The organism is Paenibacillus sp. FSL R5-0908, from assembly GCF_038006245.1.
In the GTDB taxonomy this organism is placed as follows: domain Bacteria; phylum Bacillota; class Bacilli; order Paenibacillales; family Paenibacillaceae; genus Paenibacillus_AQ; species Paenibacillus_AQ odorifer.
Genome location: NZ_JBBOUV010000001.1, coordinates 461,371 through 519,041, shown reverse-complemented (window position 1 = coordinate 519,041; position 57,671 = coordinate 461,371). Strand labels below are relative to the sequence as shown.

The following is a 57,671-nucleotide window of genomic DNA, read 5'->3' as shown; positions in this document are numbered from 1 at the left end:
CTGGTGTGCGCATATCTGGACTTCCAATAGCTTCATACATATCCTTGCGGACAGCGAATACTTGGTTGGATACGTAATTTTCCCCATATTTCTCATAGTCGGCAGGAGAGGAAGAAGAGTTAGGATAGCCATACACATTGCCGTCTTCTTGTGTATACCAGCCCAGCTTATCAGCATCGGATACTTTAAAGAAGTACGGATCATATTCATCAGCAAGTTTGTTCAATGGAAGAACAAGTTCACCTTCGACCATTTTCTTAATCGCATCTTCCCAGAAACCCAAAGTGATGAAATCAGGCAATTTACCGGATGCAATCAGCGTGTTAAGCTTCTCATTCTCGTTACCAGCCGGAACGATGAAATTAATATCAACTCCGGTCTTCTTAGTTACATATTGAGAGGTTGGGTCCACGCCCCATTTATTAGGGAACCATGAGAAGTTCAGGTACCAGTCAAATGTAATAGGTGAAGTATCAATCTTCCATCCCGGTTCATCTGCTGATAATGCAGCAGCAGTCGGTTCAGCACTTGCCTCCGTATTAGTAGCTTTAGCGCTGTTAGCATTACCTTCGGCATTCTTACCAGCATTATTCCCGCTGGAGCAGCCTGCGGCTGACAATGACATCATTATTGCGAGAAGCAGAACTCCCATTGCTTTTGGCTTACGTTTCATGCCCATGCTTGTTTACCCCTTTTCTATGAATGTTAATTATAAGCTCAACCCCAGTGCCTACAGCTGTAGGCAACCGGAGGAGTTATCACTGCTAGACATCAGCCCTTAATGGAGCCGATCATCATCCCTTTAACGAAATAACGCTGCAGGAACGGATACACGAATACTATCGGCAATGTGGTCACTACCATCGTCGCCAGCTTAATGGACTGTGACGTTACGCTTCTCGTAACGCTGCTGCCTTGTACAGCGACCATCATTTGACTAGAGCTCGATTGTGCGACGACCCGGAACAAATACGTCTGAATCGGCTGCAGATCAGTATTATTGATATAGATCATACCCGTGAAGTAATCATTCCACTGATACACGCCATGGAACAGCGCAATGGTAGCAATTACAGGCATGGATACTGGAAGTACGATTCTTAGAAAGATGGACCAATCATTAGCACCGTCAATCCGTGCCGCTTCTTCCAGCCCATCGGGAATCTCCCGGAAAAAGGTCATGAAGATAATAAGATCAAAGAAGCTAAACATAACCGGAATAATATAGACTAGGAAATTCTCCAATAGGTGAAGGTCCTTCATCAGCAGGAAGGTAGGAATGAGTCCCCCGCCAAAAAAGAGAGTCACTGTACCCATAAGCATGTAGAACTTACCGCCAATGAGGTTTTTTCTGGAGAATGCATAAGCTACCATCGCTGTGAAAAATACATGCAGTACAGTACCCAAAAGTGTTTTGGCGACAGTAACCCACATCGCCTGCATGATGCCGGGGCTGGCAAATACGGCCTCGAAATTCTCAAAGCTGAACATCCGCGGCCACCAGTAGATTCCTCCCCGCATGGCGTCATTACCGTTATTGAAGGCGTTAACCAATACGTACCAGATCGGGTAAAGCGTTATGAAGCAGATACATAACATGATGAGATTATTGATGATATCGAACAGGGCCTCGCCCTTCGTTTTACGCTTAAGTGCAAACATATATGGTCCTCCTTATCCTAGAACAACGATGTATCGTTGATTTTTTTAGATACTTGGTTGGCAATCAGCAGCAATATTAGAGCGATAACCGATTTTAACAATCCAACTGCAGTTGAGTAAGAGAAGCGGCCTGAGAGAATCCCTGTATAGTACACATAGTAATCAATTACATTACTTGCACTATCATTCAGTGAGTTGCGCAGGACCAGAATCTGATCAAAGTTGGAGTTCAGCACTCCGCTGACCGCGAGAATGAAGAGAATGCTGATTGTCGATTTAATCGCCGGCAAGGTAACATACCACATCTTCTGAAATCTGCCCGCGCCGTCGATTGTCGCCGCCTCGTACATTTCAGGAGATACACCGGAAATTGCTGCTAAATAGATAATCGCTGACCATCCAAGTTCTTTCCAGATATCAGAGGAGATAATAATCGTCCAGAAGTAACCAGGCTCAGCCAAGTATGTAATTGGCTGATCAATCAGATGAAGCGCTAGCAAAATGTTATTGATAATTCCTACATCAGCAAGCCATGTAGCCAAAATCCCTCCGAGTACCACCCATGAGAGAAAGTGGGGCAAATACGAAATCGTCTGTATGGTCTTCTTGAATTTCATTGAACGAACTTCATTCAGAAATAGAGCAAATATTATCGGCAGGGGAAATCCGATAATTAGCTTAAACAAGCTGATGCCGAGCGTATTTTTAATTACATTCGAGAGATTGTCATCATCCATGAACTCTTTGAAATGTGTAAGTCCCACCCATGGGGCTTCTGCAATCGTTTTAACGATGTTGTAATCTTTAAAAGCAATGATAATTCCATACATGGGAATGTAGTTAAAGATTATCATCCACGCAATGCCGAGTAGAGCCATTGTCTGCAAATGACGCTGGGCAATGAACCTCTTCCAAAGCGGGCTCCGATTTACTTTACCGGTTTCGAAATTGCCAGGAATTAACGGCTTCATCGCTGAGCTTACTTCCATGCTTTTTTTGTTCTCCATCCTTTGGACCTCCAGGCTCTATATCTGTATTTAATCTAAAGCGCTTACAATGTTTATGTATCCATTGTATTTGCTTTTGCCTGTCTCCGTAAGGCTTTGAATTTCGGATTATAGGTACCATTTTTCGGATGGAGTGAAAATTTAAGGGCGAGCCGCAGCTCGCCCCTCTATTTTTATGCTAATACTGCTTGAATTTGCGCAATTTCTCCACGCCGCAGAGCCTCTGCCTCTTCACCGCGCACGAACGCTCCAGATATTTTAGTCACAGTTCCATTGCGGTATACAAGCATCAAAGATTGAATGCTAACCTTCTTCTCGCCAAAGGTATTTTCACGTTTTGGGTTAGAATAGATTACCTCCGTATTCCCTAGGAAAGTGAAAGACAGTTTACCCTCTTCATCAAACAGCCATCCTGGCAATACCGGATCGAGAGACAGCGTAAGCGCTCCATCCTCCATTCTGAAAACATGGCTTCCAGCCATCATTGTTCTCCACATGCTTAAGAATTCCGCGGTCGATCCACTAAGTCTCGCTACGAACCCTCTACCGTGATTATTTGGATCAGGATTGCCTCCAGTTGCGATAAATGATGAATTCTCCAGTGTACTACGTCCATAAACAGAAGGATCAAGGAATGGTACCAGCGACGTCTTCAGCTCGCCGTAGAATTCCTCATACAGCCCGCCCTTCAGCAGCTCAAGCAAATACTTATAGGACATGTGCAGGAAGTTAGACTCCCGTTCTAGCCAGCCTGGTGTGAAGGCTCTCATCCGTCCGATTTCATGCGATTCACCTTCTAGACTAACAGAGGTCTGATACATAGATGTTGCCTGATCATACAGCTCTGTCTGCTTAATCAGATTATAGATTTCTTTTGCCTGCACCGGATTCTTCATCGTCTTCAACCAGCGGGTAGGTCCTTCTAGGAAATAAGGCAAGGCATAAGCCTTAAACTCCTCTACCACAGCCTTTGGCAACCCGTATCCGCTAATTACTGGCTGACCCTCAGCATCTGTTACCTGATGGAATTTCTCCGCTTCAAAGCGGAAATAGGTTGGGGTAAGTCCATTGCCCATTTCTACCGCCTTGTTGATTCCCTCATCAATTTTAACCAGGAACTTGGAAAGAGCTTCGCGGATGTGTTCCAAGGTTACTTCAGTTTCAGCACCCGTAATGCCAAACCGGATACTTGCTCTATAAGCTTCTCGGGCTGAAGCTACTGTATCCCAATAGTTGAATTGTTCCACTTCTCCTGCTAGGACAGCAGTTACCGCGTGATATACCGCTTCAAGCAGCTTCGCGATTTCTTCTGGCAGCTTTACAGCTCCCTGTACATTCTCAGCACCGTTCAGCACATCCAGCAAAAAGACTACAGTACGCTTCAGCTCAAAAGTCTCACTCATTCCGGAGCCAAACAATCCCGGCAGACCGTTCATGGCATCGTTCCAGCCCGGCTTGTTTCCTTCCATCTCCACACCCATGCCGTAAGGGTCAAGCGTAGCAAATTTATTCAAAGCAAGAGACAACATCTTCACGAACAGATTGGTGTGGTAAATAGCATCTTGCCCACCTTTGGTACGCAGCCAATGGGTATCTCCAGCTTTCCATTTCAGCTTATGCAGCTTCTCCTCATCTTCAAGGAGAGCGCCATATTGCCGGGCTTTTCCGTCACTAATTACATACTTCTCACTACGTGGCAGCACATATGCTGGGCTGTCATAGAACGCATAAGTACTATCCCCAAATAAAAGCTCCTGCTTCTTGTCAGGGAAGATGTCCAAATAACCTACTACGAGATCCAAATTGTACGTCCAGTGATCAGACCAGAAGCCTTCGCCAAAAGCAGCCTCAATGTTTTGCTGTGACAGGGCCAGCAGACCCGACAGAAACTCCTGCTCACTAACCTTCAACGTAACGTTATGATCCGCAATGTAATTGATCAGGCTGCCCGGGGTGAACCGGCTGTTGCATAGCTTAACAAGCTCAGCTTGATGATCCGCAGCCGCTTCTCCGATCCATTCCGCAGCCTTCGCTTTGCTGTCTGGCTTCACTTCAAAGGTTGTTCCTTGAACACTTAGTGGGTTGTAGCCATCTGCTTGAATCAAGCTATAGAACATTTTGATGTTGAAGCTGCCCACCTTCGGATTAAAAAACACATCATTCCGGCGGTTTTGATTCATATCGCGGAAGTTACCATTCCCCTGTGAATAGTATTCTGGGGCAAGTGAGAAGAAGTTATAGTCGCGCTCCAAATCCCCATGCTTGCGGGAATATAAATGAACTACAAAGCCATCTCCACCATTGTCAAAAATAAAAGGATAGCCTCCGCGCAGGAAGTTATCGAGATAGGACTGACGGCAATAAGCATCAAACACAGCCGATGAAGTGTGCGTGGCAATGTCTTCTGTTAATGCCTCTGTCAGACCTGCGGCTTCCTGGGATTTGGACAGGATATATTCATCCCGGCATAACTGCTCCGCCTTTTTATTGATTTTGTCGATGTCATTTACATGCCCAACCAAAGTATTCAGGGTCAAGCTGCTGCCCGGTGCCAAACGTCTACCCAAACCACTGAAGCCGCAAGGAACCTTATTGACTGGATATTGTGGAAGCTCACTCAGCTCCGAAAGCGTTAATCCCGCAAAGCGGTCTGGGTAAGTAAGAGAGGTATTGCCGCCGAAAATAAGTTCGAAATCAACGATTGGCGCGACTTTTTCTCCTTCTCCAGTAAACGACAGATAGAAATGTCCATTTGTGATTTCGCTAACCTGTGCACTATCATTGGTGCTGGAACGCAGCTTATAGAACGGTATACCGTTCTCCAGATTGTATACGTCCATCCAGCTGCGCAGCAGGTTACCAATCTCCTTGTAGCCACTGTTTTCTACTCCGTAAGGCAAAATCTCAGGCAGACCATCCATCAGCTCCAGCTCAATCTCTTTGCCGCCGATATTCTCAATCTCCACCCGACGTACCAACGCGGCATAATCGTCATTAGGCAGATTGAAATAGTGTACAGTCGTCTTCAGCCCATGCCCGGCATGGCTTTCTTCAAGGGTCAGTCCGTTAGGCAAAATGGTCATGATCCGCTTGGCGGCGGGATCTGGACGTGCCGATTGAAATGGCTCATAAATCTCTTGCTCGCCTTTTATTTTAATAAAGGTTCGGAATCCGGTGGTTCCTACGTCTTTATAAGAGATATTTGCTGGAGAGAATTCCATGATTGGCGAGTTCTTGTCGCGTACCCCAAAGCTGCAAATCGCTTGCCCCCGGTTCACATAAAAAGTCCACATTGGAATTCCCTTAAGACCTGCAAGACCTGGCAGGAAACTAGAGAAAGGCTTTCCTGTATCAAACTGCTCCATTACAAAGTTACCTGATTCGAAATAATAATTACTCACGTTAATGTCCTCCTAAACTGTTACTTATTTATGAAATCAGATGCGTTACGATAGAATGAGGGGATAGTTCGCAGTTGGCAATTTCTTCGCCAAGCCCCAAGGTTACCGTGCGAACTTCTTCGCTCTCATTCATCAATATGACAGCAATGCTGCCGTCCGGATTACGGAATGCTGTGGATAGGATGCCTTCCGCTTCAGAAGTAAAGCCAATCCGTACCGCACCTGGCGCGATAAATTTACTGAAATGCCCGATATAATAATAAGAGCTGTTATAGTGCAATTCGTCTGTTGTTGTATCTGCTATAATTGGGGCATCACAGAGATTCCCTACATGATTGGGCCCGCCGGTCTCATCCAGTACGAGGTTCCAGTCCAGGTATCCTTCTGTCCATGCATTGAGATCCCCAATCATATTTCTGCCGTAACGTTCACCTGTAAACCATTCGCCAAGCTTGACGCCGCCCTCTTGACAGCCCTCAGTGAATAATAGATGTTTGTCAGGAAATAGATCATGTACCTTCTCTACCTTGTCGAACTCCTCACCACCATACCAGTGGATGCCTGTACCCCACACATATTGTGCAGCTTCAGGATCAGACAACACGACCGAAGCACGTTCGACCATAATATCGCGGTTATGATCCCAGATGACAATGTTCACATCGGAATGGCCTGCCTGCTGCATCACGGGACCGAGATGATTTTTAACAAAATCGCGTTCCTCTTCCGCACTATAAATGCAAGAATCCCAGACTTGAACAGCAGCTGGCTCATTTTGCACAGAAACCGCCCAAATAGGTACGCCTTCCTTCCCATAAGCTTCGATAAATTTGGTATAATAGCGTGCCCAAACTTCAGCGTATTCTGGCTTGAGTGATCCTCCATTATTCATTTCACCATTTGTTTTCATCCATGCCGGAGGGCTCCAAGGAGAAGCCAACATCGTGAACGCTCCGCCTTTTACCTGCATTGCATCCTTAATCAGCGGAAGCACCCACTTATGATCATGAGAGATATCAAAGGTAGCCAGCTCCGTATCATGATCAGCGACATAAGTATAATTTCCAAGAGCAAAGTCACAGCTATGGATATGAACACGACCCATGTTATAGCCTAACCCCTCTACCGGATGAAAATAGCGGTGAATAACCTCTGCCCGTTTCTCAGGACTGAGCCGTGACAACGTATAGGCCGCAGCTTCTGTGAAAGCGCCGCCAAATCCGATCATCTTTTGGAACTCCTGCTCTGGCTTAAGCTCTACATCGGCAGATCCAGAATCTACTCTTGTGCTAAAAACAATCGCCTCTTTCGGAGTCAAGCGTTCCCCTGTATCTTTTGCAGTTACAACAGTTTGGACTTTTGCCATTTCATCCATCTCCTCTAATTGTTTTGTTACTAACAACAAGCACTGTCTTTACTGGATCACCATCCGATGTTAGGGTTCGGAGCGATGGACCCCTGAAACGTTTGAGAAAATTCAAGGAAACCCTCGGTAAACTTTGATTTCATATCAATTCGAAACCTATAATCGAAACCGGTTTCGAATATTACGAAAAAAAATGATCTAACGAGAGCAGGAAAAAAGCGGCATAACAATATGCCCCATTATAGCCCTATTCCTCTGAATACGCTGTAGCAAATACCACATAGGAACAATTCAAGCTATGATGTCCTCTACTTTATCAGGACTCTTTTCTCTACGTCAAGATTTATCCTGTGGATAGCAGCCCGCTCTCTGTAGTTATGGAATTTGATACGGCCCTAATTCCCGCTAGCCGGAGGCGCACAGGATTCCCGCTCGATCACTTCTACCGGAACTAAAACCGCTTCCTTATCCAACTGCTTCCCTTCAATCGATGCTAAAAGAATGTCCGCTGCCCGGCTTCCTAAAAGTGCCGTATCCTGACGAATGGTTGTCAATGCAGGTGTAACATACTCAGCTAGATCAATATCATCGTACCCTACAACTGAAATGTCCAGCGGTACGGAAAGTCCACTATCTTTTGCCGCCATAATAGCCCCTAAAGCTAACATGTCACCCGAAGCAAAAACAGCGGTTGGCCGATCAGGCAGCTTAAGAAGCTCCAGCATCGCATTATAACCACTTTCACGAGAATAAAAAGCTCCATTCACAACATAGGACTCCGGCACTTCAAGCCCCTGCTGCTTCATAGCGTACTTATACCCTAACTCCCGAGTTTTACCGGGAAAAGTGTTCATCCCCCCGGAAATATGAGCAATCTTGCGATGACCCAAAGAAACTAAATACTCTATCGCAAGCTGAGCTCCAGCCGTATTATCCGAACATACCGTATGCGACTGCGTAGTCTCAAAATCCAGAATCACAGTAGGAATATCACTCTCTAGCAGCTCACGGAAATAGGGGTCCTCATAATCAGACAAGAAAACAACAACACCATCTACACCACGGATTCGGCAATTCTCCAAATACCCACTTTGCTTCCCCCCAACATCCTTGGAAATAAACATGAGGGCATACCCCTTATCCACAGCAACCTTCTTAAAGCTCTCAATCACAGCGCTAAAAAAGGGATGGCGAATACCAAATCCCGTATTCTCTACAAACAATACACCGATGGTCCATGATTTCTTAGTGGTCAGTGTACGGGCATGGGAATTCGGCAAATATCCCATTTCTTGGGCAACCCGGAAAATTTCCTGGCGAGTCTTCTCCCGTACATCGGAATAATTATTAAACGCCTTGGATACCGTTGTAGGAGAGTAACCGGTTCTTTTGGCAATATCGTATATAGTTGTCAATCCGGTTCACTCCTTGCCCAGACTAATGAAATACCTTCAGTTCACTGCAATTTTAACGTCTTTCGGTACCGCCGTCCAGCAAAAAGTAACTTTGTACGGAAGGAAGCAGCGTCACAGCTTGGATCAAAAGCCCTAGACTCATATAGACCAGATGTATAATTACCACACTGTCAAGCATATACGTCTGCACCATAATCCAAATAATTAGACCAAATCCGATATATAGGGACAATGCCCAGAAGCAATATAATTTTTTAAAGGGATTCAAAATATTCACCCAATGCCATTCCGGTCTCTTGATCAACCCATACAACACGAACATGGGCAGGATACCAAATACGATGAATAGCAAAGTACCCGGAATTAAAAAATCTGAAAATGGCGATCTTTCCAACATAGATGTGGGTATGTGTATCAGATCACCACTAGGATCTATGACCATTGACCCGCCTCCTGCAAACGCTCCAATCCCCAAAAATATATGAAGAATATAAAGCAATGTTACCGTAAACGGCCTTTTTTTGGTTGGCTTCATTTCAGTACCCCTTCCCATGTTTAAAAAGTAGAGCATTCCTTACAACTCTTTTCAATTTTACATGTTTTTCCTGAATGTCACCAAGACAGATATCACACAAAAAGCCGTATTTAAGCTTTTTTTGAGTGCGATGTGAACGATTGTATTTTACGCTATACTAAGATTAGAACGAAATGTTACCCCTGCCGACTGAATCTAATAAATAAAATACATTGGATCCTAAAAACAAGGAGACAGGACGGGCGCAAAGACGCGCTGAACCTAACATATCTATGAACGATACTCATCTTTTATCCACCAAACAATGTACCTATTGCCAGCAACAGAAGCCGCTCTCTGAATTTCGTAAACGTACCGGCAAACGTTCCAAAGGCCAGTCTCGCCGTGGCGCTTGTCGGGAGTGCCGCAAACAACGACAAAACATAGATCTCACTCTTGCAGCAGGTCCCATTCCATTACAACCTGATACCACTCAACCCCCTTCTTCAGCTGTCAAGGAACGCTCCAAGCAAGGAAAGCCTTCTTCCATGGTTGCTTCTTCACCGCAATCCAACCCAAATCAGCGCATACGGGGCTTGGAACAACGTAGGAAACAATCTCATTCTCAAGGCGTGAAACTGAGTCCGGAAGATCCAACGCAGTTGATTCCCTCCGCCAATGGGAAAATTCTAATGCGTGGCCACAGTGATAAAGGACATCGCTGGCATCAGGAAATTGACTACGAGCTTGCGGTTACTCTAGTCAGAGAACATGCCGCTATCGTAGTGAATCGCCGAACCATCCGCCGGATTTACAGCAATAAGGATTTCCGTGCTTATATATTGACTAGAGACAACTATACTTGCTACTTCTGTGGCTCCTATGGAGACACTATAGATCATTTGCTCCCCCGTGCTAAAGGCGGCCATACTACTCCGGATAATTGCGTTTGCGCTTGTACGTTATGTAATCAGACCAAAGCCGATAAGTCTGTTGAGGATTTTATGAGCAGATAAAATAGAAAAACGCCCCAATCTCAGTGGATTAGGGGCGCTTTTTTATAAAAATCAAAGGTAAAGTTTATTGTTAGTTAGCAACAATATTCTTAACTCGTCCTACCTGTCCACTGGTTAAACGCACCTTGATGCCATGCGGATGTCGAGGTGAGTTCGTGAGAATATCCTTTACCGTTCCATGTGTTAGCTTACCCGTCGGCTGATCCTGCTTAAGCACAATATCCACTTCAAGCCCAGGACGAATATCGGCTCTTACCTGTCCGTTCATGATGTAATCCCCTTTCAATGGGTTATAATGTTGTCAACTATACTAGATAAGGAGGAGACGTAATGGCCTTCGGCATCAACAGAGAAGAATTAACCCGCTGGAAAAAGGCAGTCTCCGCAGGAGAGATCGCTTTCTTAACCCATTACTGGCTAGACCCGCGTTTTCCCGGCATGACTACTGTCACCAAGGTCGGCTGTAGTGACCTAACCAGACTAACATATTGGTGTGAGGAAAATGGACTGCCGGCTAAATATATTCATAATCGTTCGCCGTTCCCCCACTTTGACCTTTTGGGACCCAAACAAGCAGAAATCCTTCGGAAGGAAGGATTATGGGAACAGTTGGAACGTTTCAAAATGCTCTAAAATCACTTCTTTTTACGTAAATCTTGCATGATCTTGCGGCCGGTAGGTGTCTGTGCTAATCCGCCACCTGCGGTCTCGCGGTGTTTTTCTGGCATAGCTGAGCCTACCTCAAGCATGACCTTGATTACTTCATCAGAAGGAATCACGCTCCGAACACCAGCCAGCGCCATATCGGCGGCGGCGAGCGCGGTCACTGCACCGAATCCGTTTCTAACGATACAAGGAATCTCTACGAGTCCTCCCACCGGATCACAAATCAGTCCTAAGGTGTTCTTAAGCGCCAACCCAACAGCATGTACTGCTTGTGCAGGCGTTCCTCCACGCAGTTCGGTTAAAGCTCCTGCCGCCATCCCGATGGCCGACCCGACCTCCGCCTGACAGCCACCCTCTGCACCAGATACAAACGAATTGTTGGCAATGACATAACCGATCGCTCCTGCAGCGAACAAACCGGAAACCATATAGTCATCATCCCAGCCAAACCGTTCCTGGCAGCTGAGAAATACACCCGGAATAATTCCGCATGAACCTGCCGTAGGTGTAGCAATTATGCGGCCCATTGAGGCATTAACCTCGGATACAGCCAAGGCATAGGCCATTGCTTGACCAGCGGGTCCACCTAGGCATGGTTCATCTGCTGCGTTATAGGCTCCTACACGCTGGGCATCCATTCCCGTAAGGCCGCTGCGCGAAGTGGTATCTTCATGCATCCCACGATGAACAGCCTCTTTCATCACCCCGTAATACTCACGCATTGTGGCAAATTCCTGTTCACTGGAACGTCCAGATTCCGCGCTTTGCTCTTCGAGCATAAGGGCTCCAATGGTGAGGCCACGCTCCTCACATAATACAGCCAGTTGGCTAAGTGTTTGAAAATTCATGTTAAGCTTTCCTTCCCCTTCTCATCTTGCTTACCTTCGTTTAAATTAACCAATTTCACCGATTTCACCGCAGTGAGCGCTTTAAGCGCTTCAATAAGCTCTGGAGTAGCAGCTTCATCCAGCTCCAGTACCGTTAAGGCTGCACCGCTGCGATTCTTCCGATCCAGAGACATATGCCCTATATTAAATTGTCCGTTACGCATCACTTCTGTAACACTCGCCAGAACACCTAAATAATCCATATGATGAATCAATACCGTCGGATACATTCCCGTAAGCTTTACTCCAAAACCATCCACATCGACGATCTCAATGTTTCCACCACCGATGGATGTCCCCGTTAAAGTCAGCTCACTTCCTGTCTCTTGTCCGATAAGATGCAGTTTAACTGTGTTAGGATGAGGAAACAATCCCGTTCCTTGCTCAAAAGATACGTCCATTCCAGCTTCAGCCGCTAACTCCAGAGAGTCGGGTAACCGATGATCATCGGTAGCGTAATCCAAAAGCCCTCCGACAATAGCCCGGTCTGTGCCATGGCCCTGATAAGTAGCTGCAAAAGAACCAAAAAACGTCACTTCTGCCACACGCGGCACTTCACCCAGCACCTGCCTTGCAGCCCTTCCGATCCGTGCCGCACCGGCTGTATGCGAACTTGAAGGCCCGACCATGGCCGGGCCAATAATTGAAAACACATCTTTAAAACGCATAAAAGACCTCCTGCCTGCAAAATAGGCAATTATCAAACTCATATATAGTATACTGCACTGGCAGTCGGAGTTCACCGTTACATTTGCTGTGATATATCCACTTCTAATCTAATGATATTTCACTTAGATAGTATTTTCATTTCGCATCTTATGTATCACAAGACATCCTGGGAGTATAACACAATTCCACCTCTATACTGCCAGCCTATCCCTTCCCAGAATCCCCTTCCTTGTTCATTGGTTCCAATCACCATCAGATGACATTTTGCGATACCAGCTGCATGTAAATTACCAAGACAACGCTTTACAAGCTCACGCCCGATGCCCATGCCTCGGCAGTCATTACTAACTGCAACATGATACATATAACCTCTTCGCCCATCATGTCCACACAATGCAGTTCCTACAATCCGGCCGCCTTCATTCTCGCAGATCTGGCTGAAGCCAGCATTACGCTCCAGATAACGTGCAATCTCCAGTCTCGAATCCGCTTCACTAAGTCCCATTCCCTCTGTATTTTCCCATAACTGGTAGGCAGCTTCATAATCATCCGCAATCATCTCTCGATAATTCATGTCTATCCCCTCGCTTGTATAGAATGACAAAAAAGCATAAAGAGCACTCCGCGGAAGCTTTTCCAGCATCAACAGCGCTTCATAAGGGTCACCTTCCAAGCCCAGCACTTGCGCGAAGGCAGGTTCGGTCTTCCACCCGTTTGTTTTCATTGTAATGATCTGCTGTCGAAAATCATTATCCAGCTGAGCTAGAATTTCCGCTTCAATGATCATATGTAAGTAACCATTCTGCAAAGCTGTGGGTCGCGGCTGCCCAAACAGTTCTATAGGCCAGCCACCGGCCATAAAGTTAATTTTCGTTCGAGGGACCCCGTCCACCACACGCGATACACTAGTAAACTCATCCATGGTTCCGAAATATCGACTAACAATATCCCTAAATTTTACGGAATCATGCACCTCACAAATAATATCCAGGTCGCTGCCCTTCACCTGAATTCCAAGCGGCACTGTGCCAACCAGCACCGGGTTATAGTCGGCCAGCAAACTTATAATATTTAATTCTCTTAACAGGGTATAGACCTCTTTTTGCACTGGAGTTCCACGATTCAGATAATCTATGTTTCGCCAATCATTCATCTCTGACAAACGCTCCCTCGACTAGGTTATAAACACAGGCAGGACCGGATAACAGCGCACGCTTTTCTAGGCGCATGCATAGAAATATACGGAAGATAGAAGGCAAGGAGGAGTGTATGTAAAAATGAACCCCACCTACCCCTATTATGGGGAACAAACGATATGTAAGAAACAGCCTATTGCTTTTCCCCCACAGCATCAAGACCGTCAGCCTGGTCTAGAGAGTCTAATGAATCCTCGCCCCATCAGTGAAAATCCGGAGATCACCGGCAGTGGAAAGCTAAAAGGAAAAATTGCGCTCATCACCGGAGGCGACAGCGGAATTGGTAAAGCGGCGGCCATTGCTTTTGCAAAGGAAGGTGCAGATGTCGCTATAGCTTATTTATACGAAGCTTCAGATGCAGAGGTCACTCAGCGGCGAATTGAAGAATTAGGGCAACGTTGTTTGCGGATCGAAGTTGATTTACGCCATAAGGAAAACTGCTTCAAGGCTGTGGAGCATACCCTTCGCACTTTTGGCAAGCTGGACATCCTCGTCAACAATCATGGCGTCCAGTATCCGCAAAAAAGTATTCTGGATATCACGGAAGCACAGCTCTACCAAACGTTTCAGACGAATATATTTCCATTCTTTTACCTGACACAAGCCGCACTTCCACATCTAAAAAAAGGCGCAGCCATCATCAACACTGCTTCCATTACTGCCTATCAAGGAAATAAAGAGCTTATAGATTATTCCTCAACTAAAGGCGCGATCGTCTCCTTTACCCGCTCTTTAGCCTTATCACTCGTAGACTCTGGCATTCGTGTCAATAGCGTAGCTCCCGGACCCGTATGGACACCACTAATCCCCTCCAGCTACTCCGCAGATGAGGTTAGTGTATTTGGGACGGATACACCCTTTAAACGTGCCGCACAGCCATATGAGTTAGCAGGAGCCTATCTTTATTTAGCGGGACCGGATTCTTCGTATGTTACCGGGACATGTATTCATGTCAATGGTGGAGACATGGTCACCAGCTGATGCATCACACCACGAGAGGAATGTATATCAAATGAATAAGATAAATGATTATGATATCTCTTCTGTCCGCCTAAGCAGTGGCATGTACGCATTAACCAAATTAGCCTGCGCAGGGCTAACTTACGTCCTTATTACCTTACTTATGCTTGGATTTCCACAATCCGATGGAATTCCTGAAGGCTGGCCACTATCGATTCCTTATGCCATTTATGCTTATGGATTGCCTGCGGCGTTAGTAGCAGATGTACTGCTGCGTATTCTGCGCTCCAAATCCCCTATCCTGCCCCTTGCTGTATATGTCGTCACGGGTTTTGGTGCAGGTCTATGGCTGGCAGCGGAACAAGGTGCAGAATATCTGCTATGGGGTCTGGGTGGAGTCCTGGGACTACTCCTTCTCAGAGTGACCCAGCTTGGTGTAGAAAGGTTTCCTCTGTTGCTGCCAGTATTCGCCCTGTTTCTGCCACTGCTCTGCTTACTGCTGTCATAAGCCTTATTAGGGATACTCAAAGCGCTTCAATGATATCTCCGGCAATAATAGCCGCCGGATTATTCCGCTGACGGGCTGCTCCCTCTCCTGCTAATCCGTGCAGGTATACCCCAAAAGCTGCTGCCTGCGTAGGATGAAGTCCCTGAGCCAGCAGGCTGGAAATCATGCCCGTTAGCACATCACCAGCTCCACCAGTGCCCATGCCGGGATGGCCTGTGGTATTTACATAAGCTTGCCCTTCAGGAGTTGCTATCACGGTATGCGCTCCTTTTAACACAAGCGTAACCCCATACTCCTTGGCATAGTCCATAGCCAGACCGATTCGGTCACGCTGGACCTCAGCCGTAGTTAGGTTAGCCAGGCGAGCCATCTCCCCTGGGTGAGGTGTCAGAATTACAGAATGATGCCGCTGCGCCCAACTCTTATAATCGGAGTCAGCCAGAATATTTAAAGCATCGGCATCGATAACCAGCGGGCAATCACTGCCTTCCCAAAGACTGCGAAGCCAATCTGTATCACCCGGGAACCGTCCAAGACCTGGTCCCACAGCGATTACATCTCGCTCTTCGCTTAACTTCAATAGCTTGGACGCGGTCTCAGCCTCCCAGCTTCCCTCTTCACTGCCACCTACATCGGCCAGCATGAGTTCAGGAACAACACCGATGACGGAAGGTAACAGCTTCTTAGGAAGCGCCCACGTCACCAATCCGCAGCCCGTGCGCAGCGCAGCACGGGCTGCCAGTAATCCGGCGCCGCTCATCCGTAAGGTGCCGGCAGCAAGGAGTACATGCCCATAAGTCCCCTTATGGCCTTCAGGCGACCGCCGCCGGGCCAGATCGACACCCAAATGGGCATGCAGCACTTCCGGTGTCAGCAGATGAACCTGCACACCGCTGTTAAGAGCCAGAGCAGTCGGAATGCCGATGGCCCGTACCTTGACATGCCCCGCTGCGCCTGCACCGGGGTATTGCAGGAGGCCTCGCTTGAGAAACGCGAGGCATACTGTCACTGACGCATGAATGCAAGGCGCATGCGTCTCTCCTGTGTCCGCGTTCAGACCACTGGGGATGTCCGCGGACACAATGACCTTGCCGCTGCTGTTCGCTGCGGCAATCAGCTCCGCATAGGCGCCGCGCGGGGCTCCCGCGCCGCCGGTGCCGAGCAGCGCATCCAGGATGCCGCTGCACTCGGCAAGGTCCAGCCGATCCCTGCCGTATACTACGGCAGGCAGGCCCATGGCTGCAGCCGCATCGCGCTGCAGGGCGGCCTCGCCGGAGAGCGACTCCGGCGGCACCGCATAGACGAGCGTGACGGCGATGCCGGTCTCGCGAAGGTACCGTGCGGCGGCGAGGCCATCGCCGCCGTTGTTGCCTTTGCCGACGAGGATGAACCATCGCTCGGATGCGGCAGAGGCAAGCGTCAGCGCATGATCTGCGCTGACCTTAAATGCCTTGCCTGGGTCACCCAGCGCGGCCTCCTTTAGCCCGGAATCGTTCCCTTCGGCTGCATTCCTGCTGCCTGCCCCGCCTCTCTCCCGGCAAAGATCGATGATCTCCTCTGCGATAACTCTTCCCGCATTCTCCATCAGCGCAATCGCTGGAATCCCCAGCTGCTGGATCGTTTCGCTGTCCAGCTGCCTCATTTGCTCAGCAGTTACCAGATACATGATTTAGCCCCTTTCCGCTATCTACCGTTCCAAAGCTTCACACGCAATTCCAAGTACAAGTCCGAGCAAGTCCGGCGCAAGTCAGATATCAGTAAGCGACAGTAAATCTGGCCCGACTAAAATTCCCTTCCTCCAGCTCATCCACCATAGCTACAGCCAAATCCTCCACACTGATCTTGCTTTCACCATTCTCATCTAGAACAAGACGGTCCAATCCGATACGGAAATGACCTGTACGACGACCTGGATGAACTACCGCAGCAGGACTGAGATACGTATAATCCAATTCTGTATTTTTGTAAATCTCATAAGCCTGCGCATGCGCCTCTGCAACCGGTTTAAACTCTTCCGGAAAATCAGGTGTATTCATCAGCAGCTCTCCAGTTTCAGTCTTTAAGCTACCTGCACCTCCAACAACCAACAGCCGATTTAACCCTGCCGTCTGCACACCCTCCACCAACGCTTTTGCCGCCGTAATCAGATCCTGCTCGTGGCCCGCTCCTGGTCCATAAGCACTGATTACCTCTTCATGGCCACGGACTGCAGCTGCTACTGAAGCCGGATCAAGAATATCCACCGTTGTCACATGTAAACGCTCGTGTTCGAGAGTTATTGACTCTGGATTGCGTACCGCAGCTGTTACTTCGTGTTTTCTTTTTAATGCCTCCTGTACAATTGCCTTTCCAATCGTTCCTGAAGCGCCCAATATTACAACATCCATCTTGTTGTTCCTCACATTCTACGAGCAAGGCCATTATCGTGTAGCCTTCTGCTCTATTATTTTTTGATGCTCATCTGAATAGCTTTTCCCTTACAGCCTTTAAACATTATTTATCCCCTGAGATCCAATCGAAACCAGATCGCGCCTACTACTCCACTTCCAGACCAAAAACCCCTTAACCAATACAAGGGGCACTCTCTACTAAAAAAGCAGCATGAATTCGCCTTAGCTTAGCGACGCAAAAACATTCCCTGAGAACGTGGCATAACCGATTCAAAACCATATTGTGCATAGAGCTTCGAGGCTTCTCCATCTGCAATCAGACTTACATAAGCCTTGTCAGGTACAGTATTAAGGAACTCTCTAATTTCCCGCATGATCAGCTTTCCCAAACCTTGTCCTTGATGTGAAGGCTTGACCGCGATATCCGTGACCTGAAAAAAGCATCCCCCATCGCCAATCACCCGCCCCATCCCGATTAGGTTATTCTCCTCATACAAAGTTACCGCAAAAATAGAACGAGGCAAACCGATCGCTGCACCTTCCACACTCATTTCACTCAGCCCAGCTTCTTTTCTCAGCGCCAAATACTGTTCCATTGAAGGCTGTTCATGGCTTATATCAAGCTTTCTTGTTGTTTCCACCCGCATTCCTCCGTTCAGCATTGCTGTTCCCACTATATACGACTGCATGGTTCACAGGCAAGGCTCACTGCTAGGGATGTTTTTGAAACTGAGGGATAAGCATTATATTCTTGAATTCCTTTACTGACTGTGTGGAATAGTATCTGTAACAATATTTATAAAAGGGTGGGTGAAGCATTATGTCTCCTGTAGCCAAGCTGTTCAAATGGGGAACATGCCTTTATGAAGCTTTTCTGGCTCTACCGTTGATTGGCGGACTCTTTATCATTGCTAATGGTTGGGTCCCTTTGGCCATTGCCTTTTTGCTTCATGCTGTAGCCGTTGTTGTGCTGCAAAGAGAACATAAACCGTTCATGGGTAACGTTCTGGGCATTATCACCTCGATTTTAGCTTTTGTTCCGATCGTTGGTTGGATTATGCACGCCATTACTGCGTTCATCCTGTTGATGGAGGGCGTATCCGCCTCACGCCAAGCGCCTCGTTATTAACAAACGTACCTGCAACATCAAAATAAGTAGCTGCCCCACGGGCCGAATCATTTGTAAACGTCGTAAAAAGACAGATCATCCTCTGCGACCTATGGACCCGGATGACGTATTGCTGTGTTCTTACTGGTGGGCGGTCTGCTTCAACACTCATCATTCCCTGCCACCTGCGAACCAAGATGACATCTTGCTCTGTTCTTACTCGTGGGCGGTTTGCTTCAACACTCATCATTCCCGGCGACTTACGGACCCAGATGACATATTGCTGTGTTTTTACTCATGAGCGGTTTGCTTCAACACTCATCATTCCCGGCGACCTGCGGACCCAGATGACGTTATTTGCGCCTTTTCAGCTTTTGAAGCGTGGTTTCGGACTCCAGAGACGCTATTACTTAGAATCAGGTCCATATGTGGTGTTTTTCATGCCACTAGCGGCTATGCGGTCCGTTAGCGTGGCAAATGTGGCATAATACTACGTTTAGCGTCAACTGAGTCCGATAGGTGCTCCGTAAATGCCACTTTTTTCGTAAGTCCAATAATATCCAATCATACGAAGAAAAAGGAGTTGCCCCAGCAGCCATTTCGTGGCTCATGTGACAACTCCATAATCTTTTATCCAAAAAGATGATATATACCTTTATGATTGCCCAGAGATTGAATCAACGTCCCGCCGATTGAGAATCGGCCCGCCGGCTGCCGCTTTCACCAATATAACGTCCATTTGCGTTGCCACTGCTATTCTCAAACCGTTTGCGCTCCGTACGCTCCATCTGAACAATCTGACCTTCATGCACCACAATATGCAATGAGCCAAATTCCATATCATCCAGAAGTCCTGCAATCCGCGTAAGCCATAAATCGTCCACTTTCAGCGGTTTAGCCATTCTCTAGCCTCCCTTTCTCACCAAAGGATTATATCCGCCTAAATTTCTTTTTTTCTCAATTCCGTTATTACCAACCAGTATACTATGAATTAACTTAGCATGGAACTAAAAGTCATGTCAATGGGCATTTTTTCGCGACAACCAGCTTTTAATAATCATCGTTACCAAAGCCAATAACAGGAGCAACGAAGCTACTGCAAAAGATGCTGAAAATTGATATTCATTGTACAAAATCTCAACATGCAGCGGCAGCGTATTCGTCTCCCCACGTATGTGCCCGGACACCACAGAAACCGCACCAAACTCACCCATGGCCCGCGCATTACACAAAATAATACCGTATAGTAATCCCCATTTAATATTAGGCAGCGTGACTCTGAAAAAGATTTGCCACCCATGTGCTCCGAGTGTAATTGCCGCTTCTTCCTCCTGTGTACCCTGATCCTCCATCAGCGGGATTAATTCACGCGCTACAAAAGGAAACGTCACAAACAACGTGGCTAGAACGATACCCGGAAGCGCAAATACAATCTTGATATCATGAGCGCTCAGCCAAGGGCCAAACCATCCGTTTGCTCCGAAGACGAGCACAAAGATTAGCCCGCCGATGACAGGCGAAACTGCAAAAGGGAGATCAATCAAGGTGATCAGAAACCCTTTGCCGCGGAAACGGAACTTGGTTACAGCCCATGCCGCTGTTACACCAAAAAAGGTATTCAGAGGCACAGTTATCGCCGCAACAAGCAGCGTCAATCGCAGCGCTGAGCGGGCATCCGGATCAGTCAGGGCAGCAATATATACGTCCCAGCCCTTCTTCAGCGCCTCGGTTAGCACAACAACTAATGGCAGAGCAATCAGCCAAAAAAGGACTAGCCCAGTCGCTCCGATCAACACCCATTTTACAATTGGGGTTTCCGTTGTCGCGGACGAGGACGCATTCTTTTGTAGCCGGGGGGTATGGAGAGGGACGGTACCGGCCAAAATTATTCCTCCTTTAAAGGGTTTTACGAAGACAAAATAGCTTGTAATATTCAGTATCAACGGCAGATATCGAGTGTCTCCGATTAAGTTTGAACATGTTCAGACGTCTGCTGTCACGGCGATTACCCTCAACGTGAAGTCTTACGAACCCAGCGCTGAAGCGTGTTAATAACAAGTAACATTAAGAAAGAGATGAGGAGCAATAGCAGGGCTACGGCGGTAGCTCCGGCATAATCATATTGCTCCAGTTTAGACATAATAAGCAGCGGAGCAATCTCCGTCCTCATCGGCATGTTACCGGAGATGAACACAACGGAGCCGAATTCACCGATGCCCCGAGCAAAAGCTAGAGCAAAACCTGTTAGCAGTGGCGGGAACAGCTCAGGCAGAACTACTGAGCGAAAGGTTCTCCAGCGGCCTGCGCCAAGGGTTGCCGAAGCCTCCTCCATATCTCTGTCCAAATCCTCCAGCACCGGCTGCACCGTCCGGACAACGAACGGTATGCCGATGAACATCAAAGCCAGGGTAATCCCGAGCGGAGTGAATGCCACCTTTAATCCCAGCGGCTCAAGCCAAGACCCAATCCAGCCATTTCCTGCATAGAGCGCCGTCAAAGAGACACCGGCTACCGCTGTCGGCAAGGCAAACGGGAGATCGATCAGCGCATCAAATATTCTTTTGCCCGGAAATTCATAACGTACCAGTACCCACGCCAGCAAAAGACCTAGAATTGCATCTACAAAAGCAGCCGCAGCAGCTGTCGACAGGCTCACACGATACGAAGCTAATACCCGCGGGTCCGTAGCTACATCCCAGAATTTCGCCCAGCTCAGACCTGTAGAATTGAACAACAGCGCCGAAAGTGGCAGTAGAACCACTAGACTCAGGTATAATACACTGTAGCCCATCGTCAGCCCGAAGCCGGGCAGTATTTTGCGCCGCGTTGCTGCTGGTGCAGCCGTAGTGGTGACATTCATCCCCTATTCATCCTTTCTCGCCTTCGGCCTTTTAGCCGATCAGCCCCTACCGGGACAAATCTCAATGATCATATCCTGCATTTCATTTATCTGTTATTTGGCACCCGGCACATAAATCTTGTCAAAGATCCCGCCATCATTAAAATGCTTCTCTTGCGTTTCTTTCCAGGTTCCGAATTTGTCAGCCAATGTGAACAGCTTGATTTCCGGGAACTTATCTTTGTATTCTTCCTTCACACTATCTAATGTAGGACGGTAGTAATTCTTAGCTGCGATTTTTTGCCCCTCTTCACTATAGAGATACTTCAGATACGCCTCGGATACCTCACGCGTGTCTCTTTTATCCACAACCTTATCTACTATAGCTACTGGCGGTTCAGCCAGAATGCTCTCCGAAGGATTCACGATATCAAATTTGTCCGGTCCCAGCTCTTCCACGGATAAATAGGCTTCATTCTCCCATGCGATCAGCACATCACCAATTCCACGCTCCACAAACGTTGTCGTAGATCCACGTGCGCCGGTATCCAGCACTGGCACATGCTTGAACAGTTCTTTTACAAATTCCTCAGCCTTAGCCTCATCGTTATTGTTCTGGTCTAGTGCATAACCCCAAGCCGCCAAATAGTTCCAGCGTGCTCCACCTGATGTTTTCGGGTTTGGTGTAATAACCTCTACACCCTCTTTGAGCAGATCTGGCCAATCCTTGATTCCTTTCGGATTCCCTTTGCGTACAAGGAACACGATAGTCGAGGTGTAAGGTGAGCTGTTATGATCGAATTTACTTTGCCAGCCCTCGTTGATTAGTCCCTTTTCCTGCAAGGCATCAATATCATAACCAAGTGCTAATGTCACAACATCCGCTTCCAGACCATCAAGCACAGCACGGCTTTGTTTCCCCGATCCACCGTGGGATTGTTTAATGGTGACCTTCTGTCCTGTTTCTTTCTCCCAATAGGCAGCAAAAGCTTTATTATAATTCTCGTACAATTCGCGAGTAGGGTCATAAGATACGTTCAGTAGTTCTACTGGATCTTTAGATGGAGTCTTGGTGGCTTCAGCCGCATTTGTGGCCTCCGCTGAATGGGTTGTTGCTGGTGCGTCTGTTGCCGGACTAGCACTATTGCCGTTATTGTTATTGCTGCCGCAAGCAGCAGTAAGCCCTGCCGTAAGCAACAAGCTAAACCCTACAAGAAGCCCTTTATTCATCTTTTTCTTCATCTTTTCCACTCCCCCATGTTTTTTCGTACCAGACAAACCCTTGGGTAACACAAAAAGAACGGAGGAAAGCCTACGTATGGCAGGTCAAACCGGTCCTAAGACCGTGTCTGCGAGCCTAATGCAGGCGTTCCTCCGTTCGTACGGTAAGAACTTTCTTCAATTATTCCTATCTACTTAGTTGGTTTATATGGATATAATACTGAAACCCTTTAACTGTGTCAAACCTTTTTTTCCAGCCTATGTCAAAGAAAACTCCCACACACCACACCATACAAGCTATGGGGTCGGTTCCTGTAAGATCCACTTGTTATTGATGCTATAAAGTAATATTATTGCTACAGCTTATGGGTTAAGAGAAATTACCGCTTTATGTCAGGGGAGAGAGTCATGGGTATGGATTTAGAGTACGTCCCTGCGCCGTCGAAACCACGGCTCCACAGGCGTATGGCTCAAGGAATTAGACGAAGAATTAGGGGAACCTACCGTTACGATACAGCAGTTTGGAGAACAGCTATAGCCGGTCTTTGGATAGTATGCTTTTTAGCCTTTAGTACTGCCGTGTTAGGCATTCCTACTGGATTAGGTAAACCTACCGATATCGCTCTTGCTGCAGGTGCAGGCACTGTCCTGCTGGCGATTTCCGGCAATATTTTGGCTGTTCTGCTAGCGTTGACCGGACTGCATATCCCAAGATTATTCGCAGGCTGTGTATTGAGTGATTTTGGAGCCATTCTACTAATCTTATATTATGCAGATTTTGAGATTGAGGCTGCGGTTGTCATTGCGGTCGTGCTTGCACTGCTAGGAGCATTAGGCGGATTAGCCATCGGCCTGCTCCGCAGCAAAAGAATAACACTAGGACTTCTGCTAACAGTGGCAGTGACTTTTTCCCCACTTGCGCTGGCAAGCGGAGTGCAAGAACTGCCTATTTCAGAGTCGGTCGATCTCAACGATACGGAAGTTGTTCCACTGACAGCCTCCGATCCGGGAAAACCAGGTAATCTAGCTTATCAGACCTTCACCTATGCCAGTGGTACCGATCTACATCGTGCCGAATACGGTAAGGATACAAGTTTGATATCCTCTACGGCCGATGCTTCTGCTTATATTAAAGATTGGTCAAAGCTGCGTACTTTATTCTGGGGTTTCGATTATAAGGCACTTCCCCTGAATGGTCGCGTATGGATGCCAGAAGGCGAAGGTCCATATCCAGTAGTGCTGATGGTGCACGGCAATCATATGATGGAAGATTACTCTGATGGCGGTTACGCTTATCTCGGCGAACTATTGGCAAGCCGGGGATTTATCGCGATCTCGCTCGATGAGAACTTCCTGAATTATTCCGCTTGGTCCGGCATTCCGGACAATGATTTTAAAGTACGTACTTGGATCCTACTGAAACATTTAGAGCAGCTAGCAGATTTTTCAGATGATCCGGGCAGTCCTTTTTATCAGAAAATAGATTTCACAAAAACCGCCCTGCTCGGCCATAGCCGCGGAGGACAAGCCGTAGCTATGGCTGCGGATGCCGATCGTTGGTTCAAGGATGACCCGGTGATGGCAGCAGTTAATCGCTTTAATATAACTTCTGTAGTCGCACTTGCTCCGACGGACAAAACGATAGATGACCAGCAAGCCCGTCTCAAAGACATCAATTATTTGACCCTGCAGGGAGCCCGCGATGGAGATGTACATGATTTCTATGGTGATCGGCAGTATATACGCACTTCCTATTCCCAAGGATCATCTGCTTTCAAAAGCTCGCTGTATATTGCGGATGCCAATCACAGTCAATTCAACAGCGATTGGGGCGGATATGATCAGACCTTGCCAGCTGGACTCTTTTTAAATCGGGCACAAATCATGGATGCAGACAAACAACGGCAAATCGCTAAGGTCTATGTATCAGCTTTCTTAGAGACTACCTTGCACGAAAAAGAGGAATACCAAAGCTTGTTCCGGGATTATCGCAGCGGGCTGAAGTGGTTACCAGATACCGCCTACTACAATCGATTCCAAAGCGGGGGATATCGTCCTGTAGCCACATTCGACGATGACCGTAACAAAAACACTGTAGAACTGGGAACAGCAGAAGCATCGGGTGTTTCTTGGTCAGAAGAGTTAGCTAAAGACCGGGAGTCGAAAAGCAAAGCTACCTATGGTGTTGTCCTTGAACGCACAGCCAGCAAAAACGAAGAAGCTTATTACAACATTAAGCTTAACGACAGTGTCCGTACTGAAACTGCTCTTTTAGGGGCAGATGGCCTTACGTTCTCTATGGCAAATCTTAATGGTGATATGAATGAAGAAATGGATGCTCCACAACCTCCAAAGGTCGAGGTGGAGTTAACTGACCATAACGATACCTCAGCACGCTTGACGCTGGATGAAGTATTGGACATACTGCCACTTCCACAAACTCAGTTCACGTTATTCCCATGGCTTGAAGAGCGGATAAACGATGGCAAATACGGTGACCTTTCCGAAGCTGTATTCCAAACCTACGAGATGCCGTTCGAACAATTTCAGGAGGAAGAACCAGAGCTGGATCCTGACAACCTGACGGAAATCACCTTCTATCTTGAAGAAGAGGGCGACCGGATCATGCTGGATGACATCGGTTTTTACGATTTAGGTATCAGAAATACATTTTAAAAATTACTTGCTATTATCCATAGGTCTTCATTTGCAAAATAGGGCTATTCCCAACCTCCACTCACGAAAAAATGAATGGATTACGGGAATAGCCCTTATTTTTACGACATACAATAACCTAGTCTCCGCCTACAACGCTTGCACACAAACAGGTGACTTCATTTCCAATTCATTTCCTGTAGGGATTAATCTGCCACTCTCACTATCGATGGAAAACGAGGTAATATTATCACTATTCTGATTAGCAGCAAGCAGCTTATCCCCAATAATTGCAAAGTTACGCGGAGTACGACCGCCAGTAACCTGCCAATCTACCGCTTCAAGCAGACCCGTTAATTCATCGATATGGAACAGGGCGATACTGTCTTGTCCACGATTGGAGACATACAGGAATCTGCCACAAGGGGAGACATGAATATCGGAAGCTGTATCGTCACTACCGGCAGTATAATTATCAGGAAGCGTGCTAAGATGCTGTAAAATATTTAGATTTGCATCCTGTTCATCATTAGCAAATGCTGTTACTGTACAGTTCAGTTCATTCGCCAGGTAGATCCATTGTCCTGAGGGATGCACCGCCAAATGACGTGGACCTGAACCAGGTGGCAGATTAAGCTCACGATGTTTTACCAGTTTGCCCTCTTCAGAGCGATAGATCACAATTTGATCCAGTCCCAAATCGCACACCAGCACATGTCTACCGCTTGCGTCCGGGATGACAGAGTGCGGATGCGGAGCCTCCTGACGGTCTTCACGAATGCCTGAACCCACATGTTTTACTTGATCGGACATCTCTTGAAGCGAACCATCTTCATTTACAGGAAAAACATTAACATTGCCTCCCGAGTAATTGGAGACGAATATGTAATCTTCCTTAGGACTAATGGAGACATAACAAGGAGCGCCACCTTCCGTAGGACGACTTCCAAGTGATTGCAACGCTTTAGTTGCGGGATCAATTGCATATGCGTAAACCTCACCTTGGTCCTTCTCACTAACTGCATACAACACGCTGCCTGCACTATTCACAGCTAAAAACGATGGGTTCTCAATTCCCTCGGTCCCCTCAAGAATTCTCATTTCCCCCGATAAAAGACTAAGCGCACATAACTGAATCGCCTTCTCATTCTCAGAGTTATACGTTCCTACATAAAACAATGCCTCATTAGCCCGTTCCATAATAGTGGCTCCTTTATCTTTATGTATTGTATTACTTCTTACTTACCCTTTACTAATAGGGGTTTACTCATAATTTTATAATATTTTTTCACTATAGCATGTTTATAGTTGTAATACATTATCGAAACTGCATTTAGAGCCTACTCCCTAACTATTCCGAAAGAAGTAAGTTTTTCCATGTGGTTTAAAGACCGTCACAAAGGTTAATAGTAGACATCGCAAACAACAAAACGAAGGAGTTGAAGTAACATGAGTTTTCTATGGATGTTAATCGTTGGTGGGGTTATTGGTTGGTTGGCTGGTCTGATTATGGGCAGAGATATTCCTGGTGGTGTTATCGGTAATATCATCGCTGGTATTATCGGTTCATGGCTCGGTGGCGTGCTTCTGGGAAGCTGGGGACCTAAAGTAAGTGATTTCTACTTCTTCCCTTCTTTGATCGGTGCCGTTGTGCTGATCTTTATCGTGAGCCTTATTCTCCGCTCGACAAGTGGACGCAGCCGTTCGTAAGTCTGGGCTGAGATCATAATATTCACATCAATAAATCCTCGTCAGAGTATGCTCTGGCGGGGATTTTTGTATGTATCGTTCCTTTAAGAAAAAATTCCTCTGCTGGAATTGTTGCGGTTATGGAGCCAATACACTTCAATGTTTTGCCATCGTTTTTCTGCTATAATGAAGATACAAGTGACTGAAATCATAGAGAGGTCGTGTATCATGGGTAACATAAACCCCTCGCTTCTACATATTGGCTCCACATTAGGGGCTTTGTTCATGGCGCTGATGGTTATTTTCATTCGTCTAAAAGCAAGCGCACGTCCGGTTACCATTCGAAAAATATGGATTCCACCTCTCGGTATGTCGACGGGTTTTGCCATGTTTGTGGCACCTGCGGTCAGATTCCCATTATGGTGGGCGGCAGTCGCCTTTTTGATTGGCTGGTTCATCTTCGCGTATCCTCTTATACGCAGCACCCACTTTGAACAACGTGATGGACAAATTTACGCTCAACGCTCCAAGAGCTTTGCGTTTATCCTGCTCGGACTTCTTCTAGTCCGCACATTACTCCATGAATTTATTAACCGTTATGTGTCTATCCCACAGTCCGGTGGTTTGTTCTTTATTTTAGCCTTCGGCATGATTGTTCATTGGAGATTTTTTATGTTCAAGCGTTATAAGGCTATGACCTCCTCGGGGAGTCTGCTGCCGCAGCCATGATTATCAATAATAATCCTAAGAAGCCATCTCAGGGTTCTTACCCGATATCCTTGAGATGACTTCTTACCTCTTGTAACTCAAGCTTATGTTCTATCCTCTGATTTTTCTACTTTTCACCCTTTTCTGACATCAATTAGCCATCCTCTTATTACATCCTCTTTAAGTACTTTACATACACTATAGGGATAGATCTCCTGAAATATCTAACTCACGATGTCACCTATTCAGCATTAAACAGAAAAAATATAATCTTTGTAAGTCCGATGTCAGGTAACTTGCGAAGGGATACGTTAAACTATAAGCATACCTAACGATAAGCTTCCAAAAGACCTTAATGCTGAAATAAATATCATTTGGAAGCCTATACTGCGTATAACTTTTAGAGAGTGAGGACAAGGCAATTGAAAAGTAAATCGAGAAAAGTAGCCATCGTCGGGGCCGGAATGGTGGGTTCAAGCTGTGCTTACTCCATGGTAAATCAGGCCATTTGCGACGAAATTATGATGATCGACCGCACCTATGATCGGGCTATGGCACAAGCACTTGATCTCTCGCACTGTATGGATTTCACAAGCACACGCACAAAGGTGTATGCTGGAACCTATAGCGATTGTGCAAAAATGGATGTAGTTATCTTAACCGCGGGTGCTAATCCAACAGCCGGGCAGACCCGACTTGACGTACTGGAAGCCTCTGCGGTTATTACTCGAGAAATTATCACCAACATCATGGCTGGGGGATTTGATGGAATATTCGTAGTCGCCGCTAATCCGGTCGATATTGTCACTTATATGGTCTGGAAAATATCAGGTCTGCCTCGCCACAGAATTATTGGTACCGGGACCTCCATTGACTCGTCGCGCCTAAAAACCCTGCTCTCCGATGTGTTCTCCATTGACCCGCGTAGTGTTAATGGCTACGCCTTAGGTGAACATGGCGAATCTCAATTTGTAGCTTGGTCCCATGTAACAATTGGCGGCAAGCCTATTCTGCAAATTTTAGATCAGCATCGCGAGCGGTTCCCGCATTTGGATCTGGAGGATATCTCCCGCAAGACAAAAGATGCCGGCTGGGAAATTTTCACCCGCAAAGGCTCCACACATTTTGGGATTGGCAGCGCACTTGCCTACATTACCCGTTCGATCCTGAATGATGAGCACAAAATTATCGCCGTATCCGCCATTCTGGATGGAGAGTACGGACATAGTGGTGTATGCACGGGCGTGCCCGCCATCATAGGCAACACTGGGATTCAAGAGCTGCTGGAGCTTAATTTAAATACAGAGGAAACCCAGAAATTGAACCACTCCTGCAACATTGTACGTGCAGGCATCGAGAGCCTACAGCTGGAAGACAGCATTTAATTCATAAAAAAAACCGCTACTTTGGGAATTGGTGAGATCACCCACCAGCTCCCAGAGAGCGATTTTTTTGTATTATAAGGAGATGAATCTCGGTTATCTCCTACTTTTTAAACTTTTCGATTTCTTCTTTCAGCACAGACATCACTTCATTAAGGGATTCCGCTGAGGACACGACATCCTTCATAATCTCTGTCTGCTCCGCTGAAGCTAAGGAGACCGCCTGAGCATTCTCAGCAGATTCTTTAGCTATTCCGAGCATGTCGGATATAGAAGCCGTTATTTCTTCCGTGCCGGCTGACATCTCTTCATTAATTGCTGACACATCCTGTATTTGCGACGATACTTCACGGATCGAAGAACGGATATGATCAAAGGAAACACCGACGTTTTGCATTTTTCCCATTCCATCGCCAATTTCCTCAATACTCTTCTTCATGGAATCCGCTGCACTTGTTGTTGAAGACTGAATGCCGCCGATTAGCTCCACTATACTAATGATGGAACTGTTCGTCCGCTCTGCTAACTTTTTCACCTCATTCGCAACTACACCGAAGCCACGGCCATGTTCTCCAGCTCTGGCAGCCTCAATAGAAGCATTCAAAGATAATAAGCTTGTCTGATTGGATATCTCAGAAATTACATCCACAATTTGTCCGATTTGTTCCGATTGCTCACTTAATTTGCCAATCATCTCGGCTGTCTGATTAGCTGTGGAACTGATAACAGCCATCTGTTGCAGTGTAGATTGGATTTCCAAATAGCCACTCTCTACTTCTGAGTTGACCGTCTCAGCCTGATCTGATACCGCTGCAGAGGACTCAGCAATACGTTGCAAACCTACAGCCATCTCTTCCGTTGCTCTTGCGGATTGCTCGGAGCCTCTAAATTGCTCTTCCATTCCTTGAGCTACTTCTTGGATAACTGTGGCAACCTCTGCTGAAGTATAGGACGAACGTTGAGCCGATTTCAGCATTCCTTCTGAGGAATAAGCAACCTCCACTACCGTTGTATCAATCTTGTTGACAATACCGGAGAGTGTCTCAATCATATCATTGATATTTTGACTCATCTCGCCGATTTCATCTCCGGACTGCACTTTAACCCTCTCATTCAGATGACCCTCTGCCACCTTTTTCATAGTCGAGGAAATAGCTTTAATGGGTCTAACGATAAGACGAGTAAGGTACAGTGAAACAAAAATTATGACAAGTATAACTGCCAGTAAGATGAACATTGCTGTTCTTTGTGCAGAGGTCACTTTGGCAAATACCTCTTTCTCCGGCACTGTTACAAGAAGCTTCAGATCGGTATCTGGAATTGTCTTAAAGTATGTAATGACTTTCTTACCATCTTCGCCCTTATAAGTTTCGGACCCCTCTTTGTTGCTCAAAATCTTGTCAACGACCTTCTGAAGAGCCGGCTCTTTAGCGTAATCGGTAATTTTTTTGCCCATACGACTGACGTCTGGATAAGTATAATACATGCCATCATTTGAGATTACGTATCCAAATCCGGTATCCGCCATAGTAATTTCATTACTCATTTGGGCAAGAACTTCAGGAGTAATCGAGAAGACAATACCTCCCATAAATTGCTTATCCTTATCCATGACAGGAACTACGATCGGAATGATATATTTATCCAGCTGTTCCAGATAGGACATTTCCCCCAACACAGGCGCATGTGTTTCTTTCGCTTTCAAGAAATAGCTCGCATCTGCTACACTTGCGGTCATGTTCATCATATTAGTTAACTGGCCGTCTTTACTGATGACACTGTAACCTTCTGTCTCACTGTCACTTTCCTCCAGCACTTCTATCACAGGAAAGATACTTGCCGGATTTGTAAAATCGAACTCAGGGTGCTGGGACACCAGATCCTTTACGGACGAGGTTTTGTTGGATAGCCACTCATCCATCCGGAATGTATTCGTATTAATGGTGTCCTGCGCCATTTGCTCACTGTCTGTGCGTGTGACATTGCCGAAATAATCAAGTAAAAATATGGTCGCTACCATGAGCGGCACGATTGCAATAGCTAATATAACAGATGACCACTTAAGTTGAATTGACGTTGCTTTTCTCTTCGTTACATTTTTTCTCATTTTTTTCATCTTGTTTCCTTTCATTTCATTTTCATTCACGATGAAATAGCCTCCTCACTCCATTTGTTATAATATCTCCTGATGTGGATATATCTTCTATATCGGCAAAAATAGACAAATTCTTTGCTGGAGAATAAAAAAAATAAGCCCTAAGACCCCTAAAACTGGAATCCTAAAGCTTACTTTTGTTGAAATCATTTATTTAAACACCAAAGATTCTTAACCCTCGTCTTGCACTTTTAAAGCTCGGATACTGTTCAGTACGGCAAGTACGGTCACCCCTACATCTGAGAATACAGCCTCCCACATCGTGGCAATCCCAAATGCACCGAGCAGAAGGAATATAGCTTTTACACCTAAAGCAAAAATAATATTTTGCCATACGATGGCTCGAGTACGCTTGGCAATTCCGATAGCTTCAGCAATTTTGGAAGGCTCATCGGTCATAATTACAATATCTGCTGCTTCAATGGCAGCGTCAGAACCAAGTCCTCCCATAGCGATCCCGACATCGGCTCTAGCCAGTACAGGAGTATCATTAATTCCGTCTCCGACAAAAATAATCTTCTCACGTGGAGACTTTTCACGATCCAGCTTCTCGATGGCCTCTACCTTATGCTGTGGTAAAAGCTCTGCGTGTACCTCATCTACCCCTAACTGCTTCCCTACATCTTCAGCTACGGCGGAAGCATCACCTGTCAGCATCACCGTCTTGCGTATACCCAGCTTTTTGAGGCGCTGAATGGCCTGCAGTGAGTCCTCCTTCACTTCATCCGCGATCACCAGATAACCTTCATATTGATGATCTACCGCAATGTGAACAACGGTACCGCTCTGCTCTGGGACCTCATAAGCAATTCCCTCACGCTCCATCAGACGTGCGTTACCTGCAAATACGGTCTTGCCTTCGATAGTTACTTCGATACCATGACCAGAGATTTCATTGTAATTGGAGATAGCTTCCTTAGAAATCTGTTCACCATAAGCCGTCCGAATCGACTCAGCGATCGGGTGATTGGAATGGCTCTCCGCATAAGCGGCTGTCCGCAGTAATTCATCCTTAGATTTGCCACCCGACGGATAAATCCCCGTCACCTTAAACTGTCCCTTGGTCAACGTTCCCGTTTTATCAAAGACAACTACCTTCACATCATTTAGGGCTTCCAGGTAGTTACTTCCCTTAATCAGAATACCGCTGCGTGAAGCTGCACCAATCCCTCCGAAGAATCCCAGTGGAATCGAGACCACAAGCGCACAAGGACAAGAGATTACGAGGAATACAAGTGCACGGTAAATCCAATCCGAAAAAGTCGCACCACTGATCAGCAGTGGAGGAACGACGGCCAGCAGAACTGCTGTGATCACTACTACAGGCGTGTAGGCACGTGCAAATTTAGTAATAAAGTTCTCGGTTTTAGCTTTGTTGCTTGATGCATTCTGCACTAGCTCCAGTATTTTGGATACGGCCGATTCTCCAAAGGTCTGAGTAACTTGCACAGTAATTACGCCGTTCCGGTTAATAAAACCACTTAACACCGCACTTCCTGGACCAGCTGATCGTGGTACCGACTCTCCAGTAAGTGCAGATGTGTCCATCATGGCGTTACCTTCAAGTATAGTTCCGTCAAGGGGTACCTTCTCACCGGGTTTAACAACAATCAAATCTCCGATGGCTACTTCCTCAGGTGAGACCTTCTTCAGATCATTTCCAAGCTTGAGATAGGCAAACTCGGGGCGAATATCCATAAGTGCCGTAATAGATCGGCGCGAACGATTCACAGCCAGTCCTTGGAACAGTTCTCCAATCTGGTAAAACAGCATTACTGCCACGCCCTCTGGATACTCACCAATCGCAAATGCACCGATAGTTGCCAGAGCCATCAGGAAATTCTCATCAAACACTTGGCCACGGATGATGTTCTTAACCGCCTGCCAGACAACTTCACCACCCACGATAAGATAGGCTGCCAAAAAGATCAGCAATTCAACTACTCCATCCACGGGCAGGAATATCCCAGCTAGAGCAAGAATTCCACCAGCGCCTAACCGCAGCAATATTTTGCGTGTATCGCCTTCCCCATGCTCATGAGTATGACCATGACCTTCAGCATCCTCATGATCATGATGATGTCCAGCAGCTTGATGGCCGTGCTCGTGATCATGCGTATGTTCATGAGCATCCCTATTACGCGCCTTGTGATTCCCCCCAACCTTTTCTTTCACATTTACGTGGGGCTCTAGTGCCTTCACCGTTTTCTTCGCTTCTACAATCGCTGACTCCTCATACCCTGCGGCAGTTTCCAATGTCATTGTTTTTGTTACAAAATTAACGGAACAAGATGATACACCTTCAATCTTCTTCACCTTATCTTCAATTTTCATCGCGCAATTGGCGCAATCCAAGCCTTCTAATTCCCACTGACGTTTTAATTTTCCTTGCATTGTATCCATACGGCACATCTCCTCAAATAAAAACCATATATGAGCACTTGTTCATATGTTATCTTAGCCCTATTATATTCCCTTTATATTTCAAGGTCAATACGCGATATACACCATTTTTCTACATTATCTTAAAAATTAAATCAATTGACCTTTACGTGAAAATATGTAAAATCATGTATGACCCGAAGTAAGTTTCTTACATACGAATGACCCCATTATCAATGAAGCTCAATGGGCAAATGATTTGCACAGAAGGGATGAATTTAGAACATGTCAAAGCTAGCCAAAACGTCTACTTTTTCACAGAAACACCCTATTTGGAGCGTAGTTATTATCGAGGTGTTATTACTTGTAGCCGTAACTGCCGCCGGGGCTTACGCAACAATTAAGGAACTTGCGTACACCGCCCCTGTACTTATCTCCTTCATCCCAATCGCGCTTGTACTCATCATCTACTTTACAGTTAAGCGCAAATGGAGCACGCTCGGCTTCCGACCTCTAAACACCATATCCTCGGGCAACTGGATCTATTATGCCCCGCTAGTAGTGGTCCTGATTACCATATCCTTTAAGGGGTTTCGTGAGATCAGTGCATCTGAGGTACTATTTTTTATCTTCTTCACCCTGCTGGTCGCTTTTGTGGAGGAAAGCATCTATCGCGGTTTGATTTTTAAGACCTTGCTTCCTAAAGGGGCTAAAACAGCAGTGATCACTTCAAGTATTCTCTTCTCTATTACCCACTTACTTAATGCATTATCCAGCACAGATGTCACACAAATTCTTCTACAACTCGTATATGCGCTTCTGATCGGTTTTGCGCTAGCCTTGCTAATGCTAAAAAATAATAATATTCTTCCGCTGATATCCTTTCACTTTATACATAATTTAATTCAGTTTGTGGGCAACGATAATACGAGTGAATACATGGGAATCGATCTGTTTATCCTGCTAGTGCTTGCTGTGCAATGTGTCTGGCTAGTGTTGTCCTTTAGAAAACCAAACCTAACGAAGAACCTAAATCAAGCCAGCTAATAAGCTAATAAGCTAAATCAAGCCAGTTAATAAGCTAAATCCTTACTTCGAAATACAAGGCTTCAGTGGATTTTAACGCATTGGTTAACCCCGACGTAGGCTGGTTTAATTGGGATGTTACTTAGTTTAGTTGGGATGTTACTTAGTTTAGTTGAGATGTTACTTAGTTAAGCTGAGATGCCACCTAGCTTCATTAGAGCAATATTTGTCGCAAACCACACAGCTAACGGACCCAATTGACACTAAAAGCAGTATTATCCCCGGTTTAGCATATTATCGGACCCCATAGGCGCTATTGGCATGAAAAAGAGCAAAATAAGACCTCTTTCTAAAGAATAACTGCACTGAGGTCCGCAACTCTGCTCAAAAAGCGATTATTGTGCAAATAACGTCAGCTGGGTCCGTAAGCCGTAGTGGATGGTTAGACTCGTCGGCATAATAAAAAGAGGGACTCCCAACAAACCATCCAATGGCTGCTGGGAGTCCCTCTTTTTTTGCAACTAGCTATTCGTGTCGGACATGCTCGTGAGTCTGCAAAAAGATCTGCTCCACATGCGCATCGTTCAGCGAATAGAATACCGTTTTCCCCTCTTTACGGCGCTTCACGATCCGTAGATTCCGTAAATAACGGAGCTGATGGGATATCGCAGATTGGCCCATATCAAGGATCACGGACAAATCATGTACACATAATTCTTGCTGTGACAAAGCGTAAATGAGCCGCACTCGTGTTGGATCACCCAACGCTTTGAACATTTCTGCCATTTTATCAGTAATCCCACGGTCTGGCAGGATCAATGCAATGGATTCCGGTTCAAGCTCTGAACCCTTGCATGTATTGTCGCAGTCCTCTAATGCCGTTGGCTCCATGCTCTCGCCCTCCTCCATCTTAGCTAATTATATTCTTTAATTATAAGAAAAACAGCACGGGATGTCCATTGAGGAGGAGTTTATAGCCTCTGATTGTGAATCAGACTGCTTTACGATAAAAGGAGATTAGTCCTGCGGCAAAAAAGACAATCAAGCTCCCTCCCACTATCATCATCAGTGTCTCTAAAGGCAGATTAAAGGCACCAAATCCGTCATCACCATAAGGACTCATGGCCAACATCGGCTGTACCCAAGGATAGTAGGGGCCGTAGGTTGAAGAATTAGCGATCAATATATTGGGAATGGTCAGACTCACATTCAGCGCCAGCGGTGCGCCGAAGCTGCTCCAGCTTTGCGAGATCGCCAGCTGCAATGCGGCGAGAGGTAGGCAGGCTACAAAGCCGCCAAATACTGATTTTAGCAGCAGCGCCCAAGGGATTGGATCTGGAGCCCCACGGAACAAGCCCATTCCCAGCACCATAACGAGGAACGTTACTTGCACAGCAGCCAGCAATCCGATGATCATCACATATTTTGAGAGATACACCGACAACCGGGTTACAGGCAGAGACAACAATAGCTTCCAGCCACCGTCATGATGCTCATAACGACAGATCAGGGCCGCAAAAATACCTGAAAGCACAGGCAGAAACAGCAAAGCATGCATCATTGACATCACACTTAACAGCAGCTCCCAACTCATCTTCTCGCCTTGGTTATCCGATAACAATCCGGGAACCAGTGATAAAACCGGACTCCCTATGACTAAAAGCCAAACATATGATTTAGACATTTTTAATCGCTCTGAGGATAATACTCTCCAAAATGACTTCATCTTAATCCACATCCTTTCGAGCGAAATGCACTGCACCCGGCAAAAACACCAGCATTCCCAGCAGCAGACCTGCACCGCTGAACAAAAGGCGATTAGAGGAGTCCCACGCCAAATATGGCCATGTTAAAGGCACCCACTCCGAAAGGAACATGGAGAAAAATGACGTCAAAGATAATGTGATCCCCAGGGCAACCGGCAGTGTCTGATTACGATTAGCCAGGGAAAGCCACAGCTGTAGTGCGATGACCGGCAAAGCCGCAATATAGGACATAAAGCCAATCCGGACTACATCCACATAAGGAATAAGATCAGCTTTGAAGCCCAAAATAAGCCCTAAAATAACTATCCCCACTGAGAGCAACAAGCAGGAAACTGCCACAAGCAGCAAACAGAGCGTTAGCTTAGCCATAAACACTGAGGTACGAGAGATAGGCAGTGCCAAGAGCTGCTTCCAGGAACTCATCTGATGTTCGACATTCGCAATCAATGAGCATACTAAAGTGCCACCCAGAAAAAGAGCTGTGGGCACAAACCCGGACACGTTATCCAGAAGTCCTCCCCATAAATCCGCGCTATACTGCTGACGCAGATAATCATAACGAAGGCCAAAGTTAAGGCCCTGCATGGCCACAAGGCCAATCGGTCCTAGAAACACTAGAAACCAAATTCCTTTGCCGCGGATTTTAAGCCAATCCGCTGACAACGCCCGCCACATCATGATTCCCCGCCTCCTACAACCTGTAGGAAGAAGTCCTCAAGCGATTGTCTCCGCTCCTCTACACGATAGACAGCGTGCCCATTCTCTACCAAAGCCTTGACTAGCAGCGCTACTCTTGCATCGTTCATTCTTGAAAAAATCAGTTTTTGCTCTTGTAGTGTCCCTTCATACCCCCGGCCTCCAGCGAGACGTAACGCAGACTCTGGTTCCGAAACCGCAAGGCGTATCTCGCCAGCAGCCTGTTGTTGCAGATTAGCTATTGTATCTTGGTACACCATTTGCCCTTGGCGAATAATACCCACGGTGTCTGCCATTTGTTCAATTTCACTAAGCAGGTGACTGGATACTACAACCGTAATTCCTTGCTCCTGTGGCAAACGTTTGATAAGCCCACGAATTTCCTGAATCCCTGACGGGTCGAGTCCGTTCGTTGGCTCGTCCAGAATAAGCAGCTCTGGATTCCCTAGCAAGGCAGCTGCGATACCAAGTCTCTGCTTCATCCCGAGGGAGAACCCTTTGACCGGACGTCTCTCTTCCCCGGTTAGAGAAACAATATCTAGCACCTCAGCGATTCGTGACTTCGGAACATCCAGAATGCGGCGGATCGCTTCGAGATTGTCCACAGCGCTCAGATGCCCATAATACGAGGGGGATTCAACAAGCGACCCTACCTTCCGTAAAATTTGCAGCTTATTCTTCCGAAGATCCTGGCCGAACACTTCAATTTTTCCAGATGTCGGTGTAATTAGGCCAAGCAGCATACGGATTGTTGTAGTTTTCCCAGCTCCGTTGGGACCCAGAAAACCATAAATCTCACCCTTGCGGATATTTAAATTCAAATTCTCTACCGCAGCCCGGCCACGATATTTTTTCAATAAATCCTTAGTTTTAATCACTGTTTCTTCCATGTTCTTCACCTCGGTATACAGCATAACGTCCCAAGGTTAAGAACAAGGAAGTGCCAAGTTTAAGTTTTGTTTAAATTTCACGACGCGGATCAAAGATTACAATAGAAGTGCCTTCGCCTGTGCTCTCCACAACCCATTCCAGCTCCATATGCTTCATCAAAAGATCGACGATAGACAATCCCAAACCTGCCCCCTTGTAATCGGATGGACTCTGAATGCCTCGACCATGATCCGCAATAATTATGGCACGTTGTTCATTACGTTGCTCCGTTGAGATCCCGACATAATGCCCGCTGCTGGCATGTCGTACAATGTTTTGATACAAATTATCGAGAATACGGCGGAACCAGACCTCATCCACCCTCCAGAATAGTGGTTCGGCTTCCAGGTTAATATCAATGTCGAAGCCCTCTTTTTCCCATACGGGGTACCAAGCAGCCGCACTTTCCCGCACCAAGCGTAAAACATCTTTACGTTCCAGCTTTAAGGTTACCCGTCCACTATTGAGCAGATTGTAAGATAAAAGATTCTCGATCAGGACGCTAAGATCCGCAATACGCTCATCCATAAGCTGTAAGGACTGCTTACCTTTTGAGGTCAGATCCTCTTTGGTCATAACATGGATATGGCTGCGAATGACGGTTAGGGGTGTGCGTAAATCGTGAGATAAATTCGAGACGAGTCGCTTACGTAACTCTTCCTCTTCTATTTCCCTGCGTCGGCTTTCATCCAGTTTGGTTACCATCGTATTAAAAGCTTCCTCGAGGCGACCGATCTCATCCAGTTTGCCTGTCACTATAGACTTAGGCATTCTATCAGGGCCTGTAATCATCATCGCGGTTTGCAGTTGCAGCAGCCGTTTGCGAATTTTTCTAAAGAACATCCACGAAACCAGAGCGAACCCTCCAAAAAGGGTAAATAACACAAAGTTATACCAAGCCCAAGCCCCTAATCCCCCATAAGCCCCTTTGTTCAGCAGCTTGCTTGGAATCTGCATCACTATAAATCCCTTGTCTGCCTCCACTTTGTCCCCCACGAAAGCAACGATGGCTAAAGGATCACGATTCGTACTTTCTTTCATAAATGAAATAGCCTCAGCCGCAGTCCACTGATCAGGAACTTCAGGGTAAATCTTATCCTTCTCCCCTTCTTCAGGCGTGAGAATCAACTGGGTTTTTCCCTGCCCGTCTACCCAAAACATAGTAGCCTCAGTGTATTTTCGACTTAATTCAAGCAGCCGCTGATTTATAGCTTCGGAAGAAGCATTTTCTAAGTGAAGTGCTTCTTTATGCCACATAGTCTCCAGCGGTGCAATATTCGAATACAGGGATGTATCTACAGGCGGGGCACCTTTGGTCACTTCGTTAAGAATATTGTAGCCAACAAAAGACAACGGAAGGACCACAGGGATAAATAGCAGTGCAGATACGATAATTAGCAAATACCCTGATAACAAAGAGGAATTGCGTTTCTTGCGAATGCGCTCTAATCCTCTCATGCTCTTACCCGGTAGCCAATCCCACGGACCGTTTCGATAATTTCCGGATTACCCGGATCAAGCTCCAGTTTTTCGCGCAAATAACGAATATGTACCATCAGAGTTTTATCCCCTTCGATATAAGCCTCACCCCACACGGCCTCGTAGATCTGCTCCTTCGTCATGATTTGGTTAAGATGACGCAGCAAATAGGAAAAAATCTGAAATTGCTTACCTGTAAGCATGATTTCTTCCTGAGTCTGATCATTCATCACGCGGTTATCTCCTTCATATACGACTAGATGTTTAAGTGTGAGCGAATCCTGAACAGATGCCCCATTCCTTCGGAGCAGCACCTCGATTCGAGCGGCCAATTCATCCGGATGAAAAGGCTTGGTCAAATAATCATCTGCGAACTCCAAACCTTGCAGCTTATCATCAATCGAGGTCCGGGCGGAGAGCATCAAAATGGGCAGCTTAGGGTAAGAACGTTTCAAACGTTGCCCGATCGTAAACCCATCCAGACCTGGAAGCATAACATCGAGAATAGCCAGTTGGCAGGCGCTGGATTCTTCCATCGCTCCTTCTCCGCTCCGTAGCCAGCGAACACTGTAACCTCTTTCGCTTAAATCAGCAGACACTACACTGCCAATTTCACGATCATCTTCAATATATAACAGAGTAACGCTCATGTAGCTTTAGCTCCTCCCCGATATGAATACCTAAAAAGTTGAAGTCATTATAACACATCAAACAGCCCTCCTACCCCATAGGGGATAGGAGGGCTGTTTGATCAATTCAACGCTATAGCTTACGGCTGCCATACTCCATGCTCTTTATTGCTGCCTACATACTCAATACGTGTTGGAGTAAGCTCCAGAATTACATAATTAGGATCATCAGGTCCTGTAAACCATGGCTCAAGCTCTTTATTCCATACCTTGGAGCGCAAGCCTTCATCCTTAGAGACGGTAGCAGTTGCTTCAATCTCCAGCACATCTTTGCTTCCGCCTGCCTCATAGCCAAGCAGTACAAAAGCATTCGGATTATCGGATAACTCCTCCACTTTATGAGTTTTGCGATTTGTAGCCAAATAAATCTTCAAACCCTCATGGAAAATGGCCATATAACGTACTTTCGGCTTATTTCCTTCTTCGATCGTACCAAAGGAACCGAACTTGTTGTCATCCAATGCTTTAATAATGAGTTGCTCCAGTTGTTTGTTATCCATTACGTAAATCTCTCCCTTCAAGCATGTAAACAAAAGTTTATATATCCAAGCTCACCGTTTGGATTTATCATAACAATGGTGCTTATTATAATGTACCCTTCAGGTTCACATTGAATCCGACCTTACTTCATAAACTACTTTAAGATAAGGAGCTTACTTCGTGAAAAAACTGATTTGGATCGGCTGTCTTTCCTACTTCGTTATCGGTCTGGCACATGTTGTACTGGGATCTATTCTGCCCGTTCTACTGCAACATTATGATCAAAATTATAGTGCTGGCGGTGAATTAATCTTTAGTCAATTCGCTGGGTTTTTAGCAGGCGTGTTGGTCTCTCCCCTGCTTAATCGCCGCTTCGGTAAACGTGGAGGCATCCTCATTGCCACCAGTCTTCTACTAGTTGCAGAAATTGCCTACGCCTTTCTACCGCCTTGGGGCTGGATGTATGTTATCGCCGTTGCCGCAGGTTTTGGTTTCGGGATGATCGAAGCGGTTATCGGCACCATCATTATTGGTGCAATAACCGAAGGAACTGCTATTGCGATGAGCCGGCTTGAAGTGCTATTCGGGATAGGCGCACTCGTGATGCCGCTTATCGCCAGTCCGCTCATTGCTGCCGGAGCGTGGAGATTGGCCTTTCTAATCGTCGCTGCCTTCTCCTTAATTTCTCTTATCCTCTGGACAAGAGGGCACTTCGGTAATCTACAACGTACGCTGGATGAACGCGCCTCTGTCCAAGGAGCAGACAATTCGCAATCCTCAAGCTCACGTTCTAACAAAAAATTTCCGTATAAAGGTAAGCAATGGATTCTGCTAGGGATCTTCATCGTTTTCTTTTTTCTTTATGTAGGCACAGAGATGAGTTTAGTCAACTTTATGCCGGCTATCTTTATTGCCAAGCTAGGGATGACGGAGTCTGCCGCAGCACTGACAGTCACTTTCTTTTGGCTGGCGATGTCTACAGGAAGATTGTTTGCGGGTGTAATTGCCGAAAAAATATCTTATCGCGTGTACATTCTCAGCAGCTGTTTACTAACCTTGTTACTGCTGACACTCTTTCCGTTCACTGACAATCGAATGGCTGCTTTCATTGTAATTCTGCTGCTGGGGCTGTTTATGTCCGGTATTTTCTCCATTGCTTTAGTCTTCTCCAGCAAAATGCTGCCTGGCACTGAAGAGTCAACACCCAGCATTATGATTGCTTCCGGAGGTGTTGGCGGTGCTTTGCTACCTCTGTTTATGGGCTGGTCTATGGACCATTTAGAAGTGGCACAAACAGCCGGATTACTCGCCGCTTTTGCCGCCTTCTTGTTTCTGCTAAGCATTGCCGCATGGAGGTTCCAATCCATGCAAGCGGTGAAAGGAAAGAGTTCCCGTATTTAGAACAGTATCAACGTTATCCTTTTAGGGTAATGTGATCTATAAGCATATTCTGAGCACAAGGATGGACAATGAATGAATGAGTCTTTAAATGAGTCTTTAAATGAGTCTTCAACTGAGCCTTTGTTACATACTGCGCTCATGCAGTTTATATTTCCCTTTTCTATAAAAAAGGGCGATTCTAAGCAGCTTATCCAGCAATTACAGGACGACGGCTTCACACGTTTTTTTCTGGATAATAAAGAGCTTGAAGCTGCCTATTACGGAGATGGCTACTGTGTTTCCCATGAACGAATGGAACGCACCTATTTACCGTTTGCTGCACACGTCCTTTTTCCACGCAGGAAGGATGCCGACTCGTTTCGCCGTTTTTCCAGAGTAAATAATCTCGACTGCATTCTGGAGATTCCGCAGCAATCTATATTTTTCAAAATTCTCTCGACAGATATATTCATATGTCCTTTTCAGCTTGGATTCGTGACGATACGTGTCCAGCTGGAGGGGGATTCAATTCCCTTTAGTATTGCCCTAGAATTCGCGGATCGTTTCCGTGCGCTAGAGAATACCTTCATACAGGATGATTACACTTATATTCATTGCGGGGAACAGACCTATGAGATGGTAGAGGATTTTGTCTTCCGAAATTTGGTGGATGGACTGGAGCCATATCTGGATCAATCGGATATCAATGGGGCTTATTTCGAGACCCTTCCTTTTTTCGTAGATGAAAGAATGCAGGTGCAAGCTTTTTACGGCTTTCAGAATAAAGAAAGCTCTGATGAGATTAGTGTAAATCTGCGCTATCGTGCCTCACAGCTTGATGGAATTGATCTGAACGGAAAGCCCTATGCCAGTGCCAGCGATCCAGCATATATTGCGAACTATTGTCATGAACACTCCTATAATCGCTGGGGTCCAGACACGTATTATATGATGAATGAGCAGACTTTTTGCTGCATGACCCGCGCTGAACAGGAAATTGCTGTTAGTCTAGCCAACCAGATGTACGGGCAATATTATTACGGATTTTTACTCAATATTTTCCACAAAATCGTTCTGCTAAAGCTTGCCAATATGCACTCCCGACTTCGGATTAATCATGATTATGAGGAAATAGACAATCTAATCTACTCCATTAATAAGTTCTCGGCAAAGTTCTACTTCTTGGAGTTGATTTCCCAGTCGCAGGGCCGGGAGATATTTCTTCAGCTGCGTAAAGTATACGGAAACGACGCTTTGTTCGAGGAAGTGAAAGAAACCTTAAATGACCTGTTTCAGTATCAGGATAAGTTTCAATCCAAGCGACGGGATAATCTGCTGATGATTCTCACTGTATTTACGGTAGTAAGCGGGATTTACGGCATGAATCAGGTCATTGACGATCTGGATGGAAAGATTCAATGGAGTAAAATGATTGGATATTCCCCCTTTGAATTTCTTGCCCTCTTCGTGATCATGAGCGGGATTCTGATCAGCGTTGTCCTCACGCTAGGGGCGCTGGTTAGTGAGCTTAAACGGCGTCACCGCAAAAAATATAAAGATCTAGACTAGCAAAAAAGAAACTACTGGATTGGAAAAATTCAGGAGTGCACTACTAGACATTCCGAGTACAGCCGTCTATAATACACCGTATGCGAGAAATATAAGATATAAAGTATGGGTACAGAACTTATGCTTACTTATATTGCACATAGAAATACCCGTTAACTTCATAGAACCAGGGGTGCTGGAATTGGCCGGCTGAGATTGTATCCCACAAGATACTGACCCTTATACCTGATCTGGATAATGCCAGCGTAGGAATCGCCAATTGGTTCTGGTCCCTGTGACCTTGACTAACCTTGCGCCAAGCCAGCGTCCCGATCACTCGGGGCGCTTTTTTTGTAAGATCACTAAAAGATGTAGAAAAACGTACATACTACACTTTACGGTTCATGTTGTGAAGACGGGATTCTTGTAACCTTAAAGGAGAGAAGAAGACATGCACCTCAAAAAAGCACTTACGTTGTGCCTCACCTGTGTACTCATTCTTGCCATTGCCGGATGCGGCGGCAACAATGGGAATACAGCCGGAAACAAAGCAAATGCTACTGATCCAACTGCAACGGCTGGGACGGATGCTCCAAAAGAGCTCACCAAAGTTAAAGTCGCACTCGACTGGACACCGAACACGAATCATACCGGTCTATACGTAGCTAAGAATCTTGGTTACTACGCTGATGAAGGTCTGGACGTCGAAATCGTTCAGCCAGGCGCAGCGGGTTCTGATACTATGGTTACCTCTGGCGAAGCCGCTTTTGGAATCAGCGCGCAAGAAGGATTAACGCTAGCCCGTCTACAAGGCGTACCCCTTGTCTCGATAGCAGCTATTATTCAGCATAATACGTCGGGATTCGCCGCTCCAGTAGATCGCAATATTAAATCACCAAAGGATTTCGAAGGTAAAACCTACGGAGGCTGGGGCTCACCAGCCGAAGAAGCAGCCATGAAAGCTATCATGGATCCTGAAGGTGGCGATGTAAAAAAGGTGAAGCTGATCAGTATCGGTGAAGCTGATTATTTTACCGCCGTCAAACGTGACATTGATTTCGCCTGGATTTTCTACGCTTGGACTGGCGTTGAGGCTGAGTTGCGTGGCGAGCCATTGGATATGCTGTACTTAAAGGATTATGCGCCACAGCTCGATTATTACACGCCTGTGCTGACGACGAGTGAGAAGCAAATTGCAGATCATCCTGAGCTGGTGAAGGCCTTCATGAAAGCCACATCAAAAGGTTATCAATATGCTATTGATCATCCGGAAGAGGCTGCCGGTATGTTATCGAAGGCGGTTCCTGACCTGGATGCCGACCTTGTCCTAGCTAGCCAAAAATGGCTTAGCCCAAAATACAAGGACGATGCTGCCCGCTGGGGCGAGCAAAAAACCGAGGTCTGGCAAAATTACGGTGACTGGATGTATGATCTGAAGTTGCTGGATAAACCGCTGGATGCCGCTAGTGCATTCAGTAATGATTTTTTACCGGCGGAGTAGAGAGCGGACTTCAGAACCAAGAAGGTTGGACGTTACTTGAGGAAGGAGGAACGGAGCGTAGTGATGTGCTACGTGAGTACCGGACTTCCCAAGTTCGTTCAAGATTCGATGTCGAGTTTGCTTCCTGAGTTACTTCGTTATCAAAGTTGGCTTTTTGAACTTACCTTATAAAATGAGAGGATTGATTATTGTGGCTAACACCCTACTAAGCATTCAAGTAATTCCAAAAACTCCGAACAATGAGGATTCCATCCCATACGTAGATAAAGCGATTGAGGTCATTCAGAAATCCGGTGTTAAACATCAGGTGAATCCGCTGGAAACCACAATGGAAGGTGAGCTTAGCGAACTGCTGGAGGTTGTGCGTCAGATGCAGGAGGCGTTGATCGAAGCAGGTAGTCCAAGCGTAATTTCGCAGATCAAAATCGCTCATAATCCTAACGGAATCAGCATGGATAAATTGACGGAGAAATATCGGCCGTGAGATCGACCTGGAAGCTAATATGGCCGCCCCTTGTGGCGGTCGTCTTCTTTTTAACCGTATGGCAGCTATCTGTATCTGTATTTCATATTGAAGCCTGGATTCTGCCGAGTCCTGCTGATATTGCCCGTGAATCCACCAGTAACGCTTCTGGTCTTTGGGCTCATACGATGGCTACGCTGCGGCTAACTTTAATTGGTTTTCCCATTGGTACGGGGGTAGGCCTGATCGTTGCTTTGCTTTTGCATCTTTTACCTTGGGCTAGACGGGCTTTTTATCCACTTATTATTCTGAGTCAAAATGTTCCCTCCATCGCGCTCGGGCCCCTGCTCATTATCTGGTTCGGCTTTGGTCTTTTGCCCAAAATCGTGCTGATTACACTAGTATGTTTCTTCCCGGTAGCTGTCGCTGCGATGGGCGGCCTGGCCCAAAGTGATCAGGTCATGATGAATTATATGAAAATGGCTGGCGCAGGCAAGTGGCAAATCTTCACCAAGCTGGAGCTGCCCTCTTCTATCCCGGCACTATTTTCCGGTGTAAAAATATCTGCTACTTATGCGGTTATGGGCGCCGTGGTCGCTGAATGGATTGGCGCGGATAAAGGTATTGGCTATTATATGCTTCTGCAGAAATCCGCTTATCGTACGGATCGGATGTTTGTCGCTATTGTTATTATTGTACTTTTAAGTCTTGTACTCTTTGCTATTATTGCATTGCTGGAAAAATGGCTGGTTCGCTGGAAGCCGCGCCGTAACTCATAGAAAGGAAGATGCCTGTATGTCTCAAGCGACGCAAATGCAACACAGAACAACAGAAGTCATAAGCTCTCCTGAAGCTCATACCGTGGCACCCGCCCTTGAAGTGAGCGGCATCTCCAAATCTTTTTCCCATCGTCGCCGTGAGACAAATGTTCTGAATAATGTCTCTCTCAAGGTAGAGCAACAAGAATTCGTTTCGATCGTTGGTCCTTCCGGCTGCGGAAAAAGCACCTTATTCCATATGATTGGCGGCCTTGTGAAACCCGATGCAGGCACGATCCGCATGAACGGTAAGGTCGTTACAGGTCAACGCGGTGAAATTAGTTATATACCGCAGCAGCCTGCTCTTTTTCCTTGGCGTACGATTGAGGATAATGTGCTGCTTGCTGGGGAGATCAAGGGCACACTGCGGGATGGAGCCCGCGAGGAAGCACGCCAGTGGCTTGCCAAGGTTGGATTAAGCGGGTTCGAACATGCTTATCCGCATATGTTGTCTGGCGGAATGCAGCAGCGTGCAGCTTTTCTCAGAGCATTGCTCGCTCCGCAGGAGCTAATGTTGCTGGATGAACCTTTCAGCGCACTCGATGCACTAACTCGCAGTGAAATGCAGCGCTGGCTGCTTGAGCTGTGGGAAGAGAATCGCCGCTCTGTGCTGTTCATTACTCACAACATCGAAGAAGCGTTGCTGCTCTCTAATCGTATCTATGTATTTTCCGGCCGCCCCGGCTCCATTCTGCATACAATCGATGTGCCGTTTCCGCGGCCACGCCGTGATGAGATTACGGACTCTCCCGAGTTCCTTAAGCTCAAACGCCAGTTGTCACAGTGGATGCGAGAGGAACAAGTTAAAAATAGGCAGCCGCTAGCTTAATCGCTAAGCACTGTAAACTGATATCGCTGGTATAGCGGTGTCAGTTTTTTATTTGCAGCGATAAACTCCTGCCCTATTTATAATTGACGTGGATGTATCTGCTCAATTAAACAAATTTCACTCATCATAGTAGGGATCACATTAAATGTGTGGCGAAAACGGCCTCCGTGTTGGTAATGGATAGTAACCGGGTTGGGCTGGGGACATTTACGGGATTTATACCGTTGATTTGCTTCTTCGAGCCGGATTCGGCTCATTCTACGGGATTTATACCGTTGATTTGCTGCTTCAGGCCGGATTCGGCTCAGTCTACGGGATTTATACCGTTGATTTGCTTCGTCGTGCCAGATTCGGCTCATTCTACGGGATTTATACCGTTGATTTGCTGCTTCAGGCCGGATTCGGCTCATTCTGCGGGATTTATACCGTTGATTTGCTTCGTCGGGCCGGACTCGGCTCAGTCTACGGGATTTATACCGTTGATTTGCTTCGTCGGGCTGAATTGCACCCGATCTAGGGCATTTTTGCCTTTCTTTTGCCTCTTCAGGCTGAAATGCAACGATTCTAGGGCATTTTTGCCTTTCTTTTGCCTCTTCAGGCTGAAATGCAACGATTCTAGGGCATTTTCGCCTTTCTTTTGCCTCTTCAGGCTGAATCGCACCGATTCTAGGGCATTTTTGCCCTTGTTTTGCCACTTCGGGCTGAAATGCACCCGATCTAGGGCATTTTTGCCTTTCTTTTGCCTCTTCGGGCGGAATTGCACCCGATCTAGGGCATTTTTGCCTTTCTTTTGCCTCTTCGGGCGGAATTGCACCCGATCTAGGGCATTTTTGCCCTTATTGTTCCCCTTTAGCTTTTAGTTTGAATTAAATACGAGGCTATGGCATCAACCAGAATCGGTGTTGTTTATCATTATTAATTTGTTTAAAGGTCACAGCTATAGTCGCACTTACATTCTACTCACCACTCTTACACATACTCCCACTAATCACTTTTGCTCCTATTCCTTACCTTAATCCCACTACTTACTCTTACTCTTCCTCTTCCTCTACTCCACTCTACTCCTACTCCTTACCTCAATCTCACTACTCACTCTTGCTCATACTCCTCACCTTACTCCCACTAATCTCTCTTACTCTTCCCCCTACTCCTTACTTCCTACACTCACATCTGCCCCTCCTCCTCTCCCACCAACCGAACCTAAAAAAGGCCCCCATAAACGAGGCCTTTTCTTCATTTCCTAATCATAGCTCGGAACACGAATTTGGGCAGCACTGCCTGTCTGCGCCATCGCGACTTTTGTCCCTTCGCAACGGGAGCGAACAAAAGTCGATGCAACCACTCCAGATTGAGTTTTTTCCATAGCGCTGGTGCAGGAGTAACTTTTCCAGCTATTACATCCAAGCTGCCTCCCACGCCAAAAACAACTTTCACCTGCGTAAGCTCCTGTTTGTGCTTATATACCCATTTGTCAGAGTATGGCGCACCCATCGCAACGATCAGGAAATCCGGCTGTGCACGCTGAATCTCTGCTACAATGGCAGGCTCCTCTTCCTTGGTAAGAAAACCATTATGTCTTCCTGCAATCTTCACATTCGGATATAACTCCGTGATCTTTTCGACCGCTTTACAGCTGGTAAGCTCATCTGTCCCCAAGAAATAAAAACTCCATCCCAAGCTATTTCCTTGCTCCAAAAGCTCAAGAAGCAGCTCATATCCAGTTACCCTCTCAGCAATAGGATCGCCTTTTCTTTTTGATGCCATCACAATGCCAATCCCGTCAGGAGTGATTAAATCCGCTTCTTGAAGTATGGTTCGTAGCAGCTCGTCCGATTGACTTGTTATCGTAATTTCCGGGTTAGCCGTGATCAAATGGAAAAGTTTCGGTTCTCCGGATTGAATATGTTTTGTTAGATGAAGTGTTGTCTCATGTAGTGTTAGTTTTGAAAAGGGAACTCCTAATATTGAAACTGTCCCGTCCATATAATCACCTCTCACTAAAATTCCACTTCAATATACCTTACCATATTCAAGAGGAGGAAGGAGTCATTTAAGCTTTTTAATCACTACAGCCAGCTAGCCACTCACCCAAATACTTATAGCCACTTCAACCATCCGACCACTCCACCACCCCAGCCACCACAGCTACTACGCTACCCAAACACTTCAGCCATTCCACCGCTTCAACCATCCCAGCCACTACAGCCATCCCCAGCAACCCCGCCACCACAGCTACTCTACTCACCCAAACACCCTATAGCTCCACTCACTCCTCCATAAACTTCCACCACTCTACTAACCAAGGTTCATCGATCCCACGCATGCGGAATTCCTCTACAAGTATCTTCCGGAAACGTTTTTCCATTTTGACAAAGTTATTATCCTCTTGGTACATAGGGGCAAAGGATTCATCATCTCTAATAAAACTCCAAAAATCACCAGCACACTCCATAATCTTTCGGCCGACAGTCGTTTGTTTGGCTACAGGTACCAGCCATTTGTCATAGGGGTAGGGGTAACCTTCAATAGTAATGGCACAGCGTAATGCACCGCTAAAAATAAAATAGGAAAGGCATCGCCACGCACTACAGGATTATCTAAGCTTTTGGCATAACTTCTTAACTGTATGTATGAATTCTTACGAAATCTCATTAGAACTTCAGGTTGAAGGGGCACATAGGCATCAAAAAGTGACTTAACATCCAATCGGTCATAGTAGATATAAGAAATAGAAGCATTCCACAACCATTCCATATTTCCGCTCATTAACGCCGCTTTGATTTCTGAAATTTTATGCAGTGTGTAATGTCCGGACTTGCCACTGGGGAGTCGTAAATCCATAAAAAAACTACTTTGCTCCGGGATCAGACCCGCTTGTTCGAACCGATGATTAACGCTGCTATAATACTCGTCCTGACAAATAATGATTACATCCACATCCGACTGCTCATCCACCACCCCAAGTGCGGTCGATCCATCAAGGAGAATACTTATCCGCTGACTCTCCTCTTTCATTAACGGATGATTTAGAATTTCTCGCGTGATATACTGCCCAATTTCCTCTAACAATTTGCTATGAAGCTGCGTCTTATCAGGTGTTAATAAAATATCCGACAACACTGATTTCACCATCTCAACCCCAACCTCCAATCAATCTCAATTCTCTAGAAAATAAAACGCTTACACCTAACCTAATATTTGGATAATGGAGTACCATTCTACACTCCTAATATATATCTTGCAAGGATAAATGAAGTACCCTTTTGCCTAAGCCTAAATATAATGAAGTATCTATTTACTTGGAAAGGGGTAAAAGCATGGCGCAGCCAAAAGTGATTGCTACAGTCCGCTCTGCCGGACCGATCGGAGATATAAAAGTAAATGTCGTCACGAATCGAGTATACTTTGTAAACCCAGACACCGAGGCTGGAACTATCGGGGTATTGGAGGGCAGAACTAATCGCATTATCGCTCGCATCCCTGTAGGAAGACTGCCGTCTCAGCTCGGAATCAACCCCCAAACCAACCGGATTTATGTACCTAACTTCCGTGACGAAAACGTATCTGTCATAAACGGGCGGACAAACCAGGTAATCAAAACTGTCAAAGTAGGCCGATTCCCAGACAATATCGGAGTAAATGTTCGAACCAATTTAATTTATGTAACTAGCGCATTCGGAACCCTATTCGTCATAGACGGGAAAACAAATCAGGTCCGTAAAAAGATTGAAATCGGTGGACGCCCTTCCAGAATCGTTATCAATGAGCTTACCAACCGTGTCTATGTGACTAATACTGTAAATGATAGCGTCACCGTCATTAACGGAACTACACAGGCTATCATTGCGACAATAAAAGTCGGAAATAACCCCGTGATAGCGCCAGCACTTAATAAAATTACCAATCGTATTTATGTCGCTAATAACTTAAGCCGGTTTCTTTCTGTGATCAATGGCCGAACCAACAAATTGTTGCGTAATGTACAGCTGGGACGTTTGCAAAGCGAGGTCGTTATAAATCCGCTGACGAACCGTATTTTTGTTTCAAGTGCACAAGTTGAAGGTAAAGGAAAGCTATTCGTCATCAATGGAAGTAACAACAAAATCATTACAACAAAGGTTCTTCCTACTTCCTCCAACATCACCATTAATCCGAATACAAATCATTTATTTGTGGGTAATTTCGATAAAAATCATGTATCCGTTTATAACGCCACTACGTTTAAACGGCTGGCAAGATTCCCCTCTGTATCAGGCAGCACTGTGCTAAACCCGCTCACAAATAGAATTTATGTAGGTGGAAACGACTCCATAACGGTCATTCAGGATGGACCAAGACTCACTCAGAGTTCTATTTTTAATTAAGACAAAAAAGACGCCCACCATAGGTGAGCGTCTTTCTGCATAGCAAATTACATCGATCTAGCGGATGAAACTTGTTTAACAGCCACTTTTTCCTCGACTGTTTCTGTGTCCTTAGGCTGTATTCCTCTTTTTATGAAGAAAGCTAGGATAAAGGCAATGATGGCAACGCCTACTGACACTAAGAACGCATCATTAATTCCTTCGATCGTTGCTTTTGCGATGACTTGGTTTTGAATACCAAGCAATTGCTCTGCAGAAGGTTTAGCCGTTAATTTACTCACAGCTTCTGCTACCATATCTTTGACATGTGAAGTGGTACTGTTAGACATAATCGTTACAAGCAGCGCCCCGCCAATCGCCCCGGAGACTTGCTGAATCGTACTGTTCATGGCTGTACCATGCGGTGTATATTTAGCCGGGATGGAGTTCAGACCATTGGTCATCACAGGCATCATAACCATTGAAATCCCGAACATTCTCACAGAATACAAAATCATAAGTGTCGAATATTTCGTTGTTTCAGTTAGATCACTAAAGAAATACGTACTGATCACTACGATAGCCAGACCGATTAACGCCAAGACTTTGCCGCCGAATTTATCGAACAATTTACCTGTGATTGGCGACATAACCCCCATAATCAACGCACCAGGCAACATTAGGAGTCCCGAATCCAGAGGTGAAATGCCTCTAATATTTTGCAGGTAAATCGGCATTAACATCATTGCTGAGAACATCGCCATATTCAGTGTAATCGAAATCGCTGAGGATAAAGCGAACATCGGATATTTGTACACTCTGAAGTTAAGCATAGGCTCCTTCATTCTCATCTGGCGCATAATGAATATCACTAAACCAATAACCCCGATAATAAGGGTGGAGTAGACCATTGGATCATCCCATCCTTTATTCCCAGCGGAACTGAAGCCGTATAGAAGACCCCCGAACCCAATCGCTGATAGAACTACAGATAGAATATCGATTTTAATAGCCACATCTTTTTTAGGATCATGCAGTTTGAAGAAAGCAAGAATGAACACCAATACGGCGATCGGTGCAATCATAAAGAACAGCACAGGCCATTCATAATGCTGAATAATCCATCCTGACAGGGTAGGACCAATGGCTGGTGCAAAAATCATAACCAAACCAAACATCCCCATGGCCGAGCCGCGTTTTTCAGGTGGAAATGTAGTGAACAATACGTTCATTAACAATGGCATCATAATCGCGGCCCCTGAGGCTTGGACCATTCTCGCAATCAATAATACAGGGAAACTTGGAGCAAAGCCTCCAATAAAGGTCCCTATTGCAAATAATCCAATGGCGATTAGGAATAATCGTCTCGCTGTATACTTTTGAATTAAAAAGGCCGTTGAAGGAATCATGATCCCGTTCACTAGCATATAACCCGTCGATAACCACTGTACCGTTGAGGCACTGACATCAAAATCCTTCATAATCGATGGTAAAGCTATATTGAGTAAGGTGTTACTCAGTAAAGCAACAAATGCACCAATCATAAGGATTGCCAAAATCCCATAGGACGCTTTACTTTCTTTCGTTTTCATTTTGGAATCCTCCATTCTATAATAATACCGTCGGTTCAAATTTGAACTTATGTTACAATGTAGAATATATTACTCTTATATTTACTGCTTGGCAAGTCAGAATTCATTTAAAAACTAAATTGTATTAAGTGGAAATATAAGCTAGTCTATTCTACGTGAAGAGTTTTTTTGCACAAAGAGTCCAGCTTAAAGGGGCACCTAAGATGATAAATAAACGAAAAGAGCAAGTAATTCAAAAAGCACATGAATTATTTATTGAAAAAGGCTACCACGCTACATCCATACAGGACATTCTGAATCACAGCCGGATCTCCAAAGGATCTTTTTATAATTATTTCCCTTCCAAGGGGGATCTCTTTAAAGCTGTATTCACCTCTATTCATGACCAGCTGGAAGAAGGCAGAAATGGCCTGCTCATTGGCCAGGACCCCTCTGACATTGATATATTTGCTAAACAAGTTCAACTGGTTATGAAAATCAATAAAAAAAATAAATTGCTGCAGCTGGTTGAAGATGCCCTGGTTTCCAATGATCCGGACTTAATTACATTCATCAAAAAAACTAAATTCACCTTATTAACCTGGGTGCATGAACGTTTCCTGCATATATTTTCTGAAGATAAGAAGCCCTATCTACTGGATGGAGCCATCATTTTTACGGGCATCTTGCAACATATGCTACAAATTAACAGTGCCATGAATGAAGTCATTACCTCTCAACAAATCATTAATTATTGCACTACTCTTATCCAGACGATTGTTGAGGATGTAAGCAAAAAAGGAATCCAGCTTATCTCCCCCGATCATGTAGGGAAACTATTGCCTGTTGCTGAATACACTGATTTTTTTAATAATGATTTATCGTTTGCGACCGTAAGCTTAAAAAAAATCATAGATAAATCATTCGCCGCTGATGATCCTAGCCTGTCCAATGCACTAAAGCTGTTATATTTTATCCAAGAAGAGATCATGAACAACAAGGAACCAAGAGAGTTCTTAATCGAAAGCGCCCTGCTCTCCTTAAAAATGTGCCCTCAGTTTAATGAAACGAAGGAATTTGCGCATTATCAGACAGTGTTATCTGCAATGCTCTAAGCACAATCAAAGTATGGCTTCAATCATTTAAGCGTATTCTAAACGCAAGGCACGAAACTAAAAGTGTGGTGACCGATTTGTTCAAGCTTTTATTAATCGAAGATGATACAACGCTGTTTAATGAGATCAAAGAACGGCTTACGCAGTGGTCTTATGATGTATATGGCATTCAAGATTTCAACAATGTTACGCAGAAATTCACGGAAATCAAACCTGATTTAGTGATAATTGATATCCAATTACCCAAATTCGATGGATTTCATTGGTGCAGAATGATTCGCTCTCACTCTAATCTGCCGATTATCTTCTTATCCTCTCGGGATCATCCGACAGATATGGTGATGTCCATGCAGCTGGGAGCCGATGATTATATCCAAAAGCCCTTCCATTTCGATGTACTCATTGCCAAGGTGCAAGCCATTCTCCGGCGGGTGTACAATTACAATACGGATAACATTGAACTCAAAACGTGGTGCGGAGCCACTGTCGATTATGAACGGAATTCAGTGACCAACGACACGGGAACGATTGAGCTTACCAAAAATGAGATTTTCATATTGAAATTGCTCATTGAGAAAAAGAATAAAATCGTCACCCGAGAGGAATTAATTAATAGCTTATGGGACGATAAGCGCTTTATTAGCGATAACACCCTTACCGTCAACGTAAATCGGCTGCGCAAAAAGCTCGACGAGCTTGAATTAGGGGCGTTTATTGAGACGAAGGTTGGACAAGGGTACGTAGCCATTGAAGAGGATTGTCTATGATTAAAAAGTACCTGCTCGAAAGACTCAGTTGGATTCTGCTCTTTCTTTTTGTACATCTATTTATGCTCTTTATCACCTTTATGGACCCGACCATCCCCCTGTCTTCAGTACTCTATCTGGTCTCTTTATCGATGATTTTTTTCGTAATTTTCCTAGTCATTCGCTATCCTAAGGAAACCAGATTTTATAAAAGCTTAAATGAGCGCGACGATGATCTCGATCTGACAAGCATCGCTCTTGCCGAAAGTCCTTTTGAGAAAATCATCGAAGAGAGCATCACCAATCAAGTGAAATTGTTAAAGCGGACTGCTTCAGACAATTTAATGAATTTGGAGCAAGAGAAGGATGAGCTGTTATCCTGGATTCATGAAGTGAAGACTCCACTGACCGCAATGCATCTAATGATTGAACGTATAGAAGATGATGTTATGAAGAGGCACTTGACCTATGAGTGGCTGCGTATTCATCTGCTGCTGGATCAACAGCTCCATCAAAGACGGATACCATTTATTGAAAACGACCTGTATATGGAGCAAATTGATATAGAAACGCTTATTTTTAGTGAGATTAAGACGTTACAGTCTTGGTGTATTCAAAAGGGAATCGGCTTTGAGTTGAACTTGGAAGCTGCCGAAGTGCTTAGTGATGCTAAATGGCTGGCTTTTATCCTCAGACAACTCCTAACCAACGCCGTAAAATATAGTGAAGCTTCTGATATTACAGTGAATAGCTACCAGCAAGCTGAACATATCGTTCTTGAGGTGAAGGATTGCGGGCGCGGGATAGATCCGAAGGACCTGCCGCGCATCTTCGACAGAGGGTTTACTTCCACTACTGTACATCGCGACAATGCCGCCACAGGCATGGGCTTATATTTAGCTCAGAAAGCAGCTCAATCCTTACTCATCATTATCGGAGTTCAATCCAAGCTCGGAGCGGGATCAACATTTACTCTAACCTTCCCACTCAAAAATGAATTCGTTAAAATCTCAAGCATGTGACAACAATGTCACATGCTTTTATATTTTGTTCGGGCAATCGCAGGATAAGAACTATAAACTTTTTTATAATAAAGCTATACAAGAAGAAACGAAGGAGTGAATCATTATGGCAATTCTAGAAGCTACTAAAATTCATAAAAGCTATGGCAATAAATTAAACAAACAATCCGTGTTAAGCGGACTCGATATTCGTATAGAAGAAGGCGAATTCGTTGGTATCATGGGGCCTTCCGGTTCAGGTAAAACAACCCTACTCAACGTACTCTCGTCGATCGACAAAATCAGTAACGGATCTATTACCATCGAAGGCAATGAAATCTCCAATATGAAAGAGAAGCAGCTTGCTGAATTTCGCAAGAATCATTTAGGTTTTATTTTTCAAGAATATAATCTCTTGGACACGCTGACGGTAAAGGAGAACATCCTGCTGCCACTATCCATTACCAATACACCCAAGAAATCCGCCAATCAGAAATTCGAAAGTCTCGCAAAGGAATTGGGGATTTTGGAATTAAAAAATAAGTACCCCAATGAAATCTCTGGCGGTCAAAAACAACGTACCTCAGCAGCTCGTGCCTTCATTCATGATCCAAGTATTATTTTTGCTGATGAGCCTACCGGGGCACTGGATTCTAAATCCGCTTCTGATTTATTAAATAAGCTAAGTGAACTCAATCAAAAACGAAAAGCAACCATCGTTATGGTTACACATGATCCAGTAGCTGCCAGTTATTGCAGTAGAGTTATTTTCATAAAAGATGGCAAGATCTATACACAATTAAATAAAGGAGAACAATCAAGACAAGTTTTCTTCAACGACATTATAAAAACACAGGGTGTATTAGGCGGTGTGCAGAATGAGCATTAATGTATTAATGATTCGAAATCTGCGAAAAAACATTCGAAATTACTACCTATACGTGTTTGCGCTAGTTTTTAGTGTGGCCTTATATTTCGCCTTTGTCACCTTGCAATACGATCCCTCGATGGATGAGCTGGAAAGCTCTATCAAAGGGGGCGCAGCCATCACGGCTGCCTCGGTTTTACTAGTCGTAATTGTCTCTATTTTCCTGTTGTATGCTAATACGATCTTTATCAAACGACGCGGTAAAGAAATTGGCTTATTCCAGTTAATCGGAATGACCAAAAATAAAATTTTCCGCATTCTTTCGGCAGAGAACTTTATCCTATATTTCGGTTCCTTGATCCTAGGGATATTGGTTGGCTTTTCTATCTCAAAATTAATCCTCATGATCTTATTTAAAATAATGGGGGTCGATGCTATAGCCTCCCTTCATTTCTCTATTGAAGCTTTGATTCAGACATTGATCGTATTCTGTGTGATTTATCTTTTGATCATGCTGATGAATTATGGATTTATTAAAAGACAAAGCATCTTATCCTTGTTCCGGGTGACCTCAACAACAGAAGGTACAGTGAAAAAGTTATCCTTCTTTGAAATGATCATAGGGA

55 protein-coding genes and 1 riboswitch (2 of these 56 only partly in view) are annotated in these 57,671 nt (G+C 45.5%); of the genes, 23 read left to right on the top strand and 32 right to left on the bottom strand.

Features of this window, described 5'->3' with window-relative positions:
* From MKZ09_RS02325 to MKZ09_RS02295, 7 genes are all read right to left on the bottom strand, one after another.
* Positions 1 to 679: the start of an extracellular solute-binding protein gene (locus tag MKZ09_RS02325; protein ID WP_036682600.1), read on the bottom strand. The gene continues 1,016 nt to the left of window position 1, outside the view; 679 of the gene's 1,695 nt are visible here — the first part of the coding sequence; the start codon lies at positions 677 to 679; its stop codon lies off the left edge, out of view.
* A 92-nt stretch (positions 680 to 771) separates the two neighbouring features.
* Positions 772 to 1,662, bottom strand: a complete 891-nt coding sequence (locus tag MKZ09_RS02320; protein ID WP_036682603.1) for a carbohydrate ABC transporter permease — start codon at positions 1,660 to 1,662, stop codon at positions 772 to 774.
* Between the two features lie 17 nt (positions 1,663 to 1,679).
* Entirely contained in the window at positions 1,680 to 2,669 is a 990-nt protein-coding gene (locus MKZ09_RS02315; protein ID WP_036682605.1) for an ABC transporter permease, read from the bottom strand.
* 173 nt (positions 2,670 to 2,842) lie between these two features.
* Complete coding sequence (locus tag MKZ09_RS02310; RefSeq protein WP_076203607.1) at positions 2,843 to 6,070, bottom strand: cellobiose phosphorylase; 3,228 nt, start codon at positions 6,068 to 6,070, stop codon at positions 2,843 to 2,845.
* Between the two features lie 28 nt (positions 6,071 to 6,098).
* Positions 6,099 to 7,436 (bottom strand): glycoside hydrolase family 30 protein, encoded by a 1,338-nt coding sequence (locus MKZ09_RS02305; protein WP_076134882.1) that lies wholly within the window; start codon positions 7,434 to 7,436, stop codon positions 6,099 to 6,101.
* Between the two features lie 395 nt (positions 7,437 to 7,831).
* Entirely contained in the window at positions 7,832 to 8,851 is a 1,020-nt protein-coding gene (locus MKZ09_RS02300; RefSeq protein WP_076203604.1) for a LacI family DNA-binding transcriptional regulator, read from the bottom strand.
* 52 nt (positions 8,852 to 8,903) lie between these two features.
* Positions 8,904 to 9,386 (bottom strand): hypothetical protein, encoded by a 483-nt coding sequence (locus MKZ09_RS02295; protein WP_076203599.1) that lies wholly within the window; start codon positions 9,384 to 9,386, stop codon positions 8,904 to 8,906.
* Between the two features lie 212 nt (positions 9,387 to 9,598).
* Here MKZ09_RS02295 and MKZ09_RS02290 point away from each other — a divergent pair, with 212 nt between their 5' ends.
* A complete protein-coding gene (locus MKZ09_RS02290; protein ID WP_341040592.1) occupies positions 9,599 to 10,381 on the top strand; it encodes an HNH endonuclease in 783 nt (260 codons plus the stop codon).
* A gap of 70 nt (positions 10,382 to 10,451) precedes the next feature.
* Here the strand turns inward: MKZ09_RS02290 and MKZ09_RS02285 are convergent, their stop codons facing one another.
* Positions 10,452 to 10,649 carry a YwbE family protein gene (locus MKZ09_RS02285; RefSeq protein WP_036682616.1) on the bottom strand — a complete coding sequence of 66 codons (198 nt, stop codon included), beginning with the start codon at positions 10,647 to 10,649 and terminating at the stop codon, positions 10,452 to 10,454.
* Positions 10,650 to 10,711: 62 nt separating this feature from the next.
* On the opposite strand from MKZ09_RS02285, the gene MKZ09_RS02280 reads away from it, so the two are divergent.
* Entirely contained in the window at positions 10,712 to 11,014 is a 303-nt protein-coding gene (locus MKZ09_RS02280; RefSeq protein ID WP_076124555.1) for a hypothetical protein, read from the top strand.
* A 2-nt stretch (positions 11,015 to 11,016) separates the two neighbouring features.
* Here MKZ09_RS02280 and sdaAA read toward each other — a convergent pair whose 3' ends face one another.
* The 3 genes from sdaAA to MKZ09_RS02265 form a co-directional block, all read right to left on the bottom strand.
* Positions 11,017 to 11,895, bottom strand: coding sequence for an L-serine ammonia-lyase, iron-sulfur-dependent, subunit alpha (sdaAA, locus tag MKZ09_RS02275; protein WP_036682621.1), 879 nt, complete (start codon positions 11,893 to 11,895; stop codon positions 11,017 to 11,019).
* A complete protein-coding gene (sdaAB, locus tag MKZ09_RS02270; protein WP_076124558.1) occupies positions 11,892 to 12,602 on the bottom strand; it encodes an L-serine ammonia-lyase, iron-sulfur-dependent subunit beta in 711 nt (236 codons plus the stop codon). The genes sdaAA and sdaAB overlap by 4 nt, the downstream gene beginning before the upstream one ends.
* Positions 12,603 to 12,757: 155 nt before the next feature.
* Entirely contained in the window at positions 12,758 to 13,756 is a 999-nt protein-coding gene (locus tag MKZ09_RS02265) for a GNAT family N-acetyltransferase (protein WP_256719182.1), read from the bottom strand.
* 124 nt (positions 13,757 to 13,880) lie between these two features.
* Here MKZ09_RS02265 and MKZ09_RS02260 point away from each other — a divergent pair, with 124 nt between their 5' ends.
* Together MKZ09_RS02260 and MKZ09_RS02255 are read left to right on the top strand one after the other, a co-directional pair.
* Positions 13,881 to 14,780, top strand: coding sequence for an SDR family oxidoreductase (locus tag MKZ09_RS02260; RefSeq protein WP_076203595.1), 900 nt, complete (start codon positions 13,881 to 13,883; stop codon positions 14,778 to 14,780).
* A gap of 31 nt (positions 14,781 to 14,811) precedes the next feature.
* Positions 14,812 to 15,267: a hypothetical protein gene (locus tag MKZ09_RS02255; protein ID WP_076142073.1), complete on the top strand. Its 456-nt coding sequence runs from the start codon at positions 14,812 to 14,814 to the stop codon at positions 15,265 to 15,267.
* Positions 15,268 to 15,283: 16 nt separating this feature from the next.
* Here the strand turns inward: MKZ09_RS02255 and MKZ09_RS02250 are convergent, their stop codons facing one another.
* The 3 genes from MKZ09_RS02250 to MKZ09_RS02240 all read right to left on the bottom strand — a co-directional run bounded on the left by MKZ09_RS02250 (position 15,284) and on the right by MKZ09_RS02240 (position 18,298).
* The gene (locus MKZ09_RS02250; RefSeq protein WP_076203591.1) at positions 15,284 to 16,933 is read right to left on the bottom strand and encodes a bifunctional ADP-dependent NAD(P)H-hydrate dehydratase/NAD(P)H-hydrate epimerase; all 1,650 of its coding nucleotides are present in this window, start codon (positions 16,931 to 16,933) and stop codon (positions 15,284 to 15,286) included.
* A gap of 88 nt (positions 16,934 to 17,021) precedes the next feature.
* Positions 17,022 to 17,654 (bottom strand): NAD(P)-dependent oxidoreductase, encoded by a 633-nt coding sequence (locus tag MKZ09_RS02245; RefSeq protein WP_076203586.1) that lies wholly within the window; start codon positions 17,652 to 17,654, stop codon positions 17,022 to 17,024.
* 230 nt (positions 17,655 to 17,884) lie between these two features.
* Complete coding sequence (locus tag MKZ09_RS02240; protein WP_370511168.1) at positions 17,885 to 18,298, bottom strand: GNAT family N-acetyltransferase; 414 nt, start codon at positions 18,296 to 18,298, stop codon at positions 17,885 to 17,887.
* 179 nt (positions 18,299 to 18,477) lie between these two features.
* Here MKZ09_RS02240 and MKZ09_RS02235 point away from each other — a divergent pair, with 179 nt between their 5' ends.
* Positions 18,478 to 18,786 (top strand): hypothetical protein, encoded by a 309-nt coding sequence (locus MKZ09_RS02235; RefSeq protein WP_076134873.1) that lies wholly within the window; start codon positions 18,478 to 18,480, stop codon positions 18,784 to 18,786.
* Between the two features lie 656 nt (positions 18,787 to 19,442).
* Here the strand turns inward: MKZ09_RS02235 and MKZ09_RS02230 are convergent.
* From MKZ09_RS02230 to MKZ09_RS02215, 4 genes are all read right to left on the bottom strand, one after another.
* Entirely contained in the window at positions 19,443 to 19,667 is a 225-nt protein-coding gene (locus MKZ09_RS02230; protein WP_076101319.1) for a YezD family protein, read from the bottom strand.
* Positions 19,668 to 19,784: 117 nt separating this feature from the next.
* Complete coding sequence (cysW, locus tag MKZ09_RS02225) at positions 19,785 to 20,648, bottom strand: sulfate ABC transporter permease subunit CysW (RefSeq protein WP_076203583.1); 864 nt, start codon at positions 20,646 to 20,648, stop codon at positions 19,785 to 19,787.
* Between the two features lie 128 nt (positions 20,649 to 20,776).
* On the bottom strand, positions 20,777 to 21,625 hold the full coding sequence (gene cysT, locus MKZ09_RS02220) for a sulfate ABC transporter permease subunit CysT (protein ID WP_076124574.1): 849 nt from the start codon (positions 21,623 to 21,625) through the stop codon (positions 20,777 to 20,779).
* Positions 21,626 to 21,718: 93 nt separating this feature from the next.
* A complete protein-coding gene (locus tag MKZ09_RS02215; protein ID WP_076203580.1) occupies positions 21,719 to 22,846 on the bottom strand; it encodes a sulfate ABC transporter substrate-binding protein in 1,128 nt (375 codons plus the stop codon).
* 387 nt (positions 22,847 to 23,233) lie between these two features.
* Here MKZ09_RS02215 and MKZ09_RS02210 point away from each other — a divergent pair, with 387 nt between their 5' ends.
* Entirely contained in the window at positions 23,234 to 25,501 is a 2,268-nt protein-coding gene (locus tag MKZ09_RS02210; protein ID WP_076203577.1) for an alpha/beta hydrolase family protein, read from the top strand.
* A gap of 129 nt (positions 25,502 to 25,630) precedes the next feature.
* Here MKZ09_RS02210 and MKZ09_RS02205 read toward each other — a convergent pair whose 3' ends face one another.
* The gene (locus tag MKZ09_RS02205; protein WP_076134870.1) at positions 25,631 to 26,680 is read right to left on the bottom strand and encodes a lactonase family protein; all 1,050 of its coding nucleotides are present in this window, start codon (positions 26,678 to 26,680) and stop codon (positions 25,631 to 25,633) included.
* Between the two features lie 249 nt (positions 26,681 to 26,929).
* On the opposite strand from MKZ09_RS02205, the gene MKZ09_RS02200 reads away from it, so the two are divergent.
* From MKZ09_RS02200 to MKZ09_RS02190, 3 genes are all read left to right on the top strand, one after another.
* Positions 26,930 to 27,190 carry a GlsB/YeaQ/YmgE family stress response membrane protein gene (locus MKZ09_RS02200; protein ID WP_036682650.1) on the top strand — a complete coding sequence of 87 codons (261 nt, stop codon included), beginning with the start codon at positions 26,930 to 26,932 and terminating at the stop codon, positions 27,188 to 27,190.
* Between the two features lie 207 nt (positions 27,191 to 27,397).
* Positions 27,398 to 27,898: a CcdC family protein gene (locus tag MKZ09_RS02195; RefSeq protein WP_036682651.1), complete on the top strand. Its 501-nt coding sequence runs from the start codon at positions 27,398 to 27,400 to the stop codon at positions 27,896 to 27,898.
* A gap of 401 nt (positions 27,899 to 28,299) precedes the next feature.
* Entirely contained in the window at positions 28,300 to 29,262 is a 963-nt protein-coding gene (locus MKZ09_RS02190) for an L-lactate dehydrogenase (protein WP_076203575.1), read from the top strand.
* A 100-nt stretch (positions 29,263 to 29,362) separates the two neighbouring features.
* On the opposite strand, the gene MKZ09_RS02185 is transcribed toward MKZ09_RS02190, so the two are convergent.
* Complete coding sequence (locus MKZ09_RS02185) at positions 29,363 to 31,405, bottom strand: methyl-accepting chemotaxis protein (protein ID WP_232061122.1); 2,043 nt, start codon at positions 31,403 to 31,405, stop codon at positions 29,363 to 29,365.
* A 180-nt stretch (positions 31,406 to 31,585) separates the two neighbouring features.
* Positions 31,586 to 33,817 (bottom strand): heavy metal translocating P-type ATPase, encoded by a 2,232-nt coding sequence (locus MKZ09_RS02180; protein WP_076203573.1) that lies wholly within the window; start codon positions 33,815 to 33,817, stop codon positions 31,586 to 31,588.
* A 264-nt stretch (positions 33,818 to 34,081) separates the two neighbouring features.
* On the opposite strand from MKZ09_RS02180, the gene MKZ09_RS02175 reads away from it, so the two are divergent.
* The gene (locus MKZ09_RS02175; RefSeq protein WP_076134867.1) at positions 34,082 to 34,843 is read left to right on the top strand and encodes a CPBP family intramembrane glutamic endopeptidase; all 762 of its coding nucleotides are present in this window, start codon (positions 34,082 to 34,084) and stop codon (positions 34,841 to 34,843) included.
* 504 nt (positions 34,844 to 35,347) lie between these two features.
* On the opposite strand, the gene MKZ09_RS02170 is transcribed toward MKZ09_RS02175, so the two are convergent.
* The 7 genes from MKZ09_RS02170 to MKZ09_RS02140 all read right to left on the bottom strand — a co-directional run bounded on the left by MKZ09_RS02170 (position 35,348) and on the right by MKZ09_RS02140 (position 40,882).
* Positions 35,348 to 35,713, bottom strand: a complete 366-nt coding sequence (locus MKZ09_RS02170) for an ArsR/SmtB family transcription factor (RefSeq protein ID WP_036682656.1) — start codon at positions 35,711 to 35,713, stop codon at positions 35,348 to 35,350.
* Between the two features lie 100 nt (positions 35,714 to 35,813).
* Complete coding sequence (locus MKZ09_RS02165; RefSeq protein ID WP_076134866.1) at positions 35,814 to 36,548, bottom strand: ABC transporter permease; 735 nt, start codon at positions 36,546 to 36,548, stop codon at positions 35,814 to 35,816.
* A 1-nt stretch (position 36,549) separates the two neighbouring features.
* Complete coding sequence (locus MKZ09_RS02160) at positions 36,550 to 37,266, bottom strand: ABC transporter permease (protein WP_076203572.1); 717 nt, start codon at positions 37,264 to 37,266, stop codon at positions 36,550 to 36,552.
* Positions 37,263 to 38,174, bottom strand: coding sequence for an ABC transporter ATP-binding protein (locus MKZ09_RS02155; RefSeq protein WP_038568451.1), 912 nt, complete (start codon positions 38,172 to 38,174; stop codon positions 37,263 to 37,265). Before MKZ09_RS02155 ends, MKZ09_RS02160 begins: the two co-directional genes overlap by 4 nt.
* A 70-nt stretch (positions 38,175 to 38,244) precedes the next feature.
* On the bottom strand, positions 38,245 to 39,672 hold the full coding sequence (locus MKZ09_RS02150; protein ID WP_076134864.1) for a HAMP domain-containing sensor histidine kinase: 1,428 nt from the start codon (positions 39,670 to 39,672) through the stop codon (positions 38,245 to 38,247).
* Positions 39,669 to 40,343, bottom strand: coding sequence for a response regulator transcription factor (locus MKZ09_RS02145; protein ID WP_076134863.1), 675 nt, complete (start codon positions 40,341 to 40,343; stop codon positions 39,669 to 39,671). Before MKZ09_RS02145 ends, MKZ09_RS02150 begins: the two co-directional genes overlap by 4 nt.
* Before the next feature lie 119 nt (positions 40,344 to 40,462).
* Positions 40,463 to 40,882, bottom strand: a complete 420-nt coding sequence (locus MKZ09_RS02140; protein ID WP_036682665.1) for a pyridoxamine 5'-phosphate oxidase family protein — start codon at positions 40,880 to 40,882, stop codon at positions 40,463 to 40,465.
* A 160-nt stretch (positions 40,883 to 41,042) separates the two neighbouring features.
* Here MKZ09_RS02140 and MKZ09_RS02135 point away from each other — a divergent pair, with 160 nt between their 5' ends.
* The 7 genes from MKZ09_RS02135 to MKZ09_RS02105 all read left to right on the top strand — a co-directional run bounded on the left by MKZ09_RS02135 (position 41,043) and on the right by MKZ09_RS02105 (position 47,918).
* Positions 41,043 to 42,263 (top strand): MFS transporter, encoded by a 1,221-nt coding sequence (locus MKZ09_RS02135; RefSeq protein ID WP_076134862.1) that lies wholly within the window; start codon positions 41,043 to 41,045, stop codon positions 42,261 to 42,263.
* Positions 42,264 to 42,335: 72 nt separating this feature from the next.
* Positions 42,336 to 43,811: a hypothetical protein gene (locus MKZ09_RS02130; protein ID WP_081388963.1), complete on the top strand. Its 1,476-nt coding sequence runs from the start codon at positions 42,336 to 42,338 to the stop codon at positions 43,809 to 43,811.
* Positions 43,812 to 43,969: 158 nt separating this feature from the next.
* Positions 43,970 to 44,080, top strand: a riboswitch (TPP riboswitch).
* 161 nt (positions 44,081 to 44,241) lie between these two features.
* Positions 44,242 to 45,291: an ABC transporter substrate-binding protein gene (locus tag MKZ09_RS02125; RefSeq protein ID WP_076203570.1), complete on the top strand. Its 1,050-nt coding sequence runs from the start codon at positions 44,242 to 44,244 to the stop codon at positions 45,289 to 45,291.
* A gap of 190 nt (positions 45,292 to 45,481) precedes the next feature.
* Positions 45,482 to 45,775, top strand: a complete 294-nt coding sequence (locus MKZ09_RS02120) for a thiamine-binding protein (RefSeq protein WP_036682688.1) — start codon at positions 45,482 to 45,484, stop codon at positions 45,773 to 45,775.
* Complete coding sequence (locus MKZ09_RS02115; RefSeq protein WP_076203567.1) at positions 45,772 to 46,533, top strand: ABC transporter permease; 762 nt, start codon at positions 45,772 to 45,774, stop codon at positions 46,531 to 46,533. Before MKZ09_RS02120 ends, MKZ09_RS02115 begins: the two co-directional genes overlap by 4 nt.
* A gap of 34 nt (positions 46,534 to 46,567) precedes the next feature.
* Positions 46,568 to 47,401 carry an ABC transporter ATP-binding protein gene (locus MKZ09_RS02110; RefSeq protein ID WP_076203655.1) on the top strand — a complete coding sequence of 278 codons (834 nt, stop codon included), beginning with the start codon at positions 46,568 to 46,570 and terminating at the stop codon, positions 47,399 to 47,401.
* A 229-nt stretch (positions 47,402 to 47,630) separates the two neighbouring features.
* Positions 47,631 to 47,918: a hypothetical protein gene (locus tag MKZ09_RS02105; RefSeq protein ID WP_076203565.1), complete on the top strand. Its 288-nt coding sequence runs from the start codon at positions 47,631 to 47,633 to the stop codon at positions 47,916 to 47,918.
* A gap of 716 nt (positions 47,919 to 48,634) precedes the next feature.
* On the opposite strand, the gene MKZ09_RS02100 is transcribed toward MKZ09_RS02105, so the two are convergent.
* The 3 genes from MKZ09_RS02100 to MKZ09_RS02090 all read right to left on the bottom strand — a co-directional run bounded on the left by MKZ09_RS02100 (position 48,635) and on the right by MKZ09_RS02090 (position 50,533).
* Positions 48,635 to 49,384 (bottom strand): WecB/TagA/CpsF family glycosyltransferase, encoded by a 750-nt coding sequence (locus tag MKZ09_RS02100; protein WP_076203563.1) that lies wholly within the window; start codon positions 49,382 to 49,384, stop codon positions 48,635 to 48,637.
* A gap of 124 nt (positions 49,385 to 49,508) precedes the next feature.
* Positions 49,509 to 49,646 (bottom strand): hypothetical protein, encoded by a 138-nt coding sequence (locus MKZ09_RS02095; RefSeq protein WP_179089541.1) that lies wholly within the window; start codon positions 49,644 to 49,646, stop codon positions 49,509 to 49,511.
* Positions 49,647 to 49,882: 236 nt separating this feature from the next.
* The gene (locus MKZ09_RS02090; RefSeq protein WP_076203558.1) at positions 49,883 to 50,533 is read right to left on the bottom strand and encodes a nucleotidyltransferase domain-containing protein; all 651 of its coding nucleotides are present in this window, start codon (positions 50,531 to 50,533) and stop codon (positions 49,883 to 49,885) included.
* A gap of 185 nt (positions 50,534 to 50,718) precedes the next feature.
* Here MKZ09_RS02090 and MKZ09_RS02085 point away from each other — a divergent pair, with 185 nt between their 5' ends.
* On the top strand, positions 50,719 to 51,765 hold the full coding sequence (locus MKZ09_RS02085; protein ID WP_076134856.1) for a YncE family protein: 1,047 nt from the start codon (positions 50,719 to 50,721) through the stop codon (positions 51,763 to 51,765).
* 47 nt (positions 51,766 to 51,812) lie between these two features.
* Here the strand turns inward: MKZ09_RS02085 and MKZ09_RS02080 are convergent, their stop codons facing one another.
* Positions 51,813 to 53,336 (bottom strand): DHA2 family efflux MFS transporter permease subunit, encoded by a 1,524-nt coding sequence (locus tag MKZ09_RS02080; protein ID WP_076107430.1) that lies wholly within the window; start codon positions 53,334 to 53,336, stop codon positions 51,813 to 51,815.
* Positions 53,337 to 53,539: 203 nt separating this feature from the next.
* On the opposite strand from MKZ09_RS02080, the gene MKZ09_RS02075 reads away from it, so the two are divergent.
* The 5 genes from MKZ09_RS02075 to MKZ09_RS02055 form a co-directional block, all read left to right on the top strand.
* Positions 53,540 to 54,430 carry a TetR/AcrR family transcriptional regulator gene (locus MKZ09_RS02075; protein ID WP_256715103.1) on the top strand — a complete coding sequence of 297 codons (891 nt, stop codon included), beginning with the start codon at positions 53,540 to 53,542 and terminating at the stop codon, positions 54,428 to 54,430.
* Between the two features lie 77 nt (positions 54,431 to 54,507).
* Positions 54,508 to 55,197, top strand: a complete 690-nt coding sequence (locus tag MKZ09_RS02070; protein WP_076203555.1) for a response regulator transcription factor — start codon at positions 54,508 to 54,510, stop codon at positions 55,195 to 55,197.
* Positions 55,194 to 56,198, top strand: a complete 1,005-nt coding sequence (locus MKZ09_RS02065) for a sensor histidine kinase (RefSeq protein ID WP_076203552.1) — start codon at positions 55,194 to 55,196, stop codon at positions 56,196 to 56,198. The genes MKZ09_RS02070 and MKZ09_RS02065 overlap by 4 nt, the downstream gene beginning before the upstream one ends.
* Positions 56,199 to 56,304: 106 nt before the next feature.
* Positions 56,305 to 57,066 carry an ABC transporter ATP-binding protein gene (locus tag MKZ09_RS02060; RefSeq protein ID WP_076203549.1) on the top strand — a complete coding sequence of 254 codons (762 nt, stop codon included), beginning with the start codon at positions 56,305 to 56,307 and terminating at the stop codon, positions 57,064 to 57,066.
* On the top strand, positions 57,056 to 57,671 hold the 5' portion of the coding sequence (locus MKZ09_RS02055; RefSeq protein WP_076203546.1) for an FtsX-like permease family protein. It continues 1,331 nt past the right edge of the window; the window shows 616 of its 1,947 coding nt (coding positions 1-616); the start codon lies at positions 57,056 to 57,058; its stop codon lies beyond the right edge, outside the window. Before MKZ09_RS02060 ends, MKZ09_RS02055 begins: the two co-directional genes overlap by 11 nt.

Excerpts from the sequence above, each read along its gene's own strand:
- MKZ09_RS02320 (WP_036682603.1), bottom strand. The coding sequence starts at position 1,662 with ATGTTTGCACTTAAGCGTAAAACGAAGGGCGAGGCCCTGTTCGATATC.
- MKZ09_RS02315 (WP_036682605.1), bottom strand. The coding sequence starts at position 2,669 with ATGGAGAACAAAAAAAGCATGGAAGTAAGCTCAGCGATGAAGCCGTTA.
- MKZ09_RS02305 (WP_076134882.1), bottom strand. The coding sequence starts at position 7,436 with ATGGCAAAAGTCCAAACTGTTGTAACTGCAAAAGATACAGGGGAACGC.
- MKZ09_RS02295 (WP_076203599.1), bottom strand. The coding sequence starts at position 9,386 with ATGAAGCCAACCAAAAAAAGGCCGTTTACGGTAACATTGCTTTATATT.
- MKZ09_RS02285 (WP_036682616.1), bottom strand. The coding sequence starts at position 10,649 with ATGAACGGACAGGTAAGAGCCGATATTCGTCCTGGGCTTGAAGTGGAT.
- MKZ09_RS02280 (WP_076124555.1), top strand. The coding sequence starts at position 10,712 with ATGGCCTTCGGCATCAACAGAGAAGAATTAACCCGCTGGAAAAAGGCA.
- sdaAA (WP_036682621.1), bottom strand. The coding sequence starts at position 11,895 with ATGAATTTTCAAACACTTAGCCAACTGGCTGTATTATGTGAGGAGCGT.
- sdaAB (WP_076124558.1), bottom strand. The coding sequence starts at position 12,602 with ATGCGTTTTAAAGATGTGTTTTCAATTATTGGCCCGGCCATGGTCGGG.
- MKZ09_RS02265 (WP_256719182.1), bottom strand. The coding sequence starts at position 13,756 with ATGAATGATTGGCGAAACATAGATTATCTGAATCGTGGAACTCCAGTG.
- MKZ09_RS02260 (WP_076203595.1), top strand. The coding sequence starts at position 13,881 with ATGAACCCCACCTACCCCTATTATGGGGAACAAACGATATGTAAGAAA.
- MKZ09_RS02255 (WP_076142073.1), top strand. The coding sequence starts at position 14,812 with ATGAATAAGATAAATGATTATGATATCTCTTCTGTCCGCCTAAGCAGT.
- MKZ09_RS02250 (WP_076203591.1), bottom strand. The coding sequence starts at position 16,933 with ATGTATCTGGTAACTGCTGAGCAAATGAGGCAGCTGGACAGCGAAACG.
- MKZ09_RS02245 (WP_076203586.1), bottom strand. The coding sequence starts at position 17,654 with ATGGATGTTGTAATATTGGGCGCTTCAGGAACGATTGGAAAGGCAATT.
- MKZ09_RS02235 (WP_076134873.1), top strand. The coding sequence starts at position 18,478 with ATGTCTCCTGTAGCCAAGCTGTTCAAATGGGGAACATGCCTTTATGAA.
- MKZ09_RS02230 (WP_076101319.1), bottom strand. The coding sequence starts at position 19,667 with ATGGCTAAACCGCTGAAAGTGGACGATTTATGGCTTACGCGGATTGCA.
- cysT (WP_076124574.1), bottom strand. The coding sequence starts at position 21,625 with ATGAATGTCACCACTACGGCTGCACCAGCAGCAACGCGGCGCAAAATA.
- MKZ09_RS02215 (WP_076203580.1), bottom strand. The coding sequence starts at position 22,846 with ATGAAGAAAAAGATGAATAAAGGGCTTCTTGTAGGGTTTAGCTTGTTG.
- MKZ09_RS02210 (WP_076203577.1), top strand. The coding sequence starts at position 23,234 with ATGGGTATGGATTTAGAGTACGTCCCTGCGCCGTCGAAACCACGGCTC.
- MKZ09_RS02205 (WP_076134870.1), bottom strand. The coding sequence starts at position 26,680 with ATGGAACGGGCTAATGAGGCATTGTTTTATGTAGGAACGTATAACTCT.
- MKZ09_RS02200 (WP_036682650.1), top strand. The coding sequence starts at position 26,930 with ATGAGTTTTCTATGGATGTTAATCGTTGGTGGGGTTATTGGTTGGTTG.
- MKZ09_RS02195 (WP_036682651.1), top strand. The coding sequence starts at position 27,398 with ATGGGTAACATAAACCCCTCGCTTCTACATATTGGCTCCACATTAGGG.
- MKZ09_RS02180 (WP_076203573.1), bottom strand. The coding sequence starts at position 33,817 with ATGGATACAATGCAAGGAAAATTAAAACGTCAGTGGGAATTAGAAGGC.
- MKZ09_RS02175 (WP_076134867.1), top strand. The coding sequence starts at position 34,082 with ATGTCAAAGCTAGCCAAAACGTCTACTTTTTCACAGAAACACCCTATT.
- MKZ09_RS02170 (WP_036682656.1), bottom strand. The coding sequence starts at position 35,713 with ATGGAGCCAACGGCATTAGAGGACTGCGACAATACATGCAAGGGTTCA.
- MKZ09_RS02165 (WP_076134866.1), bottom strand. The coding sequence starts at position 36,548 with ATGAAGTCATTTTGGAGAGTATTATCCTCAGAGCGATTAAAAATGTCT.
- MKZ09_RS02160 (WP_076203572.1), bottom strand. The coding sequence starts at position 37,266 with ATGATGTGGCGGGCGTTGTCAGCGGATTGGCTTAAAATCCGCGGCAAA.
- MKZ09_RS02155 (WP_038568451.1), bottom strand. The coding sequence starts at position 38,174 with ATGGAAGAAACAGTGATTAAAACTAAGGATTTATTGAAAAAATATCGT.
- MKZ09_RS02150 (WP_076134864.1), bottom strand. The coding sequence starts at position 39,672 with ATGAGAGGATTAGAGCGCATTCGCAAGAAACGCAATTCCTCTTTGTTA.
- MKZ09_RS02145 (WP_076134863.1), bottom strand. The coding sequence starts at position 40,343 with ATGAGCGTTACTCTGTTATATATTGAAGATGATCGTGAAATTGGCAGT.
- MKZ09_RS02140 (WP_036682665.1), bottom strand. The coding sequence starts at position 40,882 with ATGGATAACAAACAACTGGAGCAACTCATTATTAAAGCATTGGATGAC.
- MKZ09_RS02130 (WP_081388963.1), top strand. The coding sequence starts at position 42,336 with ATGAATGAGTCTTTAAATGAGTCTTTAAATGAGTCTTCAACTGAGCCT.
- MKZ09_RS02125 (WP_076203570.1), top strand. The coding sequence starts at position 44,242 with ATGCACCTCAAAAAAGCACTTACGTTGTGCCTCACCTGTGTACTCATT.
- MKZ09_RS02110 (WP_076203655.1), top strand. The coding sequence starts at position 46,568 with ATGCAACACAGAACAACAGAAGTCATAAGCTCTCCTGAAGCTCATACC.
- MKZ09_RS02100 (WP_076203563.1), bottom strand. The coding sequence starts at position 49,384 with ATGGACGGGACAGTTTCAATATTAGGAGTTCCCTTTTCAAAACTAACA.
- MKZ09_RS02090 (WP_076203558.1), bottom strand. The coding sequence starts at position 50,533 with ATGGTGAAATCAGTGTTGTCGGATATTTTATTAACACCTGATAAGACG.
- MKZ09_RS02085 (WP_076134856.1), top strand. The coding sequence starts at position 50,719 with ATGGCGCAGCCAAAAGTGATTGCTACAGTCCGCTCTGCCGGACCGATC.
- MKZ09_RS02080 (WP_076107430.1), bottom strand. The coding sequence starts at position 53,336 with ATGAAAACGAAAGAAAGTAAAGCGTCCTATGGGATTTTGGCAATCCTT.
- MKZ09_RS02075 (WP_256715103.1), top strand. The coding sequence starts at position 53,540 with ATGATAAATAAACGAAAAGAGCAAGTAATTCAAAAAGCACATGAATTA.
- MKZ09_RS02065 (WP_076203552.1), top strand. The coding sequence starts at position 55,194 with ATGATTAAAAAGTACCTGCTCGAAAGACTCAGTTGGATTCTGCTCTTT.
- MKZ09_RS02060 (WP_076203549.1), top strand. The coding sequence starts at position 56,305 with ATGGCAATTCTAGAAGCTACTAAAATTCATAAAAGCTATGGCAATAAA.